Below are 41,756 nucleotides of genomic sequence, written 5' to 3' on the forward strand. Positions count from 1 at the left end.
TCTCGTAGAAGGCCACGGACTCGGCGATCATCTGGCCCCAGGAGGGGGTGGGCGGGCGCACGCCGACGCCGAGGTAGCTGAGGGCGGCCTCGGTGCTGATCATGCCGGGGATCAGCAGGGTGGTGTAGGCGATGACCGGGCCCGAGACGCCGGGGAGGATGTCGCGGGTCAGGATCCGCCAGGCGCCGGATCCGCCGACGCGGGCGGCGTCGACGTACTCGCGGTGTTTGAGGGAGAGGGTCTGGCCGCGCACGACGCGGGCGACGCCGGGCCAGCCGAAGAGTCCGATGACGGAGGTCATCAGCACGATCCGGTTCACGTCCTTGGCCACCGACAGCATCGCGATCATGAAGATGAGGGAGGGGAAGGACATGGTGAGGTCCATGAGCCGGGACAGGACGGCGTCGGTGCGGCCGCCGAAGTAGCCGGCCGCGATCCCGGCGGCGGTGCCGGTGAGGACGACGATGGCGGTGGCGGCGAAGGCGATCAGGAGGGAGACCTGGGCGCCGTGGACGACGCGGGCGAACAGGTCGCGGCCGGTGACGGGTTCGACGCCCAGCCAGTGCTCGGGACTGATGCCGCCGAAGGAGCCGAGGGGCTGCCCGGCCAGGTAGGGGTCGACGGCGGACTTGTCGAACTCCTCGGGGGACCAGCCGCCGAGCGCGCCCAGCCAGGGCGCGGTCAGGGCCATCAGGACGAAGAGGAGGACGACGCAGAGGCTGACGCGGACGGCGGGGCGGCGGCGCAGTTCCCGCCGGGCCAGCTGCCAGGGGCTGCTGCCCGGGGGGACGTCCGTGGCCGGCGCCCCGGCCGGGGCCGCCTCAGGGGCGGCGCCGGGTGCGGTGGTGGTCATGGTGTGTTCCGGTCCCGGGTTCCTCAGCCCTGGCTCTTCGAGGGGTCCTTGAGGCCGACGGTCCCGTAGTCGATGGTGCCGGTCCACACGGGGTGGCCGTACGCGCCGGCGATGTTGGGGCCGACGAGGAGCGGCTTGCGCTCCAGCAGGACCGGGATGGACGGGGCCTTCTTCATGACCTCGGCGTCGAGGTCGATCCAGGCCTGGTTGGCCTGCTTGGCGTCGGCCATGGCGTTGATCTCGTCGATCCGCTTCATCACGGCGTCGTCGCGGAACTGGGCGTAGTTGCCCTGGTTGCCCTTGTCCTTGATGGTGCGCCCGTCGAAGACGAAGGGGATCCAGGTGGAGCCGGAGGGGTAGTCGGGGCACCAGCCGGTGTAGGTCATGTCGGGGGTGGTGGAGAGGTCGCCGATGACGTCGTAGTAGGCGCCGGGGTCGACGGTGTCGATGACGACCTCGATGCCGGCCCGGGACAGGCCCTGCTGGAGCGCCTCCGCCTTGGCCTTGTCGCCGGTGGAGACGGCGAGGGAGACCTTGAGGTGCTCCTTGCCGGCGGCCTTGAGGAGTTCCTTGGCCTTGGCGGGGTCGCCGGAGGCGGGGATCTTCAGGGTGTCGGCCTGCTTGCCGCCGGTGAGGGCCGGGGGCAGGTAGGCGGTGGCGACCTCGTTGAGGGCGGGGCCGCCGGCGGCGGTGATGACGGCGTCCTTGTCGACCGCGTACTGCATGGCCTCGCGGACCTTGGGGTCGTTGAAGGGGGCGCGGGAGTTGTTCAGGTGGAGCATGGTCGTACAGCCCTGGGACTCGGCCAGCAGGCGGGCCTTGACGTCGGGCTTGGGCAGGACCTTCGGGGCGCTCTCGGGGCGCATGTTGGCGTACTCGACGGCGGAGGCGTCGGCGCCCTCTCCGGCGATGATGCGGTCGTCGATCTGGCCTCCCTTGAGGCCCATGACGACGACGAACCTGTCCGGGTAGGCCTTGCGGACGGAGTCGCTCTTCTGGTCCCAGTGCTCGTTGCGGACGAGGACCAGCTTCTTGTCGCGCTCGTAGCTCTCGATCTTGTACGGGCCGGAGGAGAAGGGGCGGGCGTCGTACTGGGTGCCCTTCTCCTGGGACTGCGGGACCGGGGAGAAGGTGGGCAGGGTGGCGGTCTGGGAGAACTCGGCGACGGGTCGCTTGAGTTCGAAGACGATCGTGCGGTCGTCGGGGGTCTTGACCGAGTCGAGGTGCTGCCCCTGGAGGGGGCCCTTGTAGCCCTCGGTGCCGGCGAGGTACTGGGCGGCGTAGTCGGGGCCGCCGGTGAGGTCGGGGGCGAAGGAGCGCTCGACGTTGTACTTGACGTCCTGGGCCTTGATGGGGCTGCCGTCCTCGTACTTCAGGCCCTCCTTGAGGGTGAAGGTCCAGGTGCGGCCGCCGTTGGAGGGGGTGCCGAGGTCGGTGGCGAGGTCGGGGACGAGCTCGCTGCCGGCCTTGCCGGGCTCGGCCTTGAAGGTGACGAGCGTGCGGTAGAGCAGACGGGTGCCGAAGTCCATGGTCGGCATGACCCAGTTGCGGGCCGGGTCGAGGTGGGAGAAGTCCTGGTTCGACAGGACCGTGAGGGTGCCGCCCTTCACGGGGGTGCCGCCGAGGGTCTTGCCGTCGTTGGCGGCGGCGGGGTTGGCGCCGCCCTTCCCCTCGGCGCCCTTCTTGGGGTCGGAGCAGCCCGAGGCGCCGAGTGCGAGCGTCGCCACCAGGGCGGTGGCGAGGGCGAGTTGCGTGCGCTTGGTCATGGGTCACTCCAGGGAAGGGCGCGCTTTAGGATGTGACCGGTAACATAGTAATGTGAAATTGTACTGACAACCCTTTGCCGCCGACGTTATCCAGCCGTGTCCAAAACGGCCTGGCTGCGGGAGAGTTGGTTGGCCTCACCTCCTTAGGCTCGGCGGCATGGACCACGACATACCCCTGCCGGAGCTGCTCCACCTGCCCTACGCGCTCTACGGCCTCGCCCGCAATCCCGCGGTGCGGGCCGACCCGCAGCTCTGCGACGCCCTCCGCCCCGGCGGCCCGGCCAGGAGGCTCGCCGCCGCTCAGGCACTGCCCGAGGAGATCGCGGCACGGCTCGCCGCCGACCCGGACCCGGAGGTACGGGCCGAGCGCGCCGGGCGGGAGGGCGCGGCCGGCGGGCGGCACGGTCTCTTCGCCGCCGACCCCGAGGCCGAGGTGCGGATCGCGCTCGCACAGAACCCGGGGCTGTCACCGGAGTTGGCGGCCCGGCTGGGGGCCGACACCGATCCGGCGGTGCGCGAGGCCGTCGCCCGGCGCGAGGAGGCCCCGGCCGAGGACCTCCACCGGGCCCTGCTGGCCGACCCCGAGGCGAAGGTGCGGGTGGCCGCCTGCCGCCACCGCCCGCCGGCCGGCCTGCACGGGGCCCTGCTGGCCGATCCGGCGACGCGGCACCACGTCGTCCCCTTCCTCGACCTGGACCCGGAGACGGCGGAGCGGCTGGCCGCCGACCCCGACGACCGGGTCCGGGAGCAGCTCGCGGGCCACCCCTGCCTGTCCGCGGAGCTGCGCGCGGTCCTGGCCCGGGACGCCGACCCCGGCGTGCGCGGCAAGGTGTTCGAACGGGCCGACGCGACACCGCAGGAGCGGGCCGCGATCTTCGCATCGCTGACCGCCGGAGCACTCCGCTACGAGGAGGATCCCCGCGACTCCTCCGACGAGGACTTCCTCTGCGACGCAATGCTGGCCTACCTGGACCTCATGCCCTATCCGTGGGTGGAGCCCGATCCCCTGCCGTACGCCGACTCGCCGTACGCGGGGCTGCGCTGCGCGGCGGCGCGGAGCACGGCCCTGCCGGCCGAGGCACGGGCGCGGCTGCTGGCCGACGACAACCCGCGCGTACGGTTCCTCGCGCTGGCCGGCCTCGCGGAGCCGGACCCCGCGCTCGTCGAGGAACTCGACCGGCGGCAAGGGGGGAGGGTCAAGCACGGCGGCCGCCCCGCGGACCTCGCCACCTTCCCGCCCGAGACCCTGCGCCGGTTCGCCGCCGATCCGGACGCCTGGATGCGGCTGCTCGCCCTGCGCGACCCGGATCTGCCGCCCGATCTGCTCGAACGCCTCGCGGCGGACGGGGACGAAGGGGTGCGGCAGGCCACCGCCGAGCACCCGCGGATACCGGTGGAGGCCCTGGTGCGGCTGCTCGGGGACACGGACGAGGACGTCGTCGAGGCGGCCGCGGCCTCGCCGGCCTTGCCGGTCGAGGTGATGCGGGCGCTCCTCGACCGGGCGGACGCGGCCGGCGGCCCGCCGCCCCGGCCGGCCGCCTGCGAGGGCGACTGCCGCCACGGAGCGTCCGAACGGTAGCGCGGTCCGCCCGGAGGACGGGCGCCCTGCGGCATCCGGTGCGTACCCCCGGCCCACCGGACGACACGCGGCAGGCCGGGCCGTACCGCACCCCGGGCGGCGGACCAGGGGTGCCGGACAGCTCGGGGCGGCGCACCCCGGGCGGCGGACCAGGGGTGCCGGACAGCCCAGGGCGGCGCAGCCCGGCCGGCGGGCCGGTTCCCCCGCCGGAGTCCGAACGGGGCTGTGCCGCCCGGACGTTGCCCGGCGGCTCCGGCACGCGGGGGGGCTTGGCCCCTACAGGCCGGAGCCGAGGCCGCCTTGGGGGCGGCCCACCGGCTCGTCGCGGCCCTGGGCCCACAGGGAGCGGACGTGGCCGAGGTGGCGGACCATGCACGCCTCCGCCGCCTCCGCGTCGCCCGTGAGCATCAGGTCCAGCAGTTCGAGGTGTTCCTCGGCGGAGGAGACCAGCTTGCCGGCCTCGTCCAGGCCCGTCAGCCCGTACAGCCGGGAGCGCTTGCGCAGGTCGCCGACGGTCTCGACCAGGCGCTCGTTGCCCGCGAGGGCGAGGAGGCTGAGGTGGAAGCGGCGGTCCGCCTCCAGGTAGCCGATGAGGTTGTGCTCGCGGGCGCTGGTGACGATCTCCTCGGCGATCGGGCGCAGTTCCTCCAGCTGCTCCCGCGTGGCCGTGCGGGTGATCCGGCCGATGGTCGGCACCTCGATCATCGTGCGCAGCTCGGTGTACTGGTCGAGGTCGCGCTCGCTGACCTCGGTGATGCGGAAGCCCTTGTTGCGGACGGGCTCGACGAGGCCCTCGCGGGCCAGGTCCAGCATGGCCTCGCGCACGGGCGTGGCCGACACGCCGAGTTCGGCGGCGAGGCCCGGCGCCGAGTAGACGCTGCCGGGACGCAGCTCGCCCGCTATCAGCGCGGCCCGGAGGGCATGGCCGACCTGGTCGCGCAGCCTTTCCTGGGCCTTGATGAGACTGTGCTGCTTCAGGTCACCCATTGCTCTTCCTCCGAGACCCCGCACACCACCGACGTGCGGAGGAACAGCGTACAATGTCACGTTTCGCTGTTCGCTCCGGTCGCGTGGTAGATCGCCACCGCGACGGCAAGATCTTCCCAGGCCATGCCCACGCTCTTGAAGAGCTGTGGACGACTCGGCCTCCCTCCGGGGGACGTGCGGCCGGTGACCAGGTCGGCCAGGGTGGCGCTGATATGACCGGGACCGATCGCCCCCTCGGCCTCCGGGATCAGCAGGTCCCCCGCCTCGCGCAGCGCCGCCGCCCGCGACTCCACGTACACCGCCGCGCGTCGCACGAGGGCGGTGTCCGTCTCCCGGGCCTCCGGTTCGTGCGAGCCGACGGCGACGACCACGGCCCCCGGGGCCACCAGCCGCCCGTCGAAGAGCGGCTCGCGGGCGGTGGTGCAGCACAGCACCAGGTCCGCCCGCGCCACGTCCCGGGGAATGCCCGTACGGGCCTGGACGCCCAGGCTCCGGGCGTACGCGGCCAGTCGCCCGGCCCGGCCGGGGTCTCGGGCCACCACGACCGCCTCGGCGAGCTCCCGCAGCTCCAGGACCGCGTCGAGGTGCCCGTACGCCTGCGGTCCCGACCCGAAGACCACCAGCCGCAGCGGGCGACCGGGTGCGGTGAGGTGGCGCAGGGCGAGGACGGAGACCGCCGGGGTGCGCAGGGCTGTCAGGGCGGCGCCGTCCAGGAGGGCCAGCGGGCGCAGGGTGGGGCCGTCCAGGAGGAGGTAGCTGCCGGTGATCCGGGGCAGCCCGCGCGCCGGGTTGCCCGGGGCCACTCCGGCGATCTTCACTCCCGCGTACCCGCCGGACGCGGCCGGCATGAGCAGGAGCTCGCCGCCGGGCGCGGCCACGCTGGTGCGCTGCGGGCAGGACTCCGGGTCCAGGCCGGCGCGCAGGGCGCCGGCCAGGGCGTCGGCCGCCTGCGCCGTGGTGAGCAGACCGGCCGTCTGTGCGGCGTCCAGCTGGAGGAGGCCGCCCGCGGGGGTGCCCGTCACAGCAGGAAGCCCGCGCCGAGGGCGTCGTACGGGTCGGCGGTGAAGACGTGCTCTCCCGTGCGGTAGGCGGTGCCGGTGACCTCGGTGACCCCGCCGCCGACGAGCCGGCCGGTGAAGACCGTGCCGGTGACCGACTCGTGGAGCAGGTCCTCCCCCTCCCCGAGGCGGCCGTCCTCCGCCAGCAGGGCGAGGCGGGCGGAGGTGCCGGAGCCGCAGGGCGAGCGGTCGATCTGCCCGTCGGCGAAGACGGTGACGTTGCGCTGGTGCGGCCCGAACGGGGTGTCGGGCAGCTCCTCGTGGAGGACCACCCCGTAGACGCCGGAGAGCAGCGGGCCCTGCGGATGCCAGGTCGCCGGGTGGGTGGCGAGGGCGGCGCGGATCTCCCGCCCGGCCCGGACGAGTTCGGGCAGGGCGGCGCGGGTCACCTCCAGGCCGAGGTCGCGGGCCCGGACCGAGGCGTAGCAGGCGCCGGCGTGCGCGATGTCCACCTCGGCGATGCCCAGGGTGGTGGCCACCGGCACCTTCCGGGCGCCCACCCGGGCCGGGACGTTGCGGAAGGTGACCCCGGTGGTGCGGCCCCCGGACCGGTGGACGGTGGCGGCGACCCGGCCCGAGGGGACGTCGACGCGCACCTGGACGTCCCCGTCGTCGGGGGCGGCGACCCGTCCGGAGTCCACGGCCCAGGCGCCCAGCGCCATGGTGCCGTGACCGCAGGCGGTGGAGTAGCCGTCCTTGTGCCAGAAGAGCACCCCGAAGTGGGCCCCGTCGTCGTCCGGGGGCACCACGAAGCCGCCGTACATCCCGGCGTGCCCGCGCGGCTCCTGGACCAGCAGGCGCCGTACCTCGTCCAGCGGCCCGCGCCGCGGCGCGGTGCCGGAGCCCCCCGGGCCGATGGCCGTGGCGCAGCGCTCGGCGACGGTGTCGCCGGGGACGGGCGGCAGGCCCTGCGCGACGATCCGGAAGGGCTCGCCGGCGGTGTGGTAGTCCACCGCGCTGACGGTGTGCGGGGCGGTCACAGGAGGAACCCTCCGGGGAAGGGATCGGACGGGTCGAGGAAGTACTGGGCGGTGCCCGTGATCCAGGCCCGGCCGGTGACCGTGGGGACGACGGCCGGTCGGCCGCCGACGGTGGTCTCGGCGGTCAGGCGGCCGGTGAACTCGGTGCCGATGAAGGACTCGTTGACGAAGTCGGTGTCCAGGGGCAGCAGGCCGCGCGCGTGCAGCTGGGCCATGCGCGCGCTGGTTCCCGTACCGCAGGGCGAGCGGTCGAACCAGCCGGGGTGGATGGCCATCGCGTGCCGGGAGCGGCGCGCGTCGGATCCGGGGGCGGCGAGGTAGACGTGCTTGACGCCGGCGATGGAGGGGTTCTCGGGGTGGACGGGCCGGTCCGGGGAGGCGTTGACCGCGTCCATGACCGCGAGCCCGGCGGCGATCAGGTCGTCCTTGCGGGCCCGGTCGAACGGCAGGCCGAGGGCGTCCAGTTCGACGAAGGCGTAGAAGTTGCCGCCGTAGGCGAGGTCGTACGTGACCGTGCCGAAACCGGGGACCTCGGCCTTCAGGTCGAGGCCGACGCAGAAGGAGGGGACGTTGGTGAGGGTGACGGCGGTGGCCGCGCCGTCCTCCACCCGTACGTCCACGACGACCAGCCCGGCCGGGGTGTCGAGCCGTACCGTGGTGACCGGTTCGACGACGGGGACCATGCCCGTCTCGACCAGGACCGTGGCCACCCCGATGGTGCCGTGGCCGCACATGGGCAGCAGGCCCGACACCTCGATGTACAGCACGCCGTAGTCGGCGTCGGGCCGGGTGGGCGGCTGGAGGATGGCACCGCTCATCGCCGCGTGGCCGCGCGGCTCGTACATGAGCAGCGTGCGGACGTGGTCCATGTGCTCCATGAAGTGGAGCCGCTTGTCCGCCATGGTGGCGCCGGGGATCACCCCGACTCCCCCGGTGATCACCCGGGTCGGCATGCCCTCGGTGTGGGAGTCCACCGCGTGGTAGACGTGGCGTGTGCGCATCAGGTCGCCCCTCCGGCCGGTCGCTGGTTCGTGCTGGGTGTCTGGGTGGCCGGGCCTCTAGTTGAGGCCTTCCGCGAGGGCCTTCTCGGTGGCGGCGCGCACGGCCGCCTCGGTCTCCCCGGTGAGCGGGAAGCGCGGGGGGCGGGTGGCGCCGCCGGGGCGGCCGGCCAGGTCCATGGAGAGCTTGATGGCCTGGACGAACTCGGTCTTGGAGTCCCAGCGCAGCAGGGAGTGCAGGGACTTGTAGAGCGGCAGGGCGGTGGCGGTGTCACCGGCGACGGCGGCCCGGTAGAGGGTGGCGCAGGAGCGGGGCAGGGCGTTGGGGTAGCCGGCGATCCAGCCGACGGCTCCGGCCAGGGCCAGTTCGAGGAGGACGTCGTCGGCGCCGATCAGCAGGTCGAGGCCCGGGGCGAGTTCGGCGATCTCGTAGGCGCGGCGGACGTCGCCGCTGAACTCCTTGACGGCGACGATGCTGCCGTCGGCGTGCAGGCGCGCGAGGAGGGAGGGGGTCAGGTCCACCTTGGTGTCGTACGGGTTGTTGTACGCGACCACCGGCAGACCGGCCCGGGCGACCTCGGCGTAGTGGGCGCGGACGGTCTCCTCGTCGGCGCGGAAGGCGTTGGGGGGCAGGAGCAGGACGGAGCCCGCGCCGGCCTCGGCGGCCTGGTCGGCCCAGCGGCGGGCCTCGGCGCTGCCGTACGCCGCCACGCCGGGCATGACGCGGGCGCCGTCTCCGGCGGCCTCGACGGCGGTGCGGACGACGCGGGCGCGCTCCTCGTCGGTGAGGGTCTGGTACTCGCCGAGGGAGCCGTTGGGCACGACGCCGTCGCAGCCGCTCGCGATCAGCCAGGCGACGTGTTCGGCGTAGGCGTCGTAGTCGACGGAGAGGTCCTCGCGCAGCGGCAGGGCGGTGGCGACCATGATGCCGTGCCAGGGGCGGGTGCGGGTGTCGGGGGCGGTGCCGGCGGAGGGCGCGGGGGTGGGCGCGTCGGTCATGGAAGGACTCCCTAGTGTGGTGTGTGACATTTTACTAGTGGGTGCGGATCGGCCACAAGGGGCCGGTCGGGGGTTGACGGAGGGAAGTGCGCGGAGCGCCGGGCCGGTTCGGCGGAGTGCCGGGCGGCCCAGGAGCCCGGGGGGGGGCGGTTCAGGGGGCGGGCGGGGCCGGCTCGGCCGGGGGCAGCGCGGCCAGGTGGCGCAGCGGGACCGGGCAGGAGAACGGGCGCCGGTCCGGGGCGGGCGCCCCGCCGGCCAGGGCGGCGACCGCCGGGCCGCACATGCGGCCCTGGCACCAGCCCATCCCGGCCCGGGTGAGGAGTTTGACCGTACGGGCGTCCCGCGCCCCCAACTCCTCGACCGCCTCGCGGATCCGGCCGGCCGGTACCTCCTCGCAGCGGCACACGTCGGTCTCCTCGCGCAGCCAGCCGGTCCAGCCGGTGCCGGGGCGGTGCGCGGCGGCCATCGCCGCGGCGAAGGCGCGCAGCCGGGCGCGGCGGCGGGTGAGGGTGGCGGGAACCGGCCGCCCCGCGATGGCGTGGGCGGCGATCTCGCCCTCGGTCAGGGCCAGTTGGGCGCCGCCGATGCCGCCGGTCTCGCCGGCCGACCAGACGCCGGGGACGGAGGTGCGCTGGCTGGCGTCCAGTTCCAGGGCGACGGTGCCGTCGGGGGCCAGGCGGGTGGCGCAGCCGAGGCCGGTGGCCAGTTCCAGCTGGGGTACCAGGCCGTGGCCCACGGCGAGGGCGTCGCACGGGATCCGGCGGGCGGTGCCGGGCAGCGGGCGCCAGTCCTTGTCGAGGCGGGCGAGGGTGACGGCCTCGACGCGGTCGGTGCCGTGCGCCTCGGTGACGGCGTGCCGGGTGAGCAGGCGGATGCCGTGGCGCAGCAGGGCTCCGCCGTACGTGGCGCCCTCGGCGAGTTTGGCGGGATTGCGGAGCAGGGCGGGGGCCTGGGGGGCGTACGCGGTGTACGAGGCGGCCTCGACGACGGCCGGGACGGCGGCTCCGGCGGCGGCGAGGGAGCCGGCCACGGCCAGGAGGAGCGGGCCGCTGCCGGCCACCACGACGCGGCGGCCGGGGAGGACGAGGTTGTTCTTCAGCATGGCCTGGGCGCCGCCGGCCCCGACCACGCCGGGCAGGGTCCAGCCGGGAAAGGGGAGCTGGCGCTCGTGGGCGCCGGTGGCGAGCAGGACGCGGCGGGCACGGAGGGCCGCGGGGGTTTCGTCCGGGGCGTGGCCCGCGACCGCGTGGAGGGTCCAGGTGCCGGTCCCGTCCGGGTCCGGGACCACCGTCCACACGTGGTGCCGGGGGAGGTACGTGATGCGGCCCGCCGCCTCGTGGGCGCGCAGGGCGGCCTCGCGGGTGGTGAAGGCCCGCCAGCCGTGGTGCAGGGCCTGGGGGCGGGCGGCGCCGAGGGTGGCGGCGGGGTGGCGGTAGTACTGGCCGCCGGGGCGCTCCGCGGTGTCGAGGAGGGTGACGCGCAGGCCGAGCCCCGCGGCGGTGACGGCGGCCGCGAGGCCGGCGGGGCCCGCGCCGACGACCGCGAGGTCGGTGAGGGCGGCGGGGTCAGACGGCGAGGTCGGCATGGCCGCTGCCTTCCTGGGTGGTGACGGTGTCTCCGGGGCGGGCCGGGACGAGGCAGGCGCGCTGGTTGGGGCGGCCGTTGACGGTGACGAGGCAGTCGTAGCAGGAGCCGATGCCGCAGAACGCGCCGCGGGGGGCGCCGCCCTGGCGGGTGGTGCGCCAGGCCTGGATCCCGGCCGCCCAGAGGACGGCGGCGATGGTCTGGCCCTCCTGGGCGGGCAGGTCGCGGCCGTCGAACGCGATGGGGTACGTGGCCGCCGGGCTGCCGCCGACCAGCTCGCGGGGGCTGCGCATCAGGGGGCTCCTCGGGGGGTGTCTACGGGGGCGGGGGGGCCGGGGCCCTGGATCGGGCCGCGGTGTCACGGGCCGAAGCGGTCCGGGCGGAAGGGGGCGGGGTCCAGTGGGGGTTCCGCGTTCGTGAGGGACGCCGCGATGAGCCGGCCCGTCGCCGGGGCGAGGCCGATGCCGGCGCCCTCGTGGCCGCAGGCGTGGAGGAGGCCCGGGGCGCGGGTGTCCGGGCCGATGGCCGGGAGGTGGTCGGGGAGGTAGGGGCGGAAGCCGTGGTAGGTGCGCAGGGCGCGGACGTCCGCCAGGACCGGGAAGAGGGCCGCGGCCTGGGCCGCCAGGCGGCGCAGGGCGTCGGTGGAGAGGGTGCGGTCGAAACCGACGCGCTCGCGGGTGGCACCGATCAGGACCGGGCCGGCGGGGGTGCCCTCGACCACCGCGGACGACTGGAGGGACGCGGAGTCGCTGGCCACGTCGGCGATGTAGTCCGCCGCGTAGACCTTGTGGCGGATGAGCCGGGGAAGGGGTTCCGTCACCAGGACGAAGCCCCGGCGGGGGAGGACGGGGAGCGTGGTCCCGGCGAACTCGGCGATCCGGCCGGCCCAGGTTCCGGAGGCGTTGACCACCGCCGGGGCGCGGAGGGTGCGGCGGGAGGTGCGGACGCCCCTGACCGTGCCCTTCTCCAGGAGGAGTCCGGTCACCTCCTCGCCCAGGCGCAGGGTGGCGCCCGAGGCCTTCAGGAGGTGGGCCGCCGCCAGGGCCGGCTGGACCTGGGCGTCCTGGGGGTAGTGGAAGCCGCCCGCCAGGCCCGGGGCGAGGTGCGGTTCCAGGTCGTGGAGGGTCGCGACCTCCGTGGCGACGACGCCCGCGGCGCGCTGGCCCTCGGCGAAGTGGCGCAGGGCCTTGAGGGTGGTCTCGTCGGGGGCCACCACCAGGCCGCCCTTGGGCTCGTACTCGACGGGCCGGGGCAGTTCGGCGGACAGGTCCTGCCAGAGGCGGGCGGAGAGGAGGGCCAGGTCGAGTTCGGGGCCCGCCTCCTTGTCGGAGACGAGGAGGTTGCCCTCGCCCGCACCGGTGGTGCCGCCGGCCACGGGGCCCCGGTCCACCACCGTCACGGAGAGACCGGAGCGGCTCGCGTAGTACGCGCACGCGGCTCCGACGACACCGGCGCCAATGATCACGACGTCCATGTCAGTAATATGTCACATTCTTTTGGTGGTGCCTAGGGCCGGTTCCGCCCCCCGCCGGAACCGGCCCCAGGGCGCGGGGTCAGCTGCGGAGGGGGCCCTCACAGCTGTAGGAGGAGGTGCCCGCCGCCTTGTTGTCCCAGATCTCCACCGGCCCGAAGGAACAGTTCATGTCCGCCAGGTTGTTGGAGGCCGCGCCGGCCCGGTCGAGGAGGAAGTAGTCGACCGTCTCGGACATGTCCTTGAAGTTCTGGTCGTCGCTGCGCCAGTTCTTCAGGTTCGCGGTGATCCGGCCCGTACAGGTGAAGCGGCGCTTGGCGGTGTCGCCGTTCTCCACGCAGTCCGGGGTGTTGTACGTCGCCGTGGCGAAGGAGGACTTCACCGAGGCCAGCGCGGAGTCGCGCAGCTGGTCGTTGGCCGTGAAGGTGGTGTTCGGGACGTAGAGCTGGTCCACCTTGGCGATCTGGGCGTCCAGGAAGCGGTTGTAGTCGCGCTGGAGGTAGGTGTCCGCGCCCATGCGGTGGCGCCACGCGTCGAAGCCGGCGACGTCGTTGGCGCGCAGGTAGCCGTACATCTCGCGCAGCAGCGAGGGCTTCTCGGTCCAGAGGAACTCGAAGAACGTGCCCGCGTAGTTGTAGAAGCGGAAGCCGTCGCCGTCGTACGTGGCGTGCAGGAGCTGGTCGACGCTCATGCGCGGGCCGCCGCCGGCGGTGTCGTTGATGATGCCGCGGACCAGGGACTTGCGCACGGCGATGCCGTTGTCGCGGGTGGCTCCGTCGAAGAACTCGGCCGTGCCCTCGTCCATGGCGGTGGTGCGGTCGCCCTGGTACCAGTCGCCCTGGCCGAAGAAGCCGGGGACGGCGAAGCGGCCGTTGAGGTAGTGCGTGTACTCGTGGCGGAAGAGCTCTTCGAGGGTGAGGGAGGAGTCCTGCGGGACGCGGCGCTGGTAGGTGTAGAAGGTGGCGCCGTTCTCGATGTAGATGCCGCCGTTGTTGGTGCCGTACCCGGTCAGGATCGGGTGGTAGTTCACGTAGTCGGCGCGGGAGGCGTAGAGCACGATGTTCAGCGTGCTGTTGGGGTCCCCGGCGAGCGGCTGGTCGGTGCCCAGGACGCGGTGGAACTGGGTCTTGACCTGCTTGCTCGCGTAGTAGAGCTGGTCGACGGTGGCCCGGTCGAGGGCGGTGCGGACCTTGATGCCGCCGTTGTCGTAGGTGTAGGTGTACGGGAAGAGCTGCTTCTCGATGTCCTCCTTGCACACGCCGTACGGCTTGCACGCCTCGTAGAAGTTGAGCCAGGAGACCAGCTTGGCCCACTGCTCGCTGCCGTTGCCCCAGGTGGACTTGACCGGTTCGAGGAGGGCGCCGAGGTCCGCCGTGATCTGGTCCTTGAGGCCGTCGACCTGGCCGAAGCGCCCGTACTCGCCGAGGGCGTCGCGCGCGGCCCAGGCGTTGGCGCCGCCCTTGAGGTGGCCGTAGCCGGCGAAGGCCTTGAAGAGGGCGCGGTAGGCCGGGTCGGCCTTGACCGCGGCGTGGAAGGCCGCGTCGTTGTTGCCCGGGTAGACGCCCAGGTAGTTGACGGAGAGGGCCGCGAGGGCGGCGCCGCCCCAGGAGGCGTCCTGGTTGGTGGCCGGGTGGGAGGCGTCCAGGGTGGGCAGGACCTTCTTGATCAGGCCGATCTGGTGCTGGCGCAGGCCGGGGGCGCTGCCCGCGTAGAGGGCCTCGCGCAGGGTGCGGGCGTTGGAGGCGGTGACGTCGAAGGTGTGGGCTGCGCCCGCGAAGTCCGCGATGGCCTGGCGCATGGCGTCGACGGTGGGGGCGTCGGTGACGTCGATCTCGGTGCGCGAGTAGTCGTGGTAGACGACCGCGTGCAGGTAGGTGAACATCTCCTCCAGGTGGGAGGAGTTCCGGCCGTCGTGGGCGGCGGCCAGGCTGGATATCCGCCGGGAGACGGCCTGGACGTGGGCGTCGGACATGACGGGCGCGAGGCGCGCGTCCCAGGTCCAGATGAGGGTGCGCAGGCAGCCGTCGGCGGTGACGGCCGGGTCGGCGAGGAAGTCGGCGAACTGCTCCGGGCCGAGACCGGTGACCCCGTCAAGGGTGCAGGGGACGCCCGCGGCGACGCTCCTGGCGGTGGGCGCGGCCTGCGCGGTGGCCGCCTTGCGGCTCTTGTCGGCACCGGGGGCCGGGTCGGCGGCGCCGGGAACCCGGTTGTCGGCGACGGACGCGCCGCCGGGGGCGGGGGCCGGGGCCGGTGCGAGCTGCTTGGCGTCGGCGAGGCGGTCGACCTCGTCGAAGGGGTTCGGCGCGGCGGCCGGACCGGCGGCGAAGGCGGCGGGCGCCGACGCGGCGGGTGCGGCGGCGGGGGTGCCCCGCTCGGCTGCCTGGGTCACCGCCTGGCCGGCGGTGGCGAGGAGGGTGACCGTGACGGCGGCGGAGAGGAGCGACGTACGCACAGCTCTGTGCTGGGACACCTTGGGACTCCTGTGGGAAGGGAGGTGGGGGTAGTGGTGCGTGAACTGCCCTGCTTCACACGGCGTTTGACGGGGATTAACGTGCCGCGGTGTGACCTGTAACATAGTAATGTGAAATTGCACTGGCAAGACCTGTGCGCCCCCCAGTTCAGTCCTTCTTTGAGGGAGCCTCCGTGACCGACACCTCCTCCCGCCTGAACACCGGCAGCCACGACCTCCCCGTATCCACCGAGTTGTCCCGCTTCATGGCGGGGAACTGGGCGCCCACCCCCCTGCCCGCCGGCTCCCGCGTGACCGCGTACGAGGTCACGCCCGCGCGCCGCGCCCGGCTCTCCGCCCGCTTCCCGGGCGAGCGGCTGATCGTCCCGGCCGGCGGGCTGAGGGTCCGCTCCAACGACTGCGACTTCCGCTTCCGGCCGCACAGCGCGTACGCCTGGCTCACCGGTCTGACCGGCGAGGACCAGGTGGGGCACGTCCTGGTCCTGGAGCCCGCCGGGCCGCACGGCCACGAGGCCGTCCTCTACCTGCGTCCCCGCTCCGACCGCTCCGACGGCACCGAGGAGTTCTACCGGGACCGCCGCTACGGCGAGTTCTGGGTGGGCCGGCGCCCCGACCTCGCCGAGGCGGAGCGGCTCACCGGGCTGCGCTGCGCCCACCTCGACGCGCTCGGCTCCCCCACCGGCCGCAACGCCGCCACCGACGCCGAACTGGCCTCCGCCCTCTCGGAACTGCGGCTCGTCAAGGACGCCTGGGAGGTCGACCAGCTCCAGCTGGCCGTCGACCACACCACCGCCGGATTCGAGGACGCCGTACGGGCCCTGCCCGCGGCCCTCGCCCATCCGCGCGGCGAACGCTGGATCGAAGGGGTCTTCAACCTGCGGGCCCGCGCCGAGGGCAACGGCCTCGGCTACGAGACCATCGCCGCCTCCGGCGCGCACGCCTGCGTGCTGCACTGGATCCGCAACGACGGGCGGCTGAGCCGGGACGAACTCCTGCTGCTGGACGCGGGCGTGGAGACCGACAGCCTCTACACCGCCGACATCACCCGCACCCTGCCGCTGTCCGGGCGCTTCTCCCCCGTACAGAAGCAGGTGTACGAGCTGGTGCTCGCCGCCCAGGAGGCGGGCATCGCCGCACTGCGGCCCGGTGCGCGCTTCCGCGACTTCCACCGGGCCGGTATGCGGGTCATCGCCGAGGGCCTCGCCGAGTGGGGCGTGCTCAAGGACGCCGAGGGCGACCTGCACCGCCGCTACACCCTGTGCAGCAGCGGCCACATGCTCGGCCTCGACGTGCACGACTGCGCCCGGGCGCGCGCCGACGCCTACCTGGACGGGGTGCTGGAGGAGGGCCAGGTCCTCACGGTCGAGCCGGGCCTCTACCTCCAGCCGGACGACGAGACCCTCCCCGCCGAACTGCGCGGCATGGGCGTGCGCATCGAGGACGACCTCGTCATCACCTCCGACGGGGCCCGCCTGATGTCGGGCGCCCTGCCGCGCACGGTGGCCGGCATCGAGGAATGGATGGGCACCCTCCTCGACTCCGCCCCCTGACCTTCGGCGCTACGGGAGCACGGCGGTCCCGTCCAGTTCCAGCAGGGCCTCGGTGTCCCAGAGGCGGACCACGCCGACCACGGCCATCGCCGGATAGTCGCGGCCCGCCAGCCGGCGCCAGATCCGGCCCAGCTCCGAGGCGTGGGCGCGGTAGTCCTCCACGTCCACCGCGTACACCGTCACCCGGGCCAGGTCCGAGGGGGCGCCGCCCGCCGCGGCCAGGGCCGCCAGCAGGTTGGCCAGGGCCCGCTCGAACTGCTCCGGCAGGGTCTGCCCCACCACCTTGCCGGAGCCGTCGAGCGCGGTCTGGCCGGCCAGGAACACCAGCCGGCCCCCGGTGGCGGCGACGGCGTGCGAGAAGCCGGTCGCCGGGGAGAGCTCCGGCGGGTTGACCCGCTCCAGGCCGGGGCGCTCGGGGCTCATCGGGCCGCCACCCCCCGGTACAGCTCCTTGGCGATGATGCCGCGCTGGACCTCGCTGGCCCCCTCGTAGATCCTGGGCGCCCGCACCTCCCGGTACAGGTGCTCCAGCAGGTGGCCCCGCCGAAGGGCGGCCGCGCCGTGCAACTGCACGGCGTGGTCGACCACGTACTGGGCCGTCTCCGTCGCGAGGAGCTTGGCCATCGCCGCGCGGCGGGGCACGTCCTGGGCGCCGGCGTCGTGGGCCCCGGCCGCCGCGTAGACCAGCAGCCGGGCGGCCTCGGTCCGGGTGGCCATCTCCGCCACCCGGTGGCCGACCGCCTGGAGGTCGGCCAGCACCCCGCCGAAGGCGGTGCGGCCGGCGGTGTGCGCCAGCGTGGCGTCCAGCGCGGCCCGGGCCATCCCGACCGCGAAGGCCCCCACACTCGGCCGGAACAGGTTCAGGGTCTCCATCGCGACCCGGAAGCCCTGCCCCGGCTCGCCCAGGACGTCCTCCCGGCCCACCGGCACCCCATCGAAGGCCAGCGAGCCGATGGGGTGCGGCGAGAGCATGTCGAGGGCCTCGCCCGTCAGCCCCGGCCGGTCCGCCGGGACCAGGAAGGCGGTGATCCCCTTCGCGCCCGGTGCCTCACCCGTCCGGGCGAAGACGGTGTAGAAATCGGCCTCGGGGGCGTTGGAGATCCAGCATTTGGCCCCCTCCAGCCGCCAGCCGGAGCCGTCCGGGGCGGCCGCCAGGGCCAGGGCGGCCGCGTCGGAGCCCGCGCCCGGCTCGCTCAGCGCGAACGCCGCCACCAGCCGCCCCGCCCGGACCCCCGGCAGCCACCGCTCCCGCTGGGCCGCACTGCCCGAACGGAGCACCGGATGACCCCCGAGGCCCTGGAGCGCCAGGGCCGTCTCCGCCTCGGTGCACCCGTAGGCGAGGGATTCCCGCAACAGGCACAGCTCCAGCGCCCCGGAGCCGAAGACCCGCTCCAGCAGGCCCAGTTCCCCGAGCTCCGCCAGCAGCGGCCGGTTCACCCGGCCGGGCTCGCCCTTCTCGGCCAGTTGCCTCAACCGCCCCTGCGACAGGGCGCGCAACTGCGCACACCATTCCTCTTGTTCCACTCCGAGCGCGAATCCGGCCATCCGAAGGCCCCCAAGTCCCGTCGTGTTCCTCTATCGCGTCCTGTTGACTGCCGTCACCATCACGATACGCTCTGGACAGATCAGCACGGCCGGCTCCACCCCAATCCGGACGTCGCAAGGGGGCGAACCCGCCTTGGAGCTCAAGCCTTCCGCCCACACCGACACTTTCGCGCGCGACCACCTGCCGCCCGCCCACGCCTGGCCGGAGCTCCTCTTCGAGCTGCCCGAACTGGCCTATCCGGACCGGTTGAACTGCGGCACCGAACTCCTCGACGCCACCATCGCCCGGTTCGGACCGGACCGGCCCGCCTTCCGCAGCGGCTCGGGCGAGGTGTGGTCGTACGGGGAGCTGCGCGAGCGCGTCGACCGCCTGGCCCACGCCCTCACCACCGACCTGGGCGTCGTCCCCGGCAACCGGGTCCTGCTGCGCGGGCCCACCGGGCCCTGGCTGGCCGCCTGCTGGCTGGCCGTGATGAAGGCCGGCGCCGTGGCCGTCACCGTCCTGGCCCAGCAGCGCGCCCAGGAGCTGGCGACCGTCTGCGCCATGGCCCGGGTCCGGCACGCCGTCTGCCACACCGACGCCCTCGACGACCTGGCCAAGGCCGAGGTGCCGGGACTGCGGATCACCCCCTACGGCGGGGACACCCCCCACGACCTCCTGCGGCTGGCCGAAGCCCACTCCGGCCCCTACCCCGCCGTCGCGACCTCCGCCGACGACGTGGCCCTCATCGCCTTCACCTCCGGGACCACCGGCCGCCCCAAGGGCTGCATGCACTTCCACCGCGACCTCCTCGCCGTCGCCGACACCTTCTCCCGCACCGTCCTCAGACCCCGCCCCGACGACGTGTTCGCCGGCAGCCCGCCCCTCGGGTTCACCTTCGGCCTCGGCGGACTGGTCGTCTTCCCCCTGCGGGCCGGAGCCTGCGCCCTGCTGCTGGAGGAGGCCGCGCCCCGCCGCCTGCTGCCCGCCCTCGCCGCACACCGCGTCACCGTCCTGTTCACCGCCCCCACCGCCTACCGCTCGATGCTGGACACGCTGGGCCCCTACGACACGGGCGCCTACGACCTGTCCGCGCTGCGCCGCTGCGTCTCCGCCGGCGAGAACCTGCCCGCCGCCACCTGGCAGGCCTGGTACGAGCGCACCGGCCTGCGGATCATCAACGGCATCGGGGCCACCGAACTGCTGCACATCTTCATCTCCGCCGCCGACGAGGACATCCGCCCCGGCACCACCGGCCGGGCCGTCCCCGGCTGGCAGGCCCGCGTGGTGGACCCCTCGGGCCGCCCCGTGCCCGACAACGAGCCCGGCCTGCTGGCCGTGCGCGGGCCGGTCGGCTGCCGCTACCTGGCCGACCCCCGCCAGGGCGAGTACGTCCGGGACGGCTGGAACGTCACCGGCGACACCTACGTCCGCGACCCCGACGGCTACTTCCGCTACGTCGCCCGCGCCGACGACATGATCATCTCCTCGGGCTACAACATCGCGGGCCCGGAGGTGGAGGAGGCGCTGCTGCGCCATCCCGACGTGGCGGAGGTCGCGGTCGTGGGCCGCCCGGACGACCGGCGCGGTCAGATCGTGGTCGCCTACACCGTGCCGCGCGCGGGGGCCGTGCTCACCGAGGAGGCGCTGCGGAGCTTCATGAAGGAGGAGCTCGCCCCCCACAAGTGCCCGCGTTCCTTCGTCTTCCTGCCCGCCCTGCCACGGACCCCCACCGGCAAGCTGCAGCGGTTCCGGCTGCGCGATCTAGAGTGAACCCGTGGTCGAACAGCACACCCCTCGATCCCTGATCGTCACCTTCTACGGAGCCTACGGGCGGTCCTTCGACGGAGCCGTCCCGGTGTCCGCCCTGGTCCGCCTGCTGGGCGCGGCCGGGGTCGACGCGCCCTCCGTCCGTTCCTCGGTGTCCCGGCTCAAACGGCGCGGCTTCCTGGTGCCCGCGAAGGCCGCGGACGGCTCCGCCGGCTACGAGCCCTCCGAGGAGGCCCGGCTGCTGCTGGAGGACGGCGACCGCCGGATCTACGGATCCGTGCCGGTCTCGGCGGAGTGGCTGGTCGCCGTCTTCTCCGTCCCCGAACAGGAGCGGCACAAGCGGCACCTGCTGCGCTCGCGCCTGGCCCGGCTGGGCTTCGGCTCGGTGGCCCCCGGGGTGTGGATCGCACCGGCCCAGCTGGCCGAGGAGACGGAACACACCCTGGAGCGGCTGCACCTGACCGGGTATGTGGAGCTCTTCCGCGGTGCCCACCTCGGTTTCGCTCCGACGGCCGAGGCCGTGGCCCGCTGGTGGGACCTGGCAGCCCTGGCCAAGCAGCACGAGGAGTTCCTCGACCTGCACGAGCCCGCCCTGCGCGCTCTCCAGTCGGGCCCCGCCCCCACCCCCGAGGCCGCCTACCGGGCCTACCTGCCCGCCCTGGACACCTGGCGGCGGCTGCCCTACGCCGACCCCGGGCTGCCGCGGGAGCTGCTTCCCGCGGACTGGCCGGGAGACCGGGCCGCGGCGGTCTTCGCCGAGCTGCACGCCCGGCTGCGCGATGCGGGGGCCCGCTTCGTCCAGCCGTAGGGGGCCGGGGCCCGTCACCCGGGCGGTGGCGGTGGTCGCCTGGTGAGCGCTCATGGTTCCTCCTCGTCCGACGGCCCGCCGGGGCCGGCGGAGCCGGTGTCCTGCTCGCACTCCCCAAGATCCCAGCCCGCCCGCACCCCGCTCCTCCCCCGCGCGGGGGTACCGTCTCCCCCGCCCGGGGGAGCGCACCCGCCCCACCGGGCGCCCCGGGAAAACCCGGTGCGGGCCGCCTCCGGCGCCCGTCACGATGGGGCATGACCTGGACCTTCAGCACCGATCCGGCGGCCTGTCCGGCCACCGCGCGCTCCGCCGTGGCCGCACATCCCGTCGCCAACACCATCCTGCTGAGCGTCATCGACGCCCTGGAGCGGCGCGGCCCGCAGGCCTACGGCGACGCCGAGCCCGTCTTCGGCTGGTGGACCGGGGCCGATGGCGTCGTCGCGGGAGCGGTGCTGCACACCCCGCCGTTCCCCCTGCTGCTCGGCGTCCTGCCCACCGAGGCCGTCGAGGCCCTGGGCGCGGCGCTCTCCTCGGAGCCCCTGCTCACCGGTGTGCGCCAGCTGAACCTCCGCCGCACCGACGCGCGGACCCTGGCGCAGGCCTGGGGCACGCCGACCCGCGTCGTCGAGGAGCTCCGCCTCTACCGGCTCGGCACCCTGAGGGCCCCGGAGCCGGCGCCGGCGGGCCGGGTCCGGCCCGCCACCGAGGCGGACCTGCCGCTGCTGGCGCGGTGGTGCGCGGAGTTCAACCGGGAGTGCGAGGTCCCCGGTGCCCCGTCCGAGGCCTCCCTGCGCGACCGCGTCTCGTACGGCGGGTACCTCCTGTGGGAGCACGGGGGCGGGCCGGTCGCCCTGGCCGGCTTCTTCCGCCCGATCGGCTCCGCCTCCCGCATCGGCCCCGTCTACACCCCGCCCGCCGAACGGCGCCGCGGTTACGCCGCCGGGGTGACGCACGCGGCGAGCGAGGCCGCGTACGCGGCCGGGGCCCGCGAGGTGCTGCTCTTCACCGACCTGGCCAACCCCACCAGCAACGGCGTCTACCGGCGCCTCGGCTTCGTCCCCGTCGAGGACCGCGTCCGGCTGGCCCGCGCCTGAGGCGGCCCCGGTCGGGCGGCGGCCGCTCAGCCCTTCCCGGTGGGCGGTTTGCGGCTGCCCGCCCGGTACGGGGCGGGCCAGGGCGCGCCGGGGCCCTCGTACCCCTGGTCGGCGGCCGCGTGCAGGGTCCAGTGCGGGTCGTACAGGTGCGGACGGCCCAGGGCGCACAGGTCGGCGCGGCCGGCCAGCAGCAGGGAGTTGACGTCGTCCCAGGAGGAGATCGCGCCGACGGCGATGACGGGGACGCCCAGGGCGTTGCGGATCCGGTCGGCGTAGGGGGTCTGGTACGAGCGCCCGTACTCCGGGGCCTCGTCCGCGACCACCTGCCCCGTCGAGACGTCGACGGCGTCGGCCCCGTGCGCGGCGAAGGCGGCGGCGATCCGCTCGGCCTCCTCGGGGGTGGTGCCGCCGGGCGCCCAGTCGGTCGCCGACAGCCGGACCGTCATCGGCCGGTCCTCGGGCCAGACCTCGCGGACGGCGTCGAAGACCTCCAGGGGGAAGCGCAGCCGGTTCTCCAGGGAACCCCCGTAGGCGTCCTCGCGTTGGTTGGTGAGGGGGGAGAGGAAGCCGGACAGCAGGTAGCCGTGGGCGCAGTGCAGTTCCAGCAGGTCGAAGCCGCAGTCGGCGCCGCGCACGGCGGCCGCTGCGAAGTCGGAGCGGATGGCGGCGAGGTCGGCGGTGTCCAGGGCGCGCGGGACGGCGGAGACACCGGGCTTGTAGGGCAGCGCGGAGGGGGCGACGAGCGGCCAGTTGCCGTCGGGGAGCGGCTCGTCCATGCCCTCCCACATGAGCCGGGTCGAGCCCTTGCGGCCGGAGTGGCCGAGCTGGAGGCCGAGGGCGGTGCCGGGCGCGGAGGTGTGGACGAAGTCGGCGATCCGTTTCCAGGCGGCCGCCTGCTCGGACGTCCACAGGCCCGCGCAGCCGGGGGTGATCCGGCCCTCGGCGCTGACGCAGACCATCTCCGTCATGACCAGGCCCGCGCCGCCCAGGGCACGCCCGCCCAGGTGCACCAGGTGGAAGTCGCCCGGCACCCCGTCCACGGCGGAGTACATGTCCATCGGCGAGACGACGACCCGGTTGCGCAGGGTCAGCCCGCGCAGGGTGAACGGGGTGAACATGGGCGGGGTGGCCCGGCCGTCCGGCCCCTGCTGCGGGCAGCCGAACTCGGCCTCCACCGCGCGGGTGAAGCGGGCGTCGCGCAGCCGGAGGTTGTCGTGCGTGACCCGGCGGCTGCGGGTGAGCAGGTTGAAGGCGAACTGGCGGGCGGGCTGGCCGACGTAGCCGCCGATCTCCTCGAACCAGCGCATGCTGGCGGCGGCGGCCCGCTGGGTGCTGGCCACGGCGGGCCTGCGGTCGGCCTCGTAGGCGGCGAGGGCTTCGGGGACCTCGGGGTGCGCGGCGACGGCGTCGGCGAGCGCGAGGGCGTCCTCGACGGCGAGTTTGGTCCCGGAGCCGATGGAGAAGTGGGCCGTGTGGGCGGCGTCGCCGAGCAGGACCACGTTCCCGTGCGACCAGCGTGCGTTGACGACGGTGCGGAACCGGGTCCAGGCGGAGCGGTTGCCGCGCAGCGGCCTGCCCCGCAGCGCCTCGGCGAAGATCTTGGCGCAGCGGGCGGCGGACTCCTCCTCGTCGCACAGGTCGAGGCCGGCCGCCCGCCACACCTCCTCCCGCATCTCGACGATGGCGGTGGAGGAGTCGGCGGAGTACGGGTAGGCGTGCAGCTGCATGACGCCGTGCTCGGTCTCCGCGATCTCGAAGCGGAAGGCGTCGAAGGCGAAGTCGGCGGCGAGCCAGACGTAGCGGCAGCGGCCGGGGGTGACGGTGGGCCGGAAGTACGCGGCGCCGCTCTCCCGGGTGGCGCTGTGCACCCCGTCGGCCGCGACGACCAGGTCGTACGAGCGGGCGAGCTCCCAGGCGTCGGGGGCGGCGGCGCGGAAGCGGAGCCGGACGCCGAGTTCCTCGCAGCGGGCGTGCAGGATCTCCAGGAGCCGGCGCCGGCCGAGGGCGGCGAAGCCGTGGCCGCCGGAGGTCAGCAGCCGGCCCCGGTGGACGACGTCCACGTCGTCCCAGCGGACGAACTCGGCCGCGAGGGCGGCGTGAACGGCCGTGTCGGCCCGTTCGATGCCGCCGAGGGTCTCGTCGGAGAGGACGACGCCGAAGCCGAAGGTGTCGTCGGGGGCGCCCCGCTCCCACAGGTCGACGGAGTGTCCCTGGCGGGCGAGCAGTGCGGCGGCGTAGAGCCCGCCCGGTCCCCCGCCGACGACGGCGACCCGCCTGGCCGCCCCGGGCGCGGACCGGAGCGCGGACTGGGACATGGCCCTACCTCCCCTTCCACTGCGGCGGCCGCTTCCCGGTGAAGGCGGCGTGGAACTCGGCGTAGTCCTGGCCGTGCATCAGCAGGGCCTGGGTGCTGGCGTCCAGTTCCACGGAGGCGGCCAGCGGCATGTCCAGTTCGGCGGTGAGCAGGGCCTTGGTCTGGGCGTGGGCGAGGGCGGGCCCGGCGGCGAGGCGGGTGGCGAGTTCGGCGGCCCGTGCGTCGGCCTTGCCCTCGTCGACGAGTTCGCTGAGCAGGCCGATGCGCTCCGCCTCGGGGGCCCGTACGGGCTCTCCGAGCATCAGGATCCGGGTGGCGTGCCCGAGGCCGACGACCCGGGGCAGCAGGTAGGCGGCGCCCATGTCGCCGCCGGAGAGGCCGACGCGGGTGAAGAGGAAGGCGAAGCGGGCGGTGGGGTCGGCGATGCGGAAGTCGGCGGCGAGGGCGAGGACGGCCCCGGCGCCCGCGGCCACCCCGTGGACGGCGGCGATGACGGGGAAGGGGCATTCGCGGACGGCGCGGACCACCTGGCCGGTCATCCGGTTGAAGTCGAGGAGGTCGGAGGTGTCCATGGCGAGGGTGGCACCGATGATCTCGTCCACGTCCCCGCCGGAGCAGAAGCCGCGGCCCTCGCCGGCCAGGACGAGGGCGCGCACGGAGCGGGTGCGGGAGAGTTCGGCGAGCAGATCGCGCAGGTCGGCGTAGGCGCCGAAGGTGAGCGCGTTCAGCTTCTCGGGGCGGTCGAGGGTGACGGTGGCGATGCCGTCCTGCCGGGTCACCCGCAGGTGGCGCCACCGTTCGGTCGCTGGTGTGGAACCGGTGAAGGGGCTCACGCGTACGACGCTATCACCGACTTGTGACCGCCGTCACGGAAACGCGACAGACGGGTGAGGGCCGCCGTCGGTCCTGCCGCACCGCGGCCCCCGCCACCGCCTTGGTGCCGGGGTGCCCTACGGGGCGCGCGGGCGGCTCCGTATCGTTGAACGCGGGAGTTTTCCGCTGCCCGCACCACCCCCGACGGAACGGACGGTCCGGCCATGCCCGACGCCTCCGCCTGGCGGCTCGCCCTGCCGCACACGGCCGCCGCCGTGCCCATGGCCCGCGCCCTGGTCCGTTCGGCCCTGACGGACACCGGCCCGTCCGCAGACCGCGACACCGCCGAGCTGCTGACCGCCGAACTGGTGGCCAACGCCGTGGCGCACACCACGGCCGGGGCGCCGATCGAACTGGTCGTGCGGACGGGGGCGGACGGCTGCCGGGTGGAGGTCCACGACAGCGATCCGCGGCCGCCCCACGACCTCGTCGCCCCGCCCCACGAGGAGCACCCCGACCCTTGGCGGGAGCACGGCCGCGGCCTGCTGCTGCTCCGTGCGCTGAGCTCCGCCTGCGGCCACCGCCCCACCGCGCGCGGCAAGGCCGTCTGGTTCACCGTGCCGGCCCGCGCGGCGGCGGCCACCGCCTGACCGCCGGACGCGAAAGGCCGCACGGCGGGGGCGTATGACTATGCGGCGGAGGGGGCGACGGGCTTCGCCATCGTCGCGACGAGCACCGCCTTGATCGTGTGCAGCCGGTTCTCCGCCTCGTCGAAGACGACGGAGTGCTCCGACTCGAACACCTCGTCGGACACCTCCAGCCACTCCAGGCCGTGCCGGTCGTGGACCTCCTGAGCCACCTTGGTGCCGAGGTCGTGGTATGCGGGCAGGCAGTGCAGGAACCGCACGTCCGCGTTGCCGGTCGCGCGCAGCACGTCCATGGTGACGGCGTAGGGGGCCAGGGCCGCGATCCGCTCGTCCCAGACCTCCTTGGGCTCGCCCATCGAGACCCACACGTCCGTGGCCACGAAGTCGGCCTGCGCCACGCCCTCCGCGACCTCCTCGGTCAGGGTGATCCGGGCCCCGCTGGACACGGCCAGCTCGCGGGCCCGCGCCACGACCGCCTCGGCCGGCCAGTACTCCTTCGGCGCGACGATGCGCACGTCCATGCCCAGCAGCGCGCCGGTCACCAGGTAGGAGTTGCCCATGTTGAAGCGGGCGTCGCCCAGGTAGGCGAAGGCGATCCGCTCCAGCGGCTTCGCGCAGTGCTCGGTCATGGTGAGCACGTCGGCCAGCATCTGGGTCGGGTGCCAGTCGTCGGTGAGGCCGTTGAAGACGGGCACGCCGGAGGAGGCGGCGAGCTCCTCGACCGCCTGCTGGCTGTCGCCGCGGTACTCGATGCCGTCGAACATCCGGCCGAGCACCCGGGCCGTGTCCCGGACGGTCTCCTTGTGCCCGATCTGGGAGCCGGAGGGGTCGAGGTAGGTGGTGTGGGCACCCTGGTCGGCCGCGGCGACCTCGAAGGCGCAGCGGGTGCGCGTGGAGGTCTTCTCGAAGATCAGCGCGATGTTCTTCCCCCGGAGCCGGCGCTCCTCCGTGCCCGCCTTCTTGGCCGCCTTGAGTGAGGCGGCGAGCTCGACCAGGCCGCGGAACTCGGCGGCGGTGAAGTCGAGCTCCTTGAGGAAACTGCGACCGAAGAGGTCGGTGGCCATCGGGGACTCCAGGGTGACGCTGACAGGGGATTTTGGAAGTCTATACGATCCTCTGCATTCATATACAGTCTGGTGGATCACATGTGCGTCACCGCGCCCGCGATCACCAGCCGGTACCCCCTCAGCCTGCGCTCACCCGGCGTCGCGTTCCACCGGGCAGCTCATGCAGCGCGGCCCGCCGCGGCCCCGCCCCAGCTCGCTGCCGGGGATCTCGATCACCTCGATGCCCTCCTTGCGCAGGTGGGTGTTGGTGGTCACGTTCCGCTCGTAGGCCACGACCACCCCCGGCTCCACGGCCAGCACGTTGCACCCGTCGTCCCACTGCTCGCGCTCGGCCGAGTGGACGTCCTGGCCCGCCGTCAGCACCCGCACCCTGTCCAGGCCCAGCGCCGCCGCGATGGCGCGGTGCATGTGCTCCGGCGGGTGGTCGCTGACCTGGAGCTCGCTCGCCCCCTGCCCCGGGCGGATCGTGTACGAGCGCAGCATGCCCAGCCCCGCGTACTGGGTGAACGTGTCCGCGTCGACCATCGTCATCACCGTGTCCAGGTGCATGAAGGCCCGCCGCTTGGGCAGGTCGAGCGCCACGATGACCGACGCCGACCCGGCCGCGAACAGCCCCCGGGCGAGCATCTCGACCGCCTGCGGGGTGGTCCGCTCGCTCATCCCGATCAGCACGGCGCCGTTGCCGATGACCAGGACGTCGCCGCCCTCGATGGTCGAGGGGTAGTCAGGCTGCCCCTGGGACCAGTAGTGGAAGGGCCCCGAGCCGGTGAAGAGGGGGTGGTGCCGGTAGATCGCCTCGAAGTGCACCGTTTCGCGCTGCCGGGCCGGCCAGCGCATGGCGTTGATGGACACCCCGTCGTAGATCCAGGCGGAGGTGTCTCGGGTGAACAGGTGGTTGGGCAGCGGCCCCAGCAGGAAGCCGTCCATCTCCAGCGCGTGGAAGCGCACCGACACCGGCTCGCTGTGCCGCTCCAGGAACTCCCGCTTGGTCATGCCGCCGACGAGCGCCTCCGCGAGCTCGGCCGAGGTCAGTCCGTCGAAGACCGCGCGCAGGTGGTCGGTGGCGAGCGGCCCGTACTCCTTCTCGTCGAAGACCCGGTCCAGGACGAGGTGGCGCGCCTCGGTGATGTCGAGGGCCTCGCGCAGCAGGTCGCCGAAGAGGTGGACGGCGACGCCCCGGTCGCGCAGCACGTCGGCGAAGCCGTCGTGCTCCTGGCGGGCCCGGCGCACCCACAGCACGTCGTCGAAGAGCAGGGCGTCCTTGTTGCTTGGTGTGAGCCGCTTCAGCTCCAGGTCGGGGCGGTGGAGGATGACGCGGCGAAGCCGCCCGGTCTCGGAGTCGACATGGAATCCCATGCCGTAGACGTACCCAGACCGAACGGCTTTCCGACCCGGCGTCGGGCGCGCGGCTCAGCGCAGGCCGAGAAGCGCCGACGGGGCGCCGATGAGCTCCGGGGCGACCACGCCCAGCTTGGGGGCGGTCAGGTTCGGGATCCCGCGGTTGCCGGCGTCGGGCATGGTCAGCGGGGCGCCGACGACCGCGCCGGGGGTGCGGGTGAGCACGGTGGTCGCCCGCGACTCCAGAGAGCCCTCGCCGTCCGTCTCCTTGGGGCCCAGCAGGTTGGGCACCGGGGAGGCGACCTCGGTCAGCCCGAGGTCGGCGGCGACCGGGACCGCCGGGAGCAGCGGGCTCGGCAGCAGGTCGCCCTTGTGGAGGACCGGCGCCTCGGGGGCGCCGACGACCGGCACCGGGACGGCGGTGGCCACCTTCGGGGTGGGCACGCCCAGCGTGGTGTTCACGGCGTCGAGCGGGACACCCACCGGAACCGAGTCGGCCACGGCCGGGGAGGCCGCGCCGGCCGCGGCCATACAGGTCAAGAGCGCCGCAATGCTTCCGCGCGCGGTCATCTTCATAGGTGACGTTCCGTCCTTCCAGGGTCGCGGACACTCCGCTGCCCTGGATGAACGATCCCGCCGCCCGTTTCCCGGGCCTTCGGCGCGAAAGTTCCCCCATACGACCTAATTCGAGGCCGTACGGGGGCCGCCGCTTTACGCGGTCCTCCCGCGTCACAGCCGGGGGTCGACCGGCTCCGACTCCAGGGCGAGGACGGCGAACACCGCCTCGTGGACCCGCCACAGCGGCTCCTGCGCCGCCAGCCGGTCCAGCGCCTCCAGGCCCAGGGCGTACTCGCGCAGGGCGAGCGAGCGCTTGTGCCCGAGGAACCTCTGGCGCAGCCGCTCCAGCTGGTCGGGGCGGGTGTACTCGGGACCGTAGATGATCCGCAGGTACTCGCGTCCCCGCACCTTCAGCCCCGGCTGGACCAGCCGTCCCCTGCCGTCCCGGGCGTAGGCGGCGAGCGGTTTGACGACCAGTCAGTGGCGGGTTTCCCGGTGGTGCCGGTCGTGCTGATCGTCAGGAACATGCGCTTCAGTATGTGCCGGGGCCTCCCCTCGGCCCACCGGTTTTCCCACCGGCGGCGGCAGCGGGCCGAGGGTGCTGCGGAGTCCGGAGATCCACGGCGGGCCGACCCGGCAACAGCCGCCGATCAGCCGGGCCCCGGCCGCCTGCCAGGCGGCCACGGGCCAGGGGGCCGCAGCCGCGGGCGCGTGCCAGCTGCGGGTTCCGGCCTCCCAGACGGAGCCGTCGTTGGGGTAGGCCAGCAGCGGCTTGTCCGTGACGGACGCGGCCGCCTCCAGCGCGGGCAGTACCTCCGCCGGGTCACAGCAGTTGACGCCGACCGCGATCACCTCGGGGGCGTCGGCGGCGACGGCGAAGGCCTCCGCCAGGGGCTGCCCGGCCCGGGTGCGGCCGCCGGCGACGGTATAGCTCAGCCAGGCCCGCGCCCCCGTGCCGGCCAGCACCCCCAGCAGGGCCTCGGCCTCGTCGGAGTCGGGGAAGGTCTCCAGCGCCAGCACGTCCGGGCCCGCCGCGAGCAGCGCCTCGATCCGGGGGCGGTGGAAGGCGGCCAGCTCCCCGCGGCCGAGCCCGTACCGGCCCCGGTACTCGGAGCCGTCCGCGAGGACCGCCCCGTACGGGCCCACCGAGGCGGCCACCCACACCCCGTGCCCGGCGGCCCGGGCCGCGCGGTCTGCCACCCGCACGGAGCGCTCCAGCAGCGCCGGGTCGCCGGCGATCTGGTAGCTCGCGGTGATCAGCACCTCGGCGCCGGCCCGGGCGTACGCCGTGTGGGCGGCCTCGACCTGGTCCGGACGTTCGGCGAGGACCCGGCCCGTCCACAGGTCGCCGGACAGGTCGCAGCCCTGGTCGGCGAGCTGGTTGCTCAGCCCGCCGTCCAAGAGCAGGGGCCCTCGGGCCAGGGCTTCGGTGAACGGGACGGTCGCTCGGGTCACGGGTCCTGTCTTCCTCGGTGGTGCGGACCGGTCGGGTGGTGCCGGACCGGTCGGGTGGTCGGGCCGGTCGGGTCGGGCCGGTCGGGGGCGGATCAGCCCAGCTGGGGCATGACCTGGGCGGCGATCAGCTCCAGGTGGTCCAGGTCGTCGAGGTCGAGGACCTGGAGGTAGACGCGGGAGGAGCCGATGGCCGCGTAGGTGCCGAGCTTCTCGACCACCTCGGCCGGGGAGCCCGCCAGGCCGTTGGCCTTGAGCTCGTCGACCTCGCGGCCGATGGCGGCGGCTCGCCGGGCGACCTCGGCGTCGTCCTTGCCCACGCACACCACCAGGGCGTTCGAGTAGACGATCTCCTCCGCCTTGCGCCCGGTCTCGGCGGCGGCCTCCCGTACCCGGAAGAACTGCCGGCGGCTGTCCTCGACCGAGGCGAACGGCATGTTGAACTCGTCCGCGTACCGGGCGGCGAGGCGCGGAGAGCGGCGCGCCCCGTGCCCGCCGACGAGGACGGGGACCTTGGCCTGGGCCGGCTTGGGCAGGGCCGGGGAGTTCTCCACCTGGTAGTACGTCCCCCGGTAGTCGAAGGTCGCTCCGGGCGCGGTGGCCCACAGGCCGGTGACGATGGCCAGCTGCTCTTCCAGCCGGGCCATCCGCTCCGCCGGGAAGGGGATCCCGTACGCCTTGTGCTCCTCCTCGAACCAGCCGGCACCCAGGCCGAGTTCCACCCGGCCGCCGGACATGGCATCGACCTGGGCCACCTGGATGGCGAGGACGCCGGGCAGCCGGAAGGTGCCGGCCGTCATCAGCGTGCCCAGCCGGATCCGCCGGGTCTCGCGGGCCAGGCCCGCGAGGGTGATCCAGGCGTCGGTCGGTCCGGGCAGCCCGTCCACGGACCCCATCCGCAGATAGTGGTCCGACCGGAAGAACGCGTCGAAGCCGAGGTCCTCGGTGGCCTTGGCGACGGTCAGGAGGGTGTCGTAGTCGGCGCCCTGCTGCGGCTCGGTGAAAATGCGGAGATCCATGACTCCATCCTGCCCTTCCCTCTCCTCTGCCGGGTGAATCTGCGTCAACCGGGAGGCGCGCCCCCCGCCGCGTCAGTGACCGGCGCCGATGGAGATCGTTGGCTCGGACGGGGCCGGACCGCCCGGCCCGCGCGCCGGCGGCCTCCCGCCGGTACGACCACCGCCCCCTTCCGCACCGGAAGGGCCAGGGCCGAGGAGGCCGCCATGTCCCACGAGTCCGTGCCCGAGTACCCCGGACAGACCGGACAGGCAGCACACGACGACGCACACCAGGAGCCGGCGGTGCCCGCCCAGGGCGGCGCGCCGAAGGGCCTGCTGCAGCAGATGGAGGAGCTGATGGCGGCGCTCAACGCCGACCTGTCGCAGCTCGACGCCGACCTCCAGCACTCCGCGGACCGCACCGCCCCCGCCGAGCCGGTCGCCCCCGCCGCGCCGGTCGCCCCGGGCAGCCGGGCGTACGAGAGCGAGTACCGCTCCGACCGGTCCTTCTGACCTCACCGGGGTCCCGTCGGGCGCGCCGGGACCCCGCCGCCGCACACCCCGCCTCACATCACGCCCGAGGCCGACCCCCGTTCCCGGACCGTCATCCGGCGCAGCAGGGCCCTGACGCGGTCGCTCGACTCGTCTGCCGCGTCGATCGACTCTATGCACTGCCAGTACAGACCCTCGTCGTCCGTCGCGCAGGCCACTCCGACCAGCGCTATCCCGACCTCGCCGAGGAGCGCCTGAAGCCCCAGCAGCGCCTGGCGCACATCGGCCACGCCCGTCAGCTGCGCCGCCCGCGGCGGCTGTTCGGGCACTGCGCCCTCGACGGCTTCCAGGGCCGCCCGGTCTATGGCCCCGCAGCCTCTGCCCCCCGCTTCCCCCAGTCCCCCTGCCTCCGCTCTGAGCTCCGGCGGCCCGGTGACCGCCAGCCAGCTCCCCACCCCCTGGGCGAGCGCCTGGGCCTGCCAGGCCTCGCCCACGATGTCCCACGCGGCCGCGCTCCGTGCCAGCGCGTGCCGACCGGCCGCGATGAGCCGTACCGCATCCATATGCCGTCCCCCGTCCGCACGACATCCCGCCAATCTCCACTACCCAGAGTGAAGGCAACGAGCCAGTAAAGCCAGGGGTATTCGGAAATCTGTGGACACAAACATGGTTGTGGACGACGCCATCACTCCGAAGAGTGACAATCTGGTGTCGATGTCCCGCTCGCCGGGAATCGGTGTTCGTTCCTCTCGATCTTCGCGGCGAGCGCATCCAGCACATCCACCCCTACCACCTCACAGAACTGCAGGAGATACGCCAGCACGTCGGCCACCTCGTCGGTCACCCGGTGTGCCGTTTCCGGCTTTTCCATGATCACTGCTGACTGTTCCGGTGTCAGCCACTGGAAGATCTCGACCAGTTCGGAGGCTTCCACGCTCAGCGCGACGGCCAGGTTCTTGGGCGTGTGGTACGGGGCCCAGTCCCGGGCGGCCGCGAACTCGGCCAGCCGTCGCTGGAGCCGGTAGAGCCGGTCCTCGTGTGGTGGTTCCGGTCCGTCGCCCATGGGTGCAGCACTCATGGGGACAGGTCTACCACTGAGACGCCGGGGACCCCGCGGGCGGTTCCCGCGGTGTCCTCGCCGACCGCCCCCACCAGCCGGACGTGGCCGCGTTCCCCGGACAACAGGGCCAGCCGGAGCAGTTCGGCGGCCTGCGCGCGGTCCAGCCCCCGGTCGAGGCCGTCGGCGAGCACGGTCAGCGCCTGCCGGGCGGCGAGGAGCTCGGCGGCCGGGTCCACGGCCAGCACCCCCGGCCCGGTGAGCAGGACGAGCGCCAGGGCGAGGAAGCGGAGCTCGCCGTCGCCGAGCCGGGCGAGGTCCGTGGGGGGCCGGCCGGCGCCGCGCTCCAGCACGGCCGCCACCAGTCCGCCCGGCGCGTCGTCGCGCGCCTCCAGTCCGTTCACCGGGCCCGCGCACCCGGTCCGCGCCGCCCGGGCCAGCAGCGCGTGCCGGGTGCCGCATTCGTGGCGGGTCCGGCGCAGTACGTCGGCCAGGTTCCCGCAGTCGCCGCGCAGCCGGCCGTCGCCGGGCGGTACGGGCGCCCGCATCAGGCCGGGCCGGGGGTCGCAGGGGAAGACCGCCCGCAGCGCGACCACCACCTGTTCGGCGGCGGCCAGGACCCGCCGCTGGCCGGCCGTCGCCCCGGCGACGCGCAGCGGCAGCAGGGCGGTGCCGAGCCGGTCGTCGGGCAGCGGGGCGCGGGTCATGCCGACGCCGCCGCCGGTCAGCCAGGCGGCCTGCACGGAGCGCCGGCGCGGGTCGCGCAGGGCGGTGGCGAGGAGGACCTGCCCGTCCAGGGAGAGCCGTTCGCCGACGATCCGCGGCGCGGGCTCCGCCTGTACGGCGAGGTCGAGGCGGACGGGACCGGCCGGACCGTCGACGGTGCAGCCGATCCGGAATCCGCGCCGCCCGTCGGCGTCGGGGACGGCCGCCTCGGGCACCAGGGCCGACGGGTCCGGGAAGACCTCGTCCAGGCCGTCGCCGGAGGCGAGCCGGGACAGGGCCGTGTAGGCGGCCAGCGCCTGGGACTTGCCGCTGCCGCTGGGCCCCGTGAACAGGGTCACCGGCCCGAGCGGGAACACCGCCGCGCGGTGCCTTCCGAAGGCGGACAGCCGCAACTCGGTGACGGCGGGCAGCCGGTGCCCGGCCGCCCGGGGTGCGGTCCCTGGCCCCGGGGCGGGGGCGGCGGGCTCGTCGTGGGCTGCTGCGGGTAACGCGCCGGGGGCTGCGGGCCCCGCCGGGTTCAGTGTGGCGTCCATGGGCGGACGGTACGGTCCGCGGGGCCCGGGCCGGGCCCGGCGAACCGTTCCACCGCCGCGACGTTCCTACGATCGGGGGACGGCCGCGGCCGCGATCCCCTCGACCTCGGTTCCGACGGGTGCCAGCAGGAAGACGTTGCGGTCGACCCGGTGCATCCCGCTGCCCAGTCCGAAGACCACCCCGCTGCTGAAGTCGAGGATCCGCTTGGCCACTTCGCTGTCCGCGCCGGTGAGGTCGAGGAGTACGGGGATCTGCGCGATCAGGTACTCCGCCACCTCCCGCGCGTCGGCGAAGATCTGGACCCGGATGACCACGAAGCGTCGCTGCTGTTCCGCCGCGGACGCCCCGGGGGCCTTGGGGATCGTGCGGTGGTCCACCCGGGAGGGCCATTCGTTGCGACTGCGCAGCGGCACCACCTGCGCGAGTCCCTCCCACTGCTCGTCGGTGACGTCGTACCTGCTCACCGGGCCGCCTCGGCCGTGCGCTTCATGTGCATCCCCCCATCCTCTCGCGTTTCACCCGTTCGGCCCAACACCGACACGGAGCACGTAGGGTCGCCGCCACGACCAATGGCGACGAGGTCCGCACGTTACGCGACATCGCGGGCGCCGGTCCCGTCCGGCGTGCCGCGCCCGGGTCGGCCGGGGTGGGGGGTCCAGCGGGTCCGGTCGGGGTCGAGGGCGGCCGCCGCCACCAGGTCGCCGACCGCGTCCGCCGCGCCGTCGCCGAAGAACGCCGCGCGGCCGCGCAGGAGTTGGTCCTGGACCCGTCCGGCGGTGTCGATCGGGCCGCCCTCGGCGGCCTCGACGAGCCCCACCGCCTTCCCGAACGCGCCGGCCGCCAGTGCGGCCCGGGCCGCGGCGAGACCGCGTTCGGCCCGCAGCCGCGGATCGGCCGTCAGGATCGCGGCCTGCTCCGGGAACACCGCCTCGGCAGCGGCCCCGCCCCGGCGCCGGGCCCGCTCCGCGCAGCGCAGCAGGTCGGTCGACGCCTCCTCGTCCGGCCGGGACAGGGACTGCGCGCGGTGCCACGCCCGCCGGTCGGGCGCCGTCAGGGGGCCGGCGGCTTCCGCGAGCGCCGGCGGCGTGGCGATGGATCAGATGACCGAGGCCACCGGAGCGGGCATGGGAGACCTCCTACCGCCGCGGGCGGGCGCGCGCGTCCGGTCGCTGCCCGTGGAGGCCGGCCCGGGGGTACTCACCGATCCACGAATAGGTTAGGTTAGGCATACCTAACCACTTGGCCTCCCGGCCGCTGGACGAGGGAGAGATCCGCATGCGCCTGCCCGGTGCCCCCGCCGCCACGCCCGCCGCCGCGCGGCCCACCGATGCCGAGCGGGTCCGCTCCGTACTGGCCCGCGCCCACTCGATGACGGTGGTCGTCGACGGGGTGCGCCACGAGGTCCGCCACCTCGGCGACGGCGATCCCCTCGCCCGGCTCCACCTGCATCCGGCCGTCCCCGCCCACGGACACTCCGCCTCCCTCCTCGGCGACGGCCGCCCCTCCATCCGGCTGGAGTTCACCGACGTCGCCCCGACCCCGGTGCGTGACCGGGTACGGGCCCGCGTCACCGTCCTGGGCCACCTGCTGACCCCGTACGCCGGCGCGGACACGGCCGACGACTCCGCCGCCACCTGCGTGGAGTACGGCCAGGCGGTCCTGGAGACCGCGGCGGGGACCTCGTACCTCGCACTGGAGGAGCTGGAGGGCGCCCGGCCCGACCCGCTCGCCCCGTACGAGGCGGGCATGCTCACCCACCTCCTCGACGAACACCCCGAACTGGTCACGCTGCTGCTGCGGCTGGTCCGGCCCCGCCCCGCGGCGGGCGTCGTCCGCGTGCTGCCGCTCGCCCTGGACCGGTACGGGATCACCCTGCGGCTGGAGGAGCGCACCGGGCACCGGGACGTGCGGCTGCCCTTCCCGTCCCCACTGGACGACGTCGAGCAGTCGGGCGCGCAGATCCAGGCACTGCTCAGCGCGGCCCGGCGGCGCTCACACCCCAACACCCTGCCCGCCTGAACCCGGCGGGGCCGCCCCCGGGGCGGGGGCGGCGGGGGTCAGGCGCCCTGCGCGGCGTACCGGTTGGCGGGGCGCGGCAGGCCGTAGTGCTCGCGCAGGGTGGTGCCGGTGTACTCGGTACGGAAGAGGCCGCGGCGCTGGAGCACCGGTACGACGTGGTCGACGAAGTCGGTCAGTCCGGTGGGCAGGACGGGCGCCATGATGTTGAACCCGTCGGCGGCCCCCTGGGTGAACCACTCCTCCAGCTGGTCGGCGATCTGCTCGGGGGTGCCGGCGTGCACGCGGTGGCCGCGGCCCGCGCCGAGGCGGGCGATCAGCTCGCGCAGGGTGAGCCCGTCGCGGCGGGCCAGTTCGGCGACGAGCGTGAAGCGGCTCTTGTTGCCGTTGATGTCGCGTTCCTCGGGGAGCTCGGGCAGCGGGCCGTCGAGCGGGAGGCCGGTCAGGTCGGTCCCGAGCATCCCGGAGAGCTGGGCGAGCCCGTACTCGGGGATCTGGAGCTCGGTGAGCTCCTGTTCCAGTGCCTTCGCCTCGGCTTCCGTGGAGCCGATGACGGGGGCGATGCCGGGCAGGACCAGGAGGTCCTCCTCGGCCCTGCCGTACTTGGCGAGGCGGGACTTGAGGTCCTTGTAGAAGGTCTGGCCGTCGGCGAGGGTCTGCTGGGCGGTGAAGACGGCCTCCGCGTACCGCGCGGCGAACTCCTTGCCGTCCTCGGAGGAACCGGCCTGGACGAGCAGCGGTCGGCCCTGCGGCGAGCGGGGCACGTTGAGCGGTCCGGCGACGGAGAAGTGCTCGCCGCGGTGGGCGGCGGGGTGCAGCCTGTCGGTGTCGGCGTAGATGCCGCGCTCCTTGTCGAGGACGATCGCGTCGTCCTCCCAGCTGTCCCAGAGCTTGGTCGCGACGTCGAGGAACTCCCGGGCGCGCTCGTAGCGCAGCGCGTGTGCCAGGTGTTCCTCGCGGTTGAAGTTGCGGGCCTCGTCGACGGTGCCGGAGGTGACGATGTTCCAGCCGGCCCGGCCGCCGCTGATGTGGTCGAGGGAGGCGAACTTGCGGGCCAGGTTGTAGGGCTCGTTGAAGGTGGTGGAGACGGTCGCGATGAGCCCGATGCGCGAGGTGACGGCGGCGATCGCGGAGAGCAGGGTCAGCGGCTCGAACCCGCCGAGGGCGTTGTGGCGGGCCTTGCCCCACAGGGCGACCCCGTCGGCGAAGAAGATCGAGTCGAGCAGGCCGCGTTCGGCGGTGCGGGCCAGTTCCTGGAAGTAGGCCACGTCGGTGATCCGCTCGGGGCTGGCCGCGGGGTGGCGCCAGGCCGCGTCGTGGTGGCCGGCGTTCATCAGGAAGGCGTTGAGGTGGAGGGTGCGGGGTGCGGGCATGTCGGTTCCCTTGGGTGTGGCGGGGGGCGGGTCAGGCGGGGACGCGCCAGAGGCTGAGGCGGCGTTCGACGGCGACCAGGAGCTGGTTGAAGGCCACTCCGATGGCGGAGATCGTGATGATCCCCGCGTACATCTGGGGGATGGCGAAGTTGAACTGCGAGGCGTTGATCAGGTAGCCCAGCCCCGCCTTGGCACCGATCATCTCGGCGGCCACGAGGACCAGGATCGAGACCGCGCCCGCCAGCCGGACGCCGGTGAAGACGGCGGGCACGGAGGCCGGAAGGATCACCTTCTGGAAGAGCCTCGGGGTGGAGAGGTCCATCGAACGGGCCAGCCGGACCAGGGTGGGGTCGGCGTTCCCGACGGCGCTGATGGTGTTCAGCAGGACCGGCCAGACGCAGGCGTAGACGACGATCGACACCTTCGAGGTCTCCCCGATGCCGAGGAGGAGCACGAAGACGGGCAGCAGCGCGAGGGCCGCCGTGTTGCGGAACAGCTCCAGCAGCGGGCCGAGGAAGGCCGCGACCGGGCGGTACCAGCCGATCAGCAGTCCGAGCGGGACGGCGATCACCACGGCGATGGCGAAACCGCCGAGGGAGCGGGTGAGGCTGGCGCGGGTGTGCTCGCCGAGTTGGCCGTCGCCGAGCAGCCCCCACCAGGCCCGGGCCACCTCGCTGAAGGGCGGCAGGAAGGTGGCGTCGACCAGCCCGAGCCGGGGGGCGGCCTCCCACAGCGCGAGCAGGGCGATCACCGCCGCGGACCGCAGCAGTCCGGCCCGCAGCCAGCGCAGCACGGCCCTCGCCGCGGCCCGGGGCCGGGCGCCGGACGCGCCGGGCGCGGGGCCAGCCGGCCGCGGACGGGACCCGGCGGGGCGCGCCGGACGCGCGGGGTCCCGTACGTTCCCGGGCGCGGGAACGGCCTCCGCGGGAACGGCCTCCGCGAGGGCGGGCTCCCCGGGAACGGGCCCCGCGAGGACGGCCTCCGCGGAAACGCGGTCCGCGAGGGCGGGCTCCGCAGGGACCCGGTCCGCGAGGCCGGCCTCCCCGGGGACGCGGTCCGCGAGGACGGGCTCCGCGGGGACCCGGTCCGCGAGGCCGGCCTCCCCGGGAACAGGCCCCGCGGGAACGGGCTCCGCGGGGACGCGGTCCGTGAGGGCGGGTTCCGCGGGGGCCGGCTTCACGGGATGGGCGGGGAGGACGGGAACGGGGGTCTCGGTACTCATACGGCGGCCTCTTCCTTCTCCAGTTGCCGGGCGCGGACCACCTCGTCGTGCAGCAGGGTCCAGATCTCGTGGCGGTGGCGGGCGAACTCCGGGCTGGAGCGCAGGTCCTCGCCCGTGGCCCCGCTGGAGCGGTCCCCGAAGGAGACGGGCACGACCTCCTTGACCCGGCCCGGGCGGGAGGTGACGACGGCCACCCGCTGCCCCAGGTAGACGGCCTCCTCGATGCCGTGCGTGATGAACACGACCGTCTTGCCGGTGCTCTGCCAGATGCGGCGCAGCTCGTCCTGGAGGGACTCTCGGGTCTGCGCGTCGAGCGCGGCGAAGGGCTCGTCCATGAGGAGCACGTCCGGGTCGTACGCCAGGGAGCGGGCGATGGCGACCCGCTGGCGCATTCCGCCGGACAGCTCGTGCGGGTGCCGGTCCTCGAATCCGGCCAGGCCCACCAGTTCCAGGAACTCCCGGGCCCGTGCCGCGCGTTGCCTGCGGGGGACGCCGGTCGCCTCCAGGCCGAACTCGACGTTGCCGAGCGCGGTGCGCCAGGGCAGGAGGGCGTACTGCTGGAAGACGATGCCCCGGTCCAGGCCCGGCCCGGTGACGGGCCGGCCGTCCAGGAGGATCTGCCCGGAGGTGGGGCGGGTCAGGCCGCCGAGGAGGTCCAGGAGGGTGGACTTGCCGCAGCCGCTGGGCCCGACGACCACGAGGAACTCCCCCTCCCCGATCTCCAGGTCGATCCCGTCGAGGGCGGTGAACTCCTCCTTGCCCCTGCCCTTCACGGGGAAGGTCTTGGTCACCGATCGGAACTCGATCTTCGCCATGGCCGGTCAGCCCTTCCCGTACCCGTTGAACTCGTTCGTGTACAGGTCGGACGGCTTCAGCTGCCCGGTCTTGATCTCACCGCGCTCCGCGAGCCAGTCGAGCCAGAGCGTGAACTCCTTGTCCTCGATGCGGCCGCCCGTCTCCGCGACCCCGTAGGACCGCCAGTACTTGAGGGTCGCGGTGTCCTCGTTGCGGCCGCGCTTCTTGATGATCGATTCCATCCGGGCGACGACCTCCTCGCGCGGGGTGGTGCGGGACCACTCGATGGCCTTGGCGACACCGGTGGTGAAGGTGCGGACGGTGTCCGGGTTCTCCTTGATGAAGCGCTGGGTCATCACGTAGGAGCCGGCGCTGAACTTGCCGAGCAGGGCGAAGTCGCTGAACAGCGGGCGTATCCCGCCGGAGGCGAGGGCCTTGTCCCGCAGCACCCCGCCCAGTACGCCCACCTCGATCTGCCGCTGGCGCAGGGCCTGTTCGGTGTTGACGGGCGGCACCACCAGGGCCTCCACCTTGGCCGCGTCGGCCTTGGAGACGCCGCCCCGGCTCAGGTAGATGTCGAGGATGGCCTGGGAGTGCGCGCCCAGGGTGTTCATGCCGACCTTCTTTCCGAGCAGGTCGCGGGCGGAGCGGATCGGGCTGTCCTCCAGGACGTAGTAGCCGCTGAAGACGTCCTGGTCGACGCCGTAGTACGAGACGACCGCCCTGATCGGGGCCTTGCTCGCGGCCAGTTTGACGATCGCCCCGTTGAAGGCGCCGCCGAAGTGGATCTGGCCGGTGGCCGCCGACTGGATGTCCTGCGGGCCGCTGATGGTGTTGCCGACCCACTCCAGGGTGAGGCCGCCGAGGAAACCGAGGTCGGCGGCCAGTTCGGGCAGGGTGACCGCGCCGACGCTCCCCTGGTACTTGAGGGTGGTGACCTGGCCGCCCGGCCGGCCGGACCCGCCGGTGGCGGTGGCGGTGCCGCAGCTCACCGCGGCCGCCGAGATGCCGAGCAGGGTGAGGAACTGGCGCCGGGTGCGGGTGGTCGGGGTGACGGGTGCTGCGGGCATGGCGGGTCCTTGTCGGTGCGGGGTTACGGGGTGGCGGCGAGTGTCGGGGTGGCGGAGCGGAGGGCCTCGGCGAACTCGTCCACGGCCTGGTAGAGGTCCAGCTCCGCCTCGGGGCGCAGTCGGTCCGGACCGTCACCGCGCTCGACGGAGGAGTCCAGGACGAAGCGGCCGGAGGTGACGTGCCGGGCGCCGAGCGCGGCGAGGACGGGGCGCAGGGCGTAGTCGAGGGTCAGGACGTGGGCGAGGCTGCCGCCGGTGGCGAGGGGCAGGATCGTCTTCCCGGCCAGGCCGTCCTGCGGGAGCAGGTCCAGGAAGGCCTTGAGCAGTCCGGTGTAGGAGGCCTTGTAGACCGGGGTCGCGACGACCAGGCCGTCGGCTCCGGCGACGGCCTCCAGGGCGCGGCGGATCTCCGGCTCGCCGCGGCGGGCCGACAGCAGGTCGGCCGCGGGGAGCAGTCGGACGTCGAGGTGGGCGGTGTCGAATCCGGCGTGGTCGAGGCGGCGCAGCACGTGCTGGGCGACGACGACGGTACGGGAGTGGGCGGAGGGGCTGCCGGTGAGGGCGAGCAGTTTGGGCACGGGGGCTCCTCGTGGTTCCGGGTCAGGCGGTGGTGGAGGCTCCGGAGGCGATGCCGAAGGCGGGCTCCGGGACGGCGTCGGGGCTGATCAGTCGGGAGGGCACGCCGTCGGGGCCCACGGGGACGTCGCCGTCGACGGTGACGCGGCGCAGGGTGCGCTCGTGGTCGTCGGAGTCGTCGACTCCGTAGTGCTGGGTGGCCCGGTTGTCCCAGATCGCGACGTCACCGGCCCGCCACTGCCAGCGGACGGTGTTCTCGGGGCTCTCGATGTGGGCCTGGAAGAGGTCGACGAGGGCGCGCGAGTCCCGGCCGGTCAGTCCGGCGATGCGCTGAACGAAGTTGCCGAGGAGGAGGGTGCGTTCGCCGGTCTCCGGGTGGACGCGGACCACCGGGTGCTCGGTGAGGAAGGTGGTGGAGGTGAACACCTCGCGGTACTGGACGAGGGCCTCGGGGAGGGCGTCGGGCTTGAGGGCGGCGTAGTCGTACTCGTTGGAGTGGACGGCGCGCAGGCCGTCGGCGAGGGCGCGCAGCGGAGCCGGCAGGTGGGAGTAGGCGGTGGCGGTGTTGGCCCAGAGGGTGTTTCCGCCGTACGGGGGGATGGTGACGGCGCGGAGGACGGAGAAGGCGGGGTAGGCGGGGACGAAGGTGACGTCGGTGTGCCACTGGTTGGCGCGGGCGCCGTGGTGGGAGTCGATGCCGAGGGCGTAGCGGCCGTCGGCGGAGGGGACGGTGGGGTGCGCGACGGGCGTTCCGAGCAGCCGGGCGAAGGCCTCGTGGCTCGCCTCGTCGAGGTGCTCCTGGCCGCGGAAGAAGACGACCTTGTGGGTGAGGAGGGCGGTGCGGATCTCGCCGACGACGGCGGCGTCGAGCTCGCCGCCGAGGCGGACACCGCCGATCTCGGCGCCGATGCGGCCGCCGAGGCGGGTGACGGTGGGGGCGGTGACGGTGGTCATGGGGACTCCCTGGGATGGGTGGGGCGGGGCGCCGCTGGGCCGGGGCCCTGCGGTGCGGTACGGGGGCGCGCCGGGCCGCCCGAGGTGTGCGGGACGGGGCGGCGCGGGACGGCGCGGGACGGGACGGGGCCGTGACGGCGGGCCCGGCGTGAGCGGGGTCGGTCGGGATCCCGTCACCGGTGCGTGACGGTCCGGGCCGGGGACGGCCGGGCCGGCCGGGCGCGGGCGCCGACGCGGGCGCCGACGCGGGCGCCGACGCGGGC

The 41,756-nt window shown here is 74.2% G+C and carries 39 protein-coding genes and 1 pseudogene (1 of these 40 only partly in view); 8 read left to right on the top strand and 32 right to left on the bottom strand.

The window, feature by feature from the left end:
* Together WDV06_RS02955 and WDV06_RS02960 are read right to left on the bottom strand one after the other, a co-directional pair.
* Positions 1 to 853: the 5' portion of an ABC transporter permease gene (locus tag WDV06_RS02955; protein ID WP_395507993.1), read on the bottom strand. The gene continues 116 nt to the left of window position 1, outside the view; 853 of the gene's 969 nt are visible here — the first part of the coding sequence; the start codon lies at positions 851 to 853; its stop codon lies beyond the left edge, outside the window.
* A 23-nt stretch (positions 854 to 876) separates the two neighbouring features.
* Positions 877 to 2,619, bottom strand: a complete 1,743-nt coding sequence (locus WDV06_RS02960) for an ABC transporter substrate-binding protein (RefSeq protein WP_395507994.1) — start codon at positions 2,617 to 2,619, stop codon at positions 877 to 879.
* 157 nt (positions 2,620 to 2,776) lie between these two features.
* On the opposite strand from WDV06_RS02960, the gene WDV06_RS02965 reads away from it, so the two are divergent.
* A complete protein-coding gene (locus WDV06_RS02965; protein WP_395507995.1) occupies positions 2,777 to 4,198 on the top strand; it encodes a hypothetical protein in 1,422 nt (473 codons plus the stop codon).
* A gap of 276 nt (positions 4,199 to 4,474) precedes the next feature.
* Here WDV06_RS02965 and WDV06_RS02970 read toward each other — a convergent pair whose 3' ends face one another.
* The 9 genes from WDV06_RS02970 to WDV06_RS03010 all read right to left on the bottom strand — a co-directional run bounded on the left by WDV06_RS02970 (position 4,475) and on the right by WDV06_RS03010 (position 14,745).
* The gene (locus tag WDV06_RS02970) at positions 4,475 to 5,185 is read right to left on the bottom strand and encodes a GntR family transcriptional regulator (RefSeq protein WP_395507996.1); all 711 of its coding nucleotides are present in this window, start codon (positions 5,183 to 5,185) and stop codon (positions 4,475 to 4,477) included.
* A gap of 56 nt (positions 5,186 to 5,241) precedes the next feature.
* Complete coding sequence (locus tag WDV06_RS02975; protein WP_395507997.1) at positions 5,242 to 6,207, bottom strand: ornithine cyclodeaminase family protein; 966 nt, start codon at positions 6,205 to 6,207, stop codon at positions 5,242 to 5,244.
* Positions 6,204 to 7,223 carry a proline racemase family protein gene (locus tag WDV06_RS02980; RefSeq protein WP_395507998.1) on the bottom strand — a complete coding sequence of 340 codons (1,020 nt, stop codon included), beginning with the start codon at positions 7,221 to 7,223 and terminating at the stop codon, positions 6,204 to 6,206. The genes WDV06_RS02975 and WDV06_RS02980 overlap by 4 nt, the downstream gene beginning before the upstream one ends.
* On the bottom strand, positions 7,220 to 8,224 hold the full coding sequence (locus WDV06_RS02985; protein WP_395507999.1) for a proline racemase family protein: 1,005 nt from the start codon (positions 8,222 to 8,224) through the stop codon (positions 7,220 to 7,222). The genes WDV06_RS02980 and WDV06_RS02985 overlap by 4 nt, the downstream gene beginning before the upstream one ends.
* Positions 8,225 to 8,281: 57 nt before the next feature.
* A complete protein-coding gene (locus tag WDV06_RS02990; RefSeq protein ID WP_395508000.1) occupies positions 8,282 to 9,220 on the bottom strand; it encodes a dihydrodipicolinate synthase family protein in 939 nt (312 codons plus the stop codon).
* A gap of 151 nt (positions 9,221 to 9,371) precedes the next feature.
* The gene (locus WDV06_RS02995; RefSeq protein ID WP_395508001.1) at positions 9,372 to 10,805 is read right to left on the bottom strand and encodes an FAD/NAD(P)-dependent oxidoreductase; all 1,434 of its coding nucleotides are present in this window, start codon (positions 10,803 to 10,805) and stop codon (positions 9,372 to 9,374) included.
* Positions 10,786 to 11,097, bottom strand: coding sequence for a (2Fe-2S)-binding protein (locus tag WDV06_RS03000; RefSeq protein ID WP_395508002.1), 312 nt, complete (start codon positions 11,095 to 11,097; stop codon positions 10,786 to 10,788). Before WDV06_RS03000 ends, WDV06_RS02995 begins: the two co-directional genes overlap by 20 nt.
* A 65-nt stretch (positions 11,098 to 11,162) precedes the next feature.
* Positions 11,163 to 12,278: an NAD(P)/FAD-dependent oxidoreductase gene (locus WDV06_RS03005; RefSeq protein WP_395508003.1), complete on the bottom strand. Its 1,116-nt coding sequence runs from the start codon at positions 12,276 to 12,278 to the stop codon at positions 11,163 to 11,165.
* 79 nt (positions 12,279 to 12,357) lie between these two features.
* On the bottom strand, positions 12,358 to 14,745 hold the full coding sequence (locus WDV06_RS03010; protein ID WP_395508004.1) for a collagenase: 2,388 nt from the start codon (positions 14,743 to 14,745) through the stop codon (positions 12,358 to 12,360).
* Positions 14,746 to 14,918: 173 nt separating this feature from the next.
* Between WDV06_RS03010 and WDV06_RS03015 the strand changes: the two genes are divergently transcribed.
* Positions 14,919 to 16,295 carry an aminopeptidase P family protein gene (locus tag WDV06_RS03015; protein ID WP_395508005.1) on the top strand — a complete coding sequence of 459 codons (1,377 nt, stop codon included), beginning with the start codon at positions 14,919 to 14,921 and terminating at the stop codon, positions 16,293 to 16,295.
* Positions 16,296 to 16,304: 9 nt separating this feature from the next.
* On the opposite strand, the gene WDV06_RS03020 is transcribed toward WDV06_RS03015, so the two are convergent.
* Together WDV06_RS03020 and WDV06_RS03025 are read right to left on the bottom strand one after the other, a co-directional pair.
* Entirely contained in the window at positions 16,305 to 16,718 is a 414-nt protein-coding gene (locus WDV06_RS03020; protein WP_395508006.1) for a RidA family protein, read from the bottom strand.
* Positions 16,715 to 17,839: an acyl-CoA dehydrogenase family protein gene (locus WDV06_RS03025; RefSeq protein ID WP_395508007.1), complete on the bottom strand. Its 1,125-nt coding sequence runs from the start codon at positions 17,837 to 17,839 to the stop codon at positions 16,715 to 16,717. The genes WDV06_RS03020 and WDV06_RS03025 overlap by 4 nt, the downstream gene beginning before the upstream one ends.
* Before the next feature lie 133 nt (positions 17,840 to 17,972).
* Between WDV06_RS03025 and WDV06_RS03030 the strand changes: the two genes are divergently transcribed.
* The 3 genes from WDV06_RS03030 to WDV06_RS03040 all read left to right on the top strand — a co-directional run bounded on the left by WDV06_RS03030 (position 17,973) and on the right by WDV06_RS03040 (position 21,491).
* Entirely contained in the window at positions 17,973 to 19,592 is a 1,620-nt protein-coding gene (locus tag WDV06_RS03030) for an AMP-binding protein (protein ID WP_395508008.1), read from the top strand.
* 4 nt (positions 19,593 to 19,596) lie between these two features.
* Complete coding sequence (locus WDV06_RS03035; RefSeq protein WP_395508009.1) at positions 19,597 to 20,397, top strand: PaaX family transcriptional regulator; 801 nt, start codon at positions 19,597 to 19,599, stop codon at positions 20,395 to 20,397.
* Between the two features lie 254 nt (positions 20,398 to 20,651).
* On the top strand, positions 20,652 to 21,491 hold the full coding sequence (locus WDV06_RS03040) for a GNAT family N-acetyltransferase (RefSeq protein ID WP_395508010.1): 840 nt from the start codon (positions 20,652 to 20,654) through the stop codon (positions 21,489 to 21,491).
* 26 nt (positions 21,492 to 21,517) lie between these two features.
* On the opposite strand, the gene WDV06_RS03045 is transcribed toward WDV06_RS03040, so the two are convergent.
* Positions 21,518 to 23,806 carry a bifunctional salicylyl-CoA 5-hydroxylase/oxidoreductase gene (locus WDV06_RS03045; protein WP_395508011.1) on the bottom strand — a complete coding sequence of 763 codons (2,289 nt, stop codon included), beginning with the start codon at positions 23,804 to 23,806 and terminating at the stop codon, positions 21,518 to 21,520.
* A 4-nt stretch (positions 23,807 to 23,810) separates the two neighbouring features.
* Complete coding sequence (locus tag WDV06_RS03050) at positions 23,811 to 24,638, bottom strand: enoyl-CoA hydratase family protein (protein ID WP_395508012.1); 828 nt, start codon at positions 24,636 to 24,638, stop codon at positions 23,811 to 23,813.
* 204 nt (positions 24,639 to 24,842) lie between these two features.
* On the opposite strand from WDV06_RS03050, the gene WDV06_RS03055 reads away from it, so the two are divergent.
* A complete protein-coding gene (locus WDV06_RS03055) occupies positions 24,843 to 25,268 on the top strand; it encodes an ATP-binding protein (RefSeq protein ID WP_395508013.1) in 426 nt (141 codons plus the stop codon).
* Between the two features lie 38 nt (positions 25,269 to 25,306).
* On the opposite strand, the gene argF is transcribed toward WDV06_RS03055, so the two are convergent.
* The 6 genes and pseudogenes from argF to WDV06_RS03085 all read right to left on the bottom strand — a co-directional run bounded on the left by argF (position 25,307) and on the right by WDV06_RS03085 (position 30,699).
* Positions 25,307 to 26,329: an ornithine carbamoyltransferase gene (gene argF, locus WDV06_RS03060; RefSeq protein WP_395508014.1), complete on the bottom strand. Its 1,023-nt coding sequence runs from the start codon at positions 26,327 to 26,329 to the stop codon at positions 25,307 to 25,309.
* Positions 26,330 to 26,461: 132 nt separating this feature from the next.
* Complete coding sequence (locus WDV06_RS03065; protein ID WP_395508015.1) at positions 26,462 to 27,688, bottom strand: arginine deiminase; 1,227 nt, start codon at positions 27,686 to 27,688, stop codon at positions 26,462 to 26,464.
* A gap of 54 nt (positions 27,689 to 27,742) precedes the next feature.
* A complete protein-coding gene (locus WDV06_RS03070) occupies positions 27,743 to 28,240 on the bottom strand; it encodes a hypothetical protein (RefSeq protein ID WP_395508016.1) in 498 nt (165 codons plus the stop codon).
* A 159-nt stretch (positions 28,241 to 28,399) separates the two neighbouring features.
* Positions 28,400 to 28,705 (bottom strand): annotated as a pseudogene (locus tag WDV06_RS03075) (polynucleotide kinase-phosphatase); the annotation flags it as partial.
* The gene (mmuM, locus tag WDV06_RS03080; protein WP_395508017.1) at positions 28,706 to 29,683 is read right to left on the bottom strand and encodes a homocysteine S-methyltransferase; all 978 of its coding nucleotides are present in this window, start codon (positions 29,681 to 29,683) and stop codon (positions 28,706 to 28,708) included. It lies immediately after the preceding pseudogene.
* A gap of 92 nt (positions 29,684 to 29,775) precedes the next feature.
* Positions 29,776 to 30,699 (bottom strand): LLM class F420-dependent oxidoreductase, encoded by a 924-nt coding sequence (locus WDV06_RS03085; protein ID WP_395508018.1) that lies wholly within the window; start codon positions 30,697 to 30,699, stop codon positions 29,776 to 29,778.
* A 204-nt stretch (positions 30,700 to 30,903) separates the two neighbouring features.
* Here WDV06_RS03085 and WDV06_RS03090 point away from each other — a divergent pair, with 204 nt between their 5' ends.
* A complete protein-coding gene (locus WDV06_RS03090) occupies positions 30,904 to 31,191 on the top strand; it encodes a hypothetical protein (RefSeq protein ID WP_395508019.1) in 288 nt (95 codons plus the stop codon).
* Between the two features lie 53 nt (positions 31,192 to 31,244).
* Here the strand turns inward: WDV06_RS03090 and WDV06_RS03095 are convergent, their stop codons facing one another.
* From WDV06_RS03095 to WDV06_RS03115, 5 genes are all read right to left on the bottom strand, one after another.
* Positions 31,245 to 31,733: a DUF6099 family protein gene (locus tag WDV06_RS03095; protein ID WP_395508020.1), complete on the bottom strand. Its 489-nt coding sequence runs from the start codon at positions 31,731 to 31,733 to the stop codon at positions 31,245 to 31,247.
* A gap of 122 nt (positions 31,734 to 31,855) precedes the next feature.
* Complete coding sequence (locus WDV06_RS03100) at positions 31,856 to 32,248, bottom strand: nucleotide pyrophosphohydrolase (RefSeq protein ID WP_395508021.1); 393 nt, start codon at positions 32,246 to 32,248, stop codon at positions 31,856 to 31,858.
* A complete protein-coding gene (locus WDV06_RS03105; RefSeq protein WP_395508022.1) occupies positions 32,245 to 33,486 on the bottom strand; it encodes an AAA family ATPase in 1,242 nt (413 codons plus the stop codon). The genes WDV06_RS03100 and WDV06_RS03105 overlap by 4 nt, the downstream gene beginning before the upstream one ends.
* Positions 33,487 to 33,552: 66 nt before the next feature.
* Positions 33,553 to 33,951, bottom strand: coding sequence for a cell division protein SepF (locus WDV06_RS03110; RefSeq protein WP_395508023.1), 399 nt, complete (start codon positions 33,949 to 33,951; stop codon positions 33,553 to 33,555).
* 125 nt (positions 33,952 to 34,076) lie between these two features.
* On the bottom strand, positions 34,077 to 34,412 hold the full coding sequence (locus tag WDV06_RS03115; protein ID WP_395508024.1) for a hypothetical protein: 336 nt from the start codon (positions 34,410 to 34,412) through the stop codon (positions 34,077 to 34,079).
* A gap of 350 nt (positions 34,413 to 34,762) precedes the next feature.
* On the opposite strand from WDV06_RS03115, the gene WDV06_RS03120 reads away from it, so the two are divergent.
* Positions 34,763 to 35,506, top strand: coding sequence for a DUF2470 domain-containing protein (locus WDV06_RS03120; protein ID WP_395508025.1), 744 nt, complete (start codon positions 34,763 to 34,765; stop codon positions 35,504 to 35,506).
* Between the two features lie 38 nt (positions 35,507 to 35,544).
* Here WDV06_RS03120 and WDV06_RS03125 read toward each other — a convergent pair whose 3' ends face one another.
* The 6 genes from WDV06_RS03125 to WDV06_RS03150 form a co-directional block, all read right to left on the bottom strand.
* A complete protein-coding gene (locus WDV06_RS03125; RefSeq protein WP_395508026.1) occupies positions 35,545 to 36,876 on the bottom strand; it encodes an LLM class flavin-dependent oxidoreductase in 1,332 nt (443 codons plus the stop codon).
* A gap of 31 nt (positions 36,877 to 36,907) precedes the next feature.
* Positions 36,908 to 37,669 (bottom strand): ABC transporter permease, encoded by a 762-nt coding sequence (locus tag WDV06_RS37310; RefSeq protein WP_463668206.1) that lies wholly within the window; start codon positions 37,667 to 37,669, stop codon positions 36,908 to 36,910.
* A gap of 425 nt (positions 37,670 to 38,094) precedes the next feature.
* Complete coding sequence (locus WDV06_RS03135) at positions 38,095 to 38,913, bottom strand: ABC transporter ATP-binding protein (RefSeq protein WP_395508028.1); 819 nt, start codon at positions 38,911 to 38,913, stop codon at positions 38,095 to 38,097.
* A 6-nt stretch (positions 38,914 to 38,919) separates the two neighbouring features.
* Complete coding sequence (locus tag WDV06_RS03140; protein WP_395508029.1) at positions 38,920 to 39,963, bottom strand: ABC transporter substrate-binding protein; 1,044 nt, start codon at positions 39,961 to 39,963, stop codon at positions 38,920 to 38,922.
* Positions 39,964 to 39,986: 23 nt separating this feature from the next.
* The gene (ssuE, locus tag WDV06_RS03145) at positions 39,987 to 40,541 is read right to left on the bottom strand and encodes an NADPH-dependent FMN reductase (RefSeq protein WP_395508030.1); all 555 of its coding nucleotides are present in this window, start codon (positions 40,539 to 40,541) and stop codon (positions 39,987 to 39,989) included.
* A gap of 22 nt (positions 40,542 to 40,563) precedes the next feature.
* Positions 40,564 to 41,493, bottom strand: a complete 930-nt coding sequence (locus WDV06_RS03150) for a TauD/TfdA dioxygenase family protein (RefSeq protein WP_395508031.1) — start codon at positions 41,491 to 41,493, stop codon at positions 40,564 to 40,566.
* Positions 41,494 to 41,756: the final 263 nt, after the last annotated feature.

This window comes from Streptomyces racemochromogenes (assembly GCF_044129415.1).
In the GTDB taxonomy this organism is placed as follows: domain Bacteria; phylum Actinomycetota; class Actinomycetes; order Streptomycetales; family Streptomycetaceae; genus Streptomyces; species Streptomyces racemochromogenes_A.

What these genes read in the sequence shown, in the direction of transcription:
- WDV06_RS02960 (WP_395507994.1), bottom strand. Translation starts at nt 2,619, where the DNA reads ATGACCAAGCGCACGCAACTCGCCCTCGCCACCGCCCTGGTGGCGACG.
- WDV06_RS02965 (WP_395507995.1), top strand. Translation starts at nt 2,777, where the DNA reads ATGGACCACGACATACCCCTGCCGGAGCTGCTCCACCTGCCCTACGCG.
- WDV06_RS02970 (WP_395507996.1), bottom strand. Translation starts at nt 5,185, where the DNA reads ATGGGTGACCTGAAGCAGCACAGTCTCATCAAGGCCCAGGAAAGGCTG.
- WDV06_RS02985 (WP_395507999.1), bottom strand. Translation starts at nt 8,224, where the DNA reads ATGCGCACACGCCACGTCTACCACGCGGTGGACTCCCACACCGAGGGC.
- WDV06_RS02990 (WP_395508000.1), bottom strand. Translation starts at nt 9,220, where the DNA reads ATGACCGACGCGCCCACCCCCGCGCCCTCCGCCGGCACCGCCCCCGAC.
- WDV06_RS02995 (WP_395508001.1), bottom strand. Translation starts at nt 10,805, where the DNA reads ATGCCGACCTCGCCGTCTGACCCCGCCGCCCTCACCGACCTCGCGGTC.
- WDV06_RS03000 (WP_395508002.1), bottom strand. Translation starts at nt 11,097, where the DNA reads ATGCGCAGCCCCCGCGAGCTGGTCGGCGGCAGCCCGGCGGCCACGTAC.
- WDV06_RS03005 (WP_395508003.1), bottom strand. Translation starts at nt 12,278, where the DNA reads ATGGACGTCGTGATCATTGGCGCCGGTGTCGTCGGAGCCGCGTGCGCG.
- WDV06_RS03020 (WP_395508006.1), bottom strand. Translation starts at nt 16,718, where the DNA reads ATGAGCCCCGAGCGCCCCGGCCTGGAGCGGGTCAACCCGCCGGAGCTC.
- WDV06_RS03025 (WP_395508007.1), bottom strand. Translation starts at nt 17,839, where the DNA reads ATGGCCGGATTCGCGCTCGGAGTGGAACAAGAGGAATGGTGTGCGCAG.
- WDV06_RS03040 (WP_395508010.1), top strand. Translation starts at nt 20,652, where the DNA reads ATGACCTGGACCTTCAGCACCGATCCGGCGGCCTGTCCGGCCACCGCG.
- WDV06_RS03045 (WP_395508011.1), bottom strand. Translation starts at nt 23,806, where the DNA reads ATGTCCCAGTCCGCGCTCCGGTCCGCGCCCGGGGCGGCCAGGCGGGTC.
- WDV06_RS03055 (WP_395508013.1), top strand. Translation starts at nt 24,843, where the DNA reads ATGCCCGACGCCTCCGCCTGGCGGCTCGCCCTGCCGCACACGGCCGCC.
- argF (WP_395508014.1), bottom strand. Translation starts at nt 26,329, where the DNA reads ATGGCCACCGACCTCTTCGGTCGCAGTTTCCTCAAGGAGCTCGACTTC.
- WDV06_RS03065 (WP_395508015.1), bottom strand. Translation starts at nt 27,688, where the DNA reads ATGGGATTCCATGTCGACTCCGAGACCGGGCGGCTTCGCCGCGTCATC.
- WDV06_RS03070 (WP_395508016.1), bottom strand. Translation starts at nt 28,240, where the DNA reads ATGACCGCGCGCGGAAGCATTGCGGCGCTCTTGACCTGTATGGCCGCG.
- WDV06_RS03085 (WP_395508018.1), bottom strand. Translation starts at nt 30,699, where the DNA reads ATGGATCTCCGCATTTTCACCGAGCCGCAGCAGGGCGCCGACTACGAC.
- WDV06_RS03090 (WP_395508019.1), top strand. Translation starts at nt 30,904, where the DNA reads ATGTCCCACGAGTCCGTGCCCGAGTACCCCGGACAGACCGGACAGGCA.
- WDV06_RS03095 (WP_395508020.1), bottom strand. Translation starts at nt 31,733, where the DNA reads ATGGATGCGGTACGGCTCATCGCGGCCGGTCGGCACGCGCTGGCACGG.
- WDV06_RS03100 (WP_395508021.1), bottom strand. Translation starts at nt 32,248, where the DNA reads ATGAGTGCTGCACCCATGGGCGACGGACCGGAACCACCACACGAGGAC.
- WDV06_RS03105 (WP_395508022.1), bottom strand. Translation starts at nt 33,486, where the DNA reads ATGGACGCCACACTGAACCCGGCGGGGCCCGCAGCCCCCGGCGCGTTA.
- WDV06_RS03120 (WP_395508025.1), top strand. Translation starts at nt 34,763, where the DNA reads ATGCGCCTGCCCGGTGCCCCCGCCGCCACGCCCGCCGCCGCGCGGCCC.
- WDV06_RS03125 (WP_395508026.1), bottom strand. Translation starts at nt 36,876, where the DNA reads ATGCCCGCACCCCGCACCCTCCACCTCAACGCCTTCCTGATGAACGCC.
- WDV06_RS03135 (WP_395508028.1), bottom strand. Translation starts at nt 38,913, where the DNA reads ATGGCGAAGATCGAGTTCCGATCGGTGACCAAGACCTTCCCCGTGAAG.
- WDV06_RS03140 (WP_395508029.1), bottom strand. Translation starts at nt 39,963, where the DNA reads ATGCCCGCAGCACCCGTCACCCCGACCACCCGCACCCGGCGCCAGTTC.
- WDV06_RS03150 (WP_395508031.1), bottom strand. Translation starts at nt 41,493, where the DNA reads ATGACCACCGTCACCGCCCCCACCGTCACCCGCCTCGGCGGCCGCATC.